The 57,176-nt window shown below is 70.0% G+C and carries 50 protein-coding genes, 1 pseudogene and 1 riboswitch (2 of these 52 cut by a window edge); of the genes and pseudogenes, 27 read left to right on the top strand and 24 right to left on the bottom strand.

The annotated features are described in order from the left end of the window. From OG194_RS03375 to OG194_RS03365, 3 genes are all read left to right on the top strand, one after another. On the top strand, positions 1-1,617 hold the 3' portion of the coding sequence (locus tag OG194_RS03375; protein ID WP_327399313.1) for a translation factor GTPase family protein. The gene continues 477 nt to the left of window position 1, outside the view; the window shows 1,617 of its 2,094 coding nt (coding positions 478-2,094); its start codon lies beyond the left edge, outside the window; it ends in the stop codon at positions 1,615-1,617. Positions 1,618-1,704: 87 nt separating this feature from the next. Beyond that, positions 1,705-3,561, top strand: a complete 1,857-nt coding sequence (locus tag OG194_RS03370) for a cellulase family glycosylhydrolase (RefSeq protein ID WP_327399312.1) — start codon at positions 1,705-1,707, stop codon at positions 3,559-3,561. A 175-nt stretch (positions 3,562-3,736) separates the two neighbouring features. After that, complete coding sequence (locus OG194_RS03365) at positions 3,737-4,390, top strand: TetR/AcrR family transcriptional regulator (RefSeq protein ID WP_327399311.1); 654 nt, start codon at positions 3,737-3,739, stop codon at positions 4,388-4,390. On the opposite strand, the gene OG194_RS03360 is transcribed toward OG194_RS03365, so the two are convergent. After that, the gene (locus tag OG194_RS03360) at positions 4,387-5,382 is read right to left on the bottom strand and encodes a helix-turn-helix transcriptional regulator (RefSeq protein ID WP_327399310.1); all 996 of its coding nucleotides are present in this window, start codon (positions 5,380-5,382) and stop codon (positions 4,387-4,389) included. The genes OG194_RS03365 and OG194_RS03360 overlap by 4 nt on opposite strands. A gap of 108 nt (positions 5,383-5,490) precedes the next feature. Here OG194_RS03360 and OG194_RS03355 point away from each other — a divergent pair, with 108 nt between their 5' ends. Further along, the gene (locus tag OG194_RS03355) at positions 5,491-5,889 is read left to right on the top strand and encodes a VOC family protein (protein ID WP_327399309.1); all 399 of its coding nucleotides are present in this window, start codon (positions 5,491-5,493) and stop codon (positions 5,887-5,889) included. Here OG194_RS03355 and OG194_RS03350 read toward each other — a convergent pair. Beyond that, positions 5,886-7,112, bottom strand: a complete 1,227-nt coding sequence (locus OG194_RS03350; RefSeq protein WP_327399308.1) for a glycosyltransferase — start codon at positions 7,110-7,112, stop codon at positions 5,886-5,888. The genes OG194_RS03355 and OG194_RS03350 overlap by 4 nt on opposite strands. Positions 7,113-7,295: 183 nt before the next feature. Between OG194_RS03350 and OG194_RS03345 the strand changes: the two genes are divergently transcribed. Next, a complete protein-coding gene (locus tag OG194_RS03345) occupies positions 7,296-9,254 on the top strand; it encodes a ricin-type beta-trefoil lectin domain protein (RefSeq protein WP_327399307.1) in 1,959 nt (652 codons plus the stop codon). 63 nt (positions 9,255-9,317) lie between these two features. On the opposite strand, the gene OG194_RS03340 is transcribed toward OG194_RS03345, so the two are convergent. Next, on the bottom strand, positions 9,318-9,668 hold the full coding sequence (locus OG194_RS03340) for a hypothetical protein (protein WP_327399306.1): 351 nt from the start codon (positions 9,666-9,668) through the stop codon (positions 9,318-9,320). Continuing rightward, positions 9,665-11,281: an aa3-type cytochrome oxidase subunit I gene (gene ctaD, locus OG194_RS03335; RefSeq protein WP_327399305.1), complete on the bottom strand. Its 1,617-nt coding sequence runs from the start codon at positions 11,279-11,281 to the stop codon at positions 9,665-9,667. Before ctaD ends, OG194_RS03340 begins: the two co-directional genes overlap by 4 nt. A 105-nt stretch (positions 11,282-11,386) precedes the next feature. Here ctaD and OG194_RS03330 point away from each other — a divergent pair, with 105 nt between their 5' ends. After that, positions 11,387-11,908, top strand: a complete 522-nt coding sequence (locus OG194_RS03330) for an RNA polymerase sigma factor (protein ID WP_327399304.1) — start codon at positions 11,387-11,389, stop codon at positions 11,906-11,908. 114 nt (positions 11,909-12,022) lie between these two features. After that, positions 12,023-12,922 carry a CU044_5270 family protein gene (locus tag OG194_RS03325; protein ID WP_327399303.1) on the top strand — a complete coding sequence of 300 codons (900 nt, stop codon included), beginning with the start codon at positions 12,023-12,025 and terminating at the stop codon, positions 12,920-12,922. Here OG194_RS03325 and OG194_RS03320 read toward each other — a convergent pair whose 3' ends face one another. Both OG194_RS03320 and OG194_RS03315 read right to left on the bottom strand, forming a co-directional pair. After that, on the bottom strand, positions 12,923-13,771 hold the full coding sequence (locus OG194_RS03320; RefSeq protein ID WP_327399302.1) for a bifunctional 5,10-methylenetetrahydrofolate dehydrogenase/5,10-methenyltetrahydrofolate cyclohydrolase: 849 nt from the start codon (positions 13,769-13,771) through the stop codon (positions 12,923-12,925). It abuts the gene before it with no gap. A gap of 21 nt (positions 13,772-13,792) precedes the next feature. Next, a riboswitch (ZMP/ZTP riboswitch) is annotated at positions 13,793-13,877 on the bottom strand. 258 nt (positions 13,878-14,135) lie between these two features. Continuing rightward, positions 14,136-14,501 (bottom strand): nuclear transport factor 2 family protein, encoded by a 366-nt coding sequence (locus OG194_RS03315; protein WP_327399301.1) that lies wholly within the window; start codon positions 14,499-14,501, stop codon positions 14,136-14,138. A 171-nt stretch (positions 14,502-14,672) separates the two neighbouring features. Between OG194_RS03315 and OG194_RS03310 the strand changes: the two genes are divergently transcribed. Continuing rightward, complete coding sequence (locus tag OG194_RS03310) at positions 14,673-14,969, top strand: hypothetical protein (RefSeq protein WP_327399300.1); 297 nt, start codon at positions 14,673-14,675, stop codon at positions 14,967-14,969. Positions 14,970-15,048: 79 nt separating this feature from the next. Here OG194_RS03310 and OG194_RS03305 read toward each other — a convergent pair whose 3' ends face one another. Next, positions 15,049-16,803, bottom strand: a complete 1,755-nt coding sequence (locus OG194_RS03305) for an ABC transporter ATP-binding protein (protein WP_327399299.1) — start codon at positions 16,801-16,803, stop codon at positions 15,049-15,051. Between the two features lie 158 nt (positions 16,804-16,961). Between OG194_RS03305 and OG194_RS03300 the strand changes: the two genes are divergently transcribed. From OG194_RS03300 to OG194_RS03290, 3 genes are all read left to right on the top strand, one after another. Then, on the top strand, positions 16,962-18,050 hold the full coding sequence (locus tag OG194_RS03300; RefSeq protein WP_327399298.1) for an S-(hydroxymethyl)mycothiol dehydrogenase: 1,089 nt from the start codon (positions 16,962-16,964) through the stop codon (positions 18,048-18,050). Further along, complete coding sequence (locus tag OG194_RS03295; protein ID WP_327399297.1) at positions 18,050-18,679, top strand: MBL fold metallo-hydrolase; 630 nt, start codon at positions 18,050-18,052, stop codon at positions 18,677-18,679. The genes OG194_RS03300 and OG194_RS03295 overlap by 1 nt, the downstream gene beginning before the upstream one ends. An 89-nt stretch (positions 18,680-18,768) precedes the next feature. Further along, positions 18,769-19,683: an SDR family oxidoreductase gene (locus OG194_RS03290; protein ID WP_327399296.1), complete on the top strand. Its 915-nt coding sequence runs from the start codon at positions 18,769-18,771 to the stop codon at positions 19,681-19,683. 9 nt (positions 19,684-19,692) lie between these two features. Here OG194_RS03290 and OG194_RS03285 read toward each other — a convergent pair. Next, positions 19,693-20,223 (bottom strand): annotated as a pseudogene (locus OG194_RS03285) (hypothetical protein). A 50-nt stretch (positions 20,224-20,273) separates the two neighbouring features. Between OG194_RS03285 and OG194_RS03280 the strand changes: the two are divergent. After that, positions 20,274-21,077, top strand: coding sequence for an SDR family NAD(P)-dependent oxidoreductase (locus OG194_RS03280; RefSeq protein WP_327399295.1), 804 nt, complete (start codon positions 20,274-20,276; stop codon positions 21,075-21,077). Here the strand turns inward: OG194_RS03280 and OG194_RS03275 are convergent. Then, positions 21,051-22,451: a pyridoxal phosphate-dependent decarboxylase family protein gene (locus OG194_RS03275; protein ID WP_327399294.1), complete on the bottom strand. Its 1,401-nt coding sequence runs from the start codon at positions 22,449-22,451 to the stop codon at positions 21,051-21,053. The genes OG194_RS03280 and OG194_RS03275 overlap by 27 nt on opposite strands. Positions 22,452-22,536: 85 nt before the next feature. Continuing rightward, positions 22,537-24,021 carry a glycine betaine/L-proline transporter ProP gene (proP, locus tag OG194_RS03270; RefSeq protein ID WP_327406966.1) on the bottom strand — a complete coding sequence of 495 codons (1,485 nt, stop codon included), beginning with the start codon at positions 24,019-24,021 and terminating at the stop codon, positions 22,537-22,539. 335 nt (positions 24,022-24,356) lie between these two features. On the opposite strand from proP, the gene OG194_RS03265 reads away from it, so the two are divergent. Beyond that, on the top strand, positions 24,357-25,055 hold the full coding sequence (locus tag OG194_RS03265) for a L,D-transpeptidase family protein (RefSeq protein WP_327399293.1): 699 nt from the start codon (positions 24,357-24,359) through the stop codon (positions 25,053-25,055). 32 nt (positions 25,056-25,087) lie between these two features. On the opposite strand, the gene OG194_RS03260 is transcribed toward OG194_RS03265, so the two are convergent. From OG194_RS03260 to OG194_RS03245, 4 genes are all read right to left on the bottom strand, one after another. Next, on the bottom strand, positions 25,088-26,287 hold the full coding sequence (locus OG194_RS03260) for a Gfo/Idh/MocA family protein (RefSeq protein WP_327399292.1): 1,200 nt from the start codon (positions 26,285-26,287) through the stop codon (positions 25,088-25,090). A gap of 70 nt (positions 26,288-26,357) precedes the next feature. Further along, complete coding sequence (locus OG194_RS03255) at positions 26,358-27,701, bottom strand: ABC transporter substrate-binding protein (protein ID WP_327399291.1); 1,344 nt, start codon at positions 27,699-27,701, stop codon at positions 26,358-26,360. A 10-nt stretch (positions 27,702-27,711) separates the two neighbouring features. Next, positions 27,712-28,668, bottom strand: a complete 957-nt coding sequence (locus OG194_RS03250; RefSeq protein ID WP_327399290.1) for a carbohydrate ABC transporter permease — start codon at positions 28,666-28,668, stop codon at positions 27,712-27,714. A 15-nt stretch (positions 28,669-28,683) separates the two neighbouring features. Then, entirely contained in the window at positions 28,684-29,601 is a 918-nt protein-coding gene (locus OG194_RS03245; RefSeq protein WP_327399289.1) for a carbohydrate ABC transporter permease, read from the bottom strand. Between the two features lie 182 nt (positions 29,602-29,783). On the opposite strand from OG194_RS03245, the gene OG194_RS03240 reads away from it, so the two are divergent. Together OG194_RS03240 and OG194_RS03235 are read left to right on the top strand one after the other, a co-directional pair. Further along, positions 29,784-30,944 carry an ROK family transcriptional regulator gene (locus tag OG194_RS03240; RefSeq protein WP_327399288.1) on the top strand — a complete coding sequence of 387 codons (1,161 nt, stop codon included), beginning with the start codon at positions 29,784-29,786 and terminating at the stop codon, positions 30,942-30,944. A 99-nt stretch (positions 30,945-31,043) separates the two neighbouring features. Further along, complete coding sequence (locus tag OG194_RS03235) at positions 31,044-31,229, top strand: hypothetical protein (protein ID WP_327399287.1); 186 nt, start codon at positions 31,044-31,046, stop codon at positions 31,227-31,229. A 161-nt stretch (positions 31,230-31,390) separates the two neighbouring features. Here the strand turns inward: OG194_RS03235 and OG194_RS03230 are convergent, their stop codons facing one another. Both OG194_RS03230 and OG194_RS03225 read right to left on the bottom strand, forming a co-directional pair. After that, positions 31,391-32,761, bottom strand: coding sequence for a S1 family peptidase (locus tag OG194_RS03230; protein ID WP_327399286.1), 1,371 nt, complete (start codon positions 32,759-32,761; stop codon positions 31,391-31,393). Between the two features lie 141 nt (positions 32,762-32,902). Further along, positions 32,903-33,892, bottom strand: a complete 990-nt coding sequence (locus OG194_RS03225) for a hypothetical protein (RefSeq protein WP_327399285.1) — start codon at positions 33,890-33,892, stop codon at positions 32,903-32,905. 166 nt (positions 33,893-34,058) lie between these two features. On the opposite strand from OG194_RS03225, the gene OG194_RS03220 reads away from it, so the two are divergent. From OG194_RS03220 to OG194_RS03210, 3 genes are read left to right on the top strand one after another with little or no spacing between them, the layout of a single operon-like run. Continuing rightward, positions 34,059-34,817: a type 1 glutamine amidotransferase domain-containing protein gene (locus tag OG194_RS03220; RefSeq protein ID WP_327399284.1), complete on the top strand. Its 759-nt coding sequence runs from the start codon at positions 34,059-34,061 to the stop codon at positions 34,815-34,817. 10 nt (positions 34,818-34,827) lie between these two features. After that, entirely contained in the window at positions 34,828-35,214 is a 387-nt protein-coding gene (locus tag OG194_RS03215; protein ID WP_327399282.1) for a PPOX class F420-dependent oxidoreductase, read from the top strand. 37 nt (positions 35,215-35,251) lie between these two features. Next, the gene (locus OG194_RS03210; protein ID WP_327399281.1) at positions 35,252-35,722 is read left to right on the top strand and encodes a DUF1003 domain-containing protein; all 471 of its coding nucleotides are present in this window, start codon (positions 35,252-35,254) and stop codon (positions 35,720-35,722) included. A gap of 100 nt (positions 35,723-35,822) precedes the next feature. Here the strand turns inward: OG194_RS03210 and OG194_RS03205 are convergent, their stop codons facing one another. From OG194_RS03205 to OG194_RS03195, 3 genes are all read right to left on the bottom strand, one after another. Beyond that, positions 35,823-38,609, bottom strand: coding sequence for a hypothetical protein (locus OG194_RS03205; RefSeq protein WP_327399280.1), 2,787 nt, complete (start codon positions 38,607-38,609; stop codon positions 35,823-35,825). Between the two features lie 206 nt (positions 38,610-38,815). Then, on the bottom strand, positions 38,816-39,229 hold the full coding sequence (locus OG194_RS03200; protein ID WP_327399279.1) for a Zn-ribbon domain-containing OB-fold protein: 414 nt from the start codon (positions 39,227-39,229) through the stop codon (positions 38,816-38,818). 150 nt (positions 39,230-39,379) lie between these two features. Continuing rightward, positions 39,380-40,060, bottom strand: coding sequence for a TetR family transcriptional regulator (locus OG194_RS03195; RefSeq protein WP_327406965.1), 681 nt, complete (start codon positions 40,058-40,060; stop codon positions 39,380-39,382). A 177-nt stretch (positions 40,061-40,237) separates the two neighbouring features. On the opposite strand from OG194_RS03195, the gene OG194_RS03190 reads away from it, so the two are divergent. From OG194_RS03190 to OG194_RS03180, 3 genes are all read left to right on the top strand, one after another. Next, positions 40,238-41,362, top strand: a complete 1,125-nt coding sequence (locus tag OG194_RS03190; RefSeq protein WP_327399277.1) for a substrate-binding domain-containing protein — start codon at positions 40,238-40,240, stop codon at positions 41,360-41,362. 80 nt (positions 41,363-41,442) lie between these two features. Next, the gene (locus tag OG194_RS03185; RefSeq protein ID WP_327406964.1) at positions 41,443-42,276 is read left to right on the top strand and encodes a hypothetical protein; all 834 of its coding nucleotides are present in this window, start codon (positions 41,443-41,445) and stop codon (positions 42,274-42,276) included. Between the two features lie 81 nt (positions 42,277-42,357). Continuing rightward, entirely contained in the window at positions 42,358-43,011 is a 654-nt protein-coding gene (locus OG194_RS03180) for a peptidoglycan-binding domain-containing protein (protein ID WP_327399276.1), read from the top strand. A 267-nt stretch (positions 43,012-43,278) separates the two neighbouring features. Here the strand turns inward: OG194_RS03180 and OG194_RS03175 are convergent, their stop codons facing one another. The 5 genes from OG194_RS03175 to OG194_RS03155 all read right to left on the bottom strand — a co-directional run bounded on the left by OG194_RS03175 (position 43,279) and on the right by OG194_RS03155 (position 49,869). Continuing rightward, positions 43,279-43,653: a hypothetical protein gene (locus OG194_RS03175; RefSeq protein WP_327399275.1), complete on the bottom strand. Its 375-nt coding sequence runs from the start codon at positions 43,651-43,653 to the stop codon at positions 43,279-43,281. 362 nt (positions 43,654-44,015) lie between these two features. Beyond that, complete coding sequence (locus OG194_RS03170) at positions 44,016-44,936, bottom strand: MurR/RpiR family transcriptional regulator (protein ID WP_019064418.1); 921 nt, start codon at positions 44,934-44,936, stop codon at positions 44,016-44,018. Positions 44,937-45,003: 67 nt separating this feature from the next. After that, positions 45,004-46,728: an ArnT family glycosyltransferase gene (locus OG194_RS03165; RefSeq protein WP_327399274.1), complete on the bottom strand. Its 1,725-nt coding sequence runs from the start codon at positions 46,726-46,728 to the stop codon at positions 45,004-45,006. A 92-nt stretch (positions 46,729-46,820) separates the two neighbouring features. Next, complete coding sequence (locus tag OG194_RS03160) at positions 46,821-48,749, bottom strand: phosphatase PAP2 family protein (RefSeq protein ID WP_327399273.1); 1,929 nt, start codon at positions 48,747-48,749, stop codon at positions 46,821-46,823. 220 nt (positions 48,750-48,969) lie between these two features. Continuing rightward, positions 48,970-49,869, bottom strand: a complete 900-nt coding sequence (locus OG194_RS03155) for an N-acetylglucosamine kinase (protein WP_327399272.1) — start codon at positions 49,867-49,869, stop codon at positions 48,970-48,972. Positions 49,870-50,153: 284 nt separating this feature from the next. On the opposite strand from OG194_RS03155, the gene OG194_RS03150 reads away from it, so the two are divergent. From OG194_RS03150 to OG194_RS03125, 6 genes are all read left to right on the top strand, one after another. Beyond that, a complete protein-coding gene (locus OG194_RS03150; protein WP_327399271.1) occupies positions 50,154-51,299 on the top strand; it encodes an ROK family protein in 1,146 nt (381 codons plus the stop codon). 278 nt (positions 51,300-51,577) lie between these two features. Further along, entirely contained in the window at positions 51,578-52,900 is a 1,323-nt protein-coding gene (locus OG194_RS03145) for an extracellular solute-binding protein (protein ID WP_327399270.1), read from the top strand. A 119-nt stretch (positions 52,901-53,019) separates the two neighbouring features. Then, positions 53,020-53,934 (top strand): carbohydrate ABC transporter permease, encoded by a 915-nt coding sequence (locus OG194_RS03140; protein WP_327399269.1) that lies wholly within the window; start codon positions 53,020-53,022, stop codon positions 53,932-53,934. After that, a complete protein-coding gene (locus tag OG194_RS03135; RefSeq protein WP_327399268.1) occupies positions 53,931-54,833 on the top strand; it encodes a carbohydrate ABC transporter permease in 903 nt (300 codons plus the stop codon). Before OG194_RS03140 ends, OG194_RS03135 begins: the two co-directional genes overlap by 4 nt. A gap of 2 nt (positions 54,834-54,835) precedes the next feature. Then, positions 54,836-56,554: a hypothetical protein gene (locus OG194_RS03130; protein WP_327399267.1), complete on the top strand. Its 1,719-nt coding sequence runs from the start codon at positions 54,836-54,838 to the stop codon at positions 56,552-56,554. Between the two features lie 51 nt (positions 56,555-56,605). Next, a protein-coding gene (locus OG194_RS03125) for a hypothetical protein (RefSeq protein ID WP_327399266.1) crosses the window boundary here: on the top strand, positions 56,606-57,176 show its beginning. The gene runs 1,268 nt beyond the window's last position; 571 of the gene's 1,839 nt are visible here — the first part of the coding sequence; it begins with the start codon at positions 56,606-56,608; its stop codon lies off the right edge, out of view.

Genomic DNA, 57,176 nt, shown 5'->3' with positions numbered 1-57,176 from the left:
GGACTCGGGACCCGCGAGGCCGGTTTCCTGCCGGCGATCGGCCCGAGCGCCCCCGCCGTCCTCGCCGAGCACGACGACGAACTCCTCACCGCGTACGTCGAGAACACCGTGTCCTACCACCTCCTGCGCACCGCCCTGGCCACCCAGACCCGCCAAGTCCTCGTGCACCCCGTCTACTTCGGCTCCGCCATCACCGGCGCCGGCGTCGACGCGCTGATCACCGGTATCAAGGAACTCCTGCCCCCAGCCGAGGGCGATCCCCAAGGCCCGCTCTCCGCAACGGTGTTCAAGGTCGAGCGCGGCCCGGCGGGCGAGAAGGTCGCCTACGCGCGGATGTTCTCCGGCACCCTCCGCACCCGCGACCGGATCACCTTCGGCGGCACGAGCGGCACGAGCGGCACGAGCGGCACGAGCGGCACGAGCGGCACGAGCGGCACGAGCGGCACGAGCGGCACGGGCGGCATGAGCGGCACGAGCGCCGGCGGTGACAACGGCGAGACCCGCAAGACTCGCGACGAGGGCAAGGTCACCGCGATCAGCGTCTTCGACCACGGTACGGACATCGACTGCGACTCCGTCCAGGCGGGCCGGATCGGCACGCTGCGAGGTCTCGCCGAGATCAGGATCGGGGACTCGATCGGCGTGCCGAGGAAGGCGGTTGAGCACTTCTTCGCGCCGCCGACCCTCGAAACCGTCGTCGTCCCGGGCCCGGACGCCGACCGCCGCGCCCTGCACCTCGCACTCACCCAACTCGCCGAACAGGACCCGCTGATCGGCCTGCGCCACGACGAGGTGCGCCGGGAGACCGCCGTCTCCCTCTACGGCGAGGTCCAGAAGGAGGTCATCCAGGCCACGCTCGCCGACGAGTTCGGGGTGCACGTCACCTTTCGCGAGACAACCGCGCTCTGTATCGAGCGGCCGGTCGGCACGGGCGCGGCGGTCGAGTTCAACAAGAAGGACGCGAACCCCTTCCTCGCCACGGTCGGCCTGCGCGTCGAACCCGCCCCGGTCGGCTCCGGTGTGCGGTTCGGCCTGGAGGTCGAGCTGGGCGCGATGCCGTACGCCTTCTTCAAGGCCGTCGAGGACACGGCGCGCGAGACGCTCGGGCAGGGTCTGCACGGCTGGCGGGTCACCGACTGCGCGGTCACCATGACGCACTCCGGTTACTCGGCCCGGCAGAGCCACGCCCACCAGGGCTTCGACAAGAGCATGTCGAGCACCGGCGCCGACTTCCGCGGACTGACCCCGCTCGTCCTCGTCGAGGCGCTGCGGCGGGCGGGCAGCCAGGTGTACGAGCCGATGCACCGGTTCCGCGTCGAGGCCCCGGCCGACACCCTCGCCGCCCTGCTGCCGGTGCTGGCCGCGCTGCGCGCCGTACCGCAGACCACCGAGACGCGGGGGTCGCTCTGTGTGCTGGAGGGGGAGGTGCCGGCGGCTCAAGTGCACGGGCTGGAGCGGCAGTTGCCGGGGCTGACGCGCGGGGAGGGGGAGTGGGAGAGCGCCTTCGACCACTACGCGCCCGTCGCGCACGGGATCGTTCCGGAACGGGCACGCACCGACCACAACCCGCTGAACAGGAAGGAGTATCTGTTGAACGTGACACGTCGGGTGGCCTGAAATGTGTCAACAGGCCTTGTGGCGCGCAGACTTACTCGTGAGTCAGAAGTGTTGACAGTGTCCGGAAATCACCGGACTGTAGTGGACATGACGAATATCCGGGCGCGTTTGATCGTTGTCCTGGTTGTCCTCTGCGGATTCCTGTCGGTGCTGGGCGCTGGGCCAGCAACCGCCGCCACCCCAACCGACTCCCTCTGGTTCGACGGCTCGGCCCTGACCGTCCAGAACGGCAGCTTCGTGGACAGTTACGGCCGCCAGGTCGTGCTGCGCGGCTACAACGTCTCCGGTGAGACCAAACTGGCGGAGAACGACGGTCTCCCCTTCGCCTCGGTCGCCGACGCGAAGAAGTCCGCGACCGCGCTGCGCGCCCTCGGCGGCGGCAACTCGGTCCGCTTCCTGCTCTCCTGGGCCTACGCCGAACCCGTCCGGGGCCAGGTCGACACCACGTACCTGGCCGCCGCCACCGCGCAGATGCAGGCGTTCCTTGACGCCGGCATCCGCGTCTACCCCGACTTCCATCAGGACCTCTACTCCAAGTACCTGTTCAACAGCGGAAGTTGGTACACCGGCGACGGCGCCCCCAAGTGGGCCGTGGCGCTGGGGAGTTACCCGCAGGAGTCCTGCGGCATCTGCCTCTTCTGGGGTCAGAACATCACCCAGAACGCGGCCGTGACCGAGGCGCAGTACGACTTCTGGCACAACAACTACGGCCTCCAGGACTCCTTCCTCGCCACCGCCCAGTCGACCATGACGTACATCCAACAGCACCTCACCACCGAGGAGTTCGCGGGCGTCGTCGGCTTCGACCCCTACAACGAGCCCTTCGCCGGCACCTACGACTCCGGTCAGACCAGCCGCACGTGGGAACAGAACCTGCTCTGGCCGTTCTATGTGAAGTTCCGGGCCCGGATGGACGCGGCCGGCTGGACCGCCAAGCCCGCCCTCGTCGAGCCGAACCTCTTCTGGAACTCCAACATCTCCAGCCAGGTGCAGGTGGGCGGACTCCTCGACGCGGGCACCCTCGGGTCGCGGTACGTCTTCAACACCCACTTCTACGACCAGAAGGCGATCTCCGGCATCCTGATGTGGGGCAACGCGGCCGACGGCCAGTACTCGACCGACTTCGGCACGGTCCGTGACCGGGCCACCGCGGCCGGCACCGCGGCGATCGTCAGCGAGTTCGGGCATCCGCTGTCCGGGACGGTCTCCGGCAAGGCGCCGACCGTACTCAAGGCGATGTACCAGGCCCTCGACTCCCGTCTGCCCGGGGCCAGTTGGTGGTCCAACCCGGCGGGCTCCGGTCCCGTCCTGTCCGGCACGCAGTGGCAGTGGGACATCTACAACGGCCGCCACACCGAGTTGATGAACGACAACCCCGACAAGGTGCTCACCTCCGGCGACGCCTGGAACGACGAGGACCTCTCGGCCGTCAACATGACCGACTCCGGCACGGTGACACTCCGTCAGGACGCCCGTCTGCTCGACCGGATCTACCCGAGCGCGACCGCCGGCACCACGGTCGCCTTCACCTACGAGGACCGCTCCCGCGACGGCTCCACGACCCTGACCTGGAACCCGGTCCCCAGCACCCTCCCCAACGTGTCCTCGCTGGTCGGCTCCGGCCAGTACGGCCTGCTGATGTGGCGCTCCAACAGCTCCACCGCGCCGACCGAACTCCACCTCCCGGCGTCCTTCCCGGCCGCGTCCACCACCGTGGTCTCCGACCTGGGAGCGATCTCCGGCGTCCCGGCGTACACGTCGTCCACCCCGATCGGCTACGCCAACGAACCGGGCGGCACCGGCAGCCACCGCCTCCTGCTCTCGGCCACCGGCTCGGGAACCCTGCACTACGCCCTGATCACCAACGGCGCGTCGAGCCCCTCCTCGACGCTGCTGAGCGCGGCCAAGTCCGAACTGGCCACCTGGGCGGCAGCGCACAGCTGAGCACCACAGGGGCGCCGGTCTTCTGGAGACCGGCGCCCCTTCGTGTTTATGTGAAGACATCCGAACAAATGCAAATTCGGAGTGAACTTGATGAGAAGTGAGGAAGGAGTGCTCTTTTCCGCAAGACCACGGACACGACAAGATGGCCGGTGGTCAACGAGACAGGGGTGTGACAGTGACGGGCAGGCTCAAGGCGCCGACGGGTCGCTACGGAGGCAAGTCCGCCGAGCAGCGGCAGGCCGAGCGGCGCGGACGCTTCCTGGACGCCGCGCTCCAGCTGTTCGGCGACACCCCCGGCTACCGCGCCACGACCGTCGCCGCCCTCAGCGAGGCCGCGGGACTGTCCACCCGGCAGTTCTACGAGGAGTTCCGCAGCCTGGAGGACGTCCTGGCCGCCCTCCACCTCCAGGTCAACGACTGGGCCGAGGAAGCCGTCCTGATCGCGCTGAAATCCGCGGAGGGCCTGCCGCTCGCCGAGCGGTCCACCGCGATCTTCCATGCCTACGCCGCGAACGTCACCGTGGATCCGCGCCGTATCCGCATCACCTTCGTCGAGATCATCGGCGTCAGCGCCCGGCTGGAGGAACAGCGGCTGGCCCGCCGAGCCCGCTGGATCAACCTCATCTGCGCCGAGGCGCGGGCCGCCGCCCAGCGCGGGGAGGCGGCGCGGCGCGACTACCGGATCGCCGCCGCGGCCTTCATCGGCAGCGTCAACGGCCTGCTCCACGACTGGAGCGCGGGCTGGGTGGACGCCACGCTCGACGAGGTCGTCGAGGAACTGGTCCGACAGCTCCTCGGGATCATGCAGCCGCCCGGCTGGAAGCGCTAAGAAGAGTCGCCGGTGGCGTGCTCGTCCAGGCGGCGGGCGAGCGCGCGTACGAGATCGCGCAGGGCGGCGGGGCGTTCGATGACGAACGGGCAGTCGAGGGCGGCGAGGACGGGCGGGATCCACTCCAGCCGCTCGGCCCGGATCCGGACATGGACCCATGCGTCGCCGTCGCCGGCCTCTGAATCGTCGGTCGGGACCGTGGACAGAGTCGCGATCTCGGCCGGGAGCCGGGTGCGGATGTGCCGCACGCTGCCCCGGATCCGCAGCGACACATCGTGGGTCCACGGCGTGCGCGCGAGGCTGTCCAGCACCGTGGCCGCCGGGTCGAAGTCGTCCGGGACGGCGAACGAGCCGGGTCGCACGTTCATCGAGGTGATCCGGTCCAGGCGGAACGTGCGGACCTCGCCGTCGGCGGGGTCGGCGCCGGTCAGGTACCACCGTCCCGCGTGCGCCACGAGGCCGTAGGGCAGAACCGTACGGTCGCTGCCGCGGCCCTTGCGGTCGGTGTAGCCGATCGCCACCGGCCGCCGATGGAGCGCGGCCTCGGCGAGTTCGAGCAGCACCCCCGTCTCCGGGGCGGTGGCGGTGCGGGGTCGCGCGGTGAAGTCGGCCGTGTCCAGCAGGGCGTCGAGCCGTCGGCGCAGAGCGGCGGGCAGGACCCGCAGCAGTTTCGCCGTGGCACTCTCGCTCGCCGCCGCGGACGCGCTGACGAGCCCCGCCGCACGGCTGGCCAGCAGCCCGAGCACCACGGCCAGCGCCTCCTCGTCCGTGAGCATCAGCGGCGGCATCCGATAGCCGGGGGCGAGCCGGTAGCCGCCGTAGCGGCCGCGTACCGAGTCGACCGGCACGCCCAGTTCCAGCAGGTGGCCGACGTAGCGGCGGACCGTGCGCTCGTCGACGCCGAGGCGGGCGGCCAGGTCGGGGACGGTGCGGAGGCCGCCGCCCTGGAGGATCTCCAGCAGGGCGAGGACACGGGCGGTCGATGTGGTCACTCCGGAAGTCTGCCTCGAATACCGGGCGGAAGCTGTCCGGTATCGGCCCTAGCGTGAGGGACGCCGGTTCATCCGGAACCGCCTCCGACCTCCGTCAGGGAGACCCTCATGAACTTCGTCTCGATCCGTGTCATCACCGACGACGTCGCCCGTCTCGTCGGGTTCTACGAACAGGTCACCGGCGTCACGGCCACCTGGTCGACCCCCGACTTCGCCGAACTCGCCACGCCCGCCTGCACGTTGGCGATCGCGAGCACTCGTACGGTGGCCCTGTTCGGCACCGACTCCGCTCGCCCCGCCGCCAACCACTCGGTGATCACCGAGTTCCGCGTCGCCGATGTCGATGCCGAGTACGAGCGGCTGGCGCCCCTCGACTGCGAGATCGTCCAGAAGCCGACGACGATGCCCTGGGGCAACCGCTCCCTCCTCTTCCGGGACCCCGACGGCAACCTGATCAACTTCTTCACGCCGGTCACCCCCGAGGCCGTGGCGCGGCAGGAGCGCTAGGCCAGGGTGTCCAGAGCGGCCAGCACGGGTGCGAAGCCGTCCTCGGCGCGCACCCGGGTGCCGAGAGCTCGCGCGCGCTCGGCGTAGGCAGGTTCACCCGTGGCCCGGACGAGCGCGGCGGACAGGGAGTCGGCGGTCAGGCCGCGCAGCGGTACGGCAGCGGGAGCCACGCCCAGGGAGACCAGCCGTGCGGCCCAGAAGCCCTCGTCGAACTGGATCGGCACCGGTACGGCCGGCACCCCGGCGCGCAGCCCGGCCGCGGTCGTGCCCGCGCCGCAGTGATGGACCACGGCCGCCATCCGCGGGAACAGCGCCGAGTGCGGGACCTCGCCGACGGTCAGGACGTCGTCGCCGGCCGCTTCGAGGCCGCCCCAGCCGCGCTGGATCACCCCGCGCAACCCCGCCCGGCGCAGTGCGCGCACGATCTCGGCGCTCAGCCGCTCCGGATCGGGCACGGTGGCGCTGCCCAGTCCCACGAAGACCGGGGCCGGACCGGAGTCGAGGAAGTCCCGTAGTTCCGGCGGGAGTTGGGTGTCGGCGTCGTACGGCCACCAGTAGCCCGCGACCGTCAGTCCGGGGCGCCAGTCGGCCGGGCGGGGCACGATCAGGGGGCTGAAGCCGTGGTGGACGGGCCAGTTCCGGCGTTCCCGGGACCGGAGCGCGGCGCCGGGGCGGGTGCGGGGCAGGCCGAGCAGGGAGCGGACTTCCGGGACGGCGGTGGTGAAGACGTGCTCCACCGCCCGGCTCACCCCGCGTCCGGCGACCCGGTTGCCGACCGCGCCCCAGGAGCCGCCGCCGAGCACCGGCGGTGCGAACTCCCTTGTCGGCGCGAGGGGTTGGAGGTAAACGCCCATGCTCGGCAGCGACAGCCCCTCGGCGATCGCGTGCCCCAGTGGTCCCAAGGAGCTGGACAGCAACAGCACTTCACTCGTCCGGGCGGCCGTCAGCAGGTCGTCGGTCATCCGCCCGACCAGCGCCCGCGCCATCGTGACCACCCGCAGCAACTTGCCCCCGCCCGAGGCGCTGCGGTGCAGCCCGCGCCCCCGCGAGGACTCCAACTCGGCCCGGGGGTCCACCGGAAGAGGATGGAAGTCGACGCCCGAGCCCGCCACCAGGGGTGCGAAACCCGCGTGGGTGACGAGGGTGACCTCGTGGCCCGCGCGGGCCAGGGCATGCCCGAGGCCGGTGTAGGGGGCGACGTCGCCCCGGGATCCCGCTGTCATGATCGCTACGCGCACGCCGGCCAGTATCGCGTCCGGCGGCCGACGGGTGGGGGATTCCCGCCGGGAGATTCCAACTGCCCCTCGTGTCACAGCCGTTGACTTCGTCCCCGGGTGGCTCTACTTTCAGCGCGCCGCTTCGTTCGGCGACCCGATCCAGGTTCGAAATATCGGCAAAGGAGCCGCATGTTCCGCACCCCCATCCTGCGCGCCTTAGCGATGGCCGCAGCGGCAGTCACCCTGCTTCTCGTCACCGGGCCCGCCCCGGTGGACCCCCTCCGGACGGCCCCGGTCGCCTCGACGACCCGTCAGATGGCCGTGCCCACCGCCCCGATGGGCTGGGCCTCCTGGAACAGCTTCGCCGCGAAGATCGACTACAGCGTCATCAAGGCGCAGGTCGACGCGTTCGTCGCCGCGGGCCTCCCGGCGGCCGGCTACAAGTACATCAACATCGACGAGGGCTGGTGGCAGGGCACCCGCGACAGCGCGGGCAACATCACCGTCGACACCAGCGAGTGGCCCGGCGGGATGAGCGCCATCGCCGACTACATCCACAGCAAGGGCCTCAAGGCCGGCATCTACACCGACGCCGGCGCGAACGGCTGCGGCTACTACTACCCGACCGGCCGCCCCGCCGCCGCGAACACCGGCAGCGAGGGCCACTACGACCAGGACATGCTCCAATTCTCCCAGTGGGGCTTCGACTTCGTGAAGGTCGACTGGTGCGGCGGCGACGCCGAGGGCCTCGACGCCGCGACGGCGTACAAGGCGATCAGCGCCTCGGTCACCAAGGCCACGGCGAGCACGGGCCGCGCGCTGACCCTCTCGATCTGCAACTGGGGCTACCAGAACCCCTGGAACTGGGCCCCCGGCCTGGCCCCCATGTACCGGACGAGCACGGACATCATCTACTACGGCAACTCGCCGTCGACGACGAACATGCTCTCCAACTTCGACCAGGGCCTGCACCCGGCGGCCCAGCACACCGGCTACTACAACGACCCCGACATGCTGATGGTCGGCATGTCCGGCCTCACCGCCGCCCAGAACCGCACCCACATGGCACTCTGGGCGATCTCCGGCGCACCCCTCCTCGCCGGCAACGACCTGACGACCCTCACCACCGAGACCACCGGCATCCTCACCAACCCCGAGGTCGTCGCGGTCGACCAGGACGCGCGCGGCCTCCAGGGCGTCAAGGTCGCCGAGGACACCACAGGTCTCCAGGTCTACGGCAAGGTCCTCTCGGGCCTCGGCAACCGAGCGGTCACCCTCCTCAACCGCACCTCCGCCGCCCAGAACATCACCGTCCGCTGGTCGGACCTCGGCCTGACAACGGCGTCCGCGACCGTCCGTGACCTCTGGTCCCGCGCCAACATCGGTTCCTACGGCACGAGTTACACGGCCAGCGTTCCGGCCGGCGGCTCCGTGTTCCTGAAGATCAGCGGCGGCACCGAGGCGGCGAGCACCAACTACACCGCCACTTCCACCGGCAAGTACACCGGCGTCAGCGCGGCGAGCACCGGCCTGAACGTCGTCGACGTCACCTACACCAACACCGGCTCCACGGCCGTCACCGGCACCCTCTCGGTCAACGGCCAGACCGCGACGACGGTCTCCTTCCCGCCGACCGGCTCCAGCGCCGGCACGATCTCGGTGCAGGCCAACCTGTCCAAGGGATCGGCCAACTCCCTGACTCTGACGGGCAGTTCACTCCCGACCCTGGGCACGATCAACGTCCAGCCGATTCCGGGCACGAACGGCTCCCTGGTCGTCGGCACCGGGTCCGGCCGCTGCGCCGACGTCTACAACAACACCATCACCAACGGCACGCAGGCCGAGATCTGGGACTGCAACGGCGGCCAGAACCAGGCCTGGACGTACACCTCCCGCAAGGAACTCGTGGTGTACGGCAACAAGTGCCTGGACGCCTACAACAGCGGCACCACCAACGGTACGAAGGTCGTCATCTGGGACTGCAACGGCCAGAACAACCAGAAGTGGACCGCCAACTCCAACGGCACCCTGACCAACGTCAACGCGGGCCTGTGCCTGGACGCGTCCGGCGCCGCCACGGCCAACGGCACCCTGCTGATCCTGTACACCTGCGGCACGGCGACCAACCAGAAGTGGACGCTGACCTAGCCGTACCGGCCCCTGCGCGGCACATCGTCCCGCCGGTCGTCAGGACCGGCGGGACCCGCGTCCCTAGGCGAGCGTGACGGTGACCAGACCCGTCGCGGCGAGCAGGGCGCACGCCAACAGGCAGCAGGCGAGGGCGCGTTGGCGCAGTCGCCGGTACGTCTCCTCGTACTCGTCCCGCAGTTGACGGCCCCGCTCGGCCGTGCGCTGCCACGACAGCCGGGTGAGGGCGAGGTACTCCGCCTCGAACTGCCGCTCCACCTCGTTCCGTTGGCCGTCGGTGAGCCAGTCGAGCCGTGCCGTGAAACGGGCGGCGGCCGTACGGCCCTCCGCGCGGGCTGCGGCGATCAGCAGGTGGCCCTCGACGTCGTTGAGGAAGGCCCCGGTGTCGACGGGGTGTTCGTCCATGGCGGTCACCGGGCCGTCAACTCCCGTTCCAGGGCGGGGATGTCGGCGTGGTGGAGGTCGAAGGCCGGGGACTCACTGCGGATGCGGGGGAGCGAGACGAAGTTGTGCCGCGGCGGCGGGCAGGACGTCGCCCACTCCAGCGAACGGCCGTAGCCCCACGGGTCGTCGACCTCGACCTTCTTGCCGTACTTGGCCGTCTTCCACACGTTGTAGAAGAACGGCAGCAACGACAGGCCGAGCAGGAACGAGGAGATCGTCGACACCGTGTTGAGTGTCGTCAGGCCCTCCACCGCCAGGTAGTCGGGGATCCGGCGCTGCATCCCGTTCACGCCCAGCCAGTGCTGGACCAGGAACGTGCCGTGGAAGCCGATGAACAGCGTCCAGAAAGTCATCTTGCCGAGGCGCTCGTCGAGCATCTTGCCGGTCATCTTCGGCCACCAGAAGTGGAAGCCGGAGAACATCGCGAACACGACCGTGCCGAAGACCACGTAGTGGAAGTGGGCGACGACGAAGTACGAGTCCGAGGTCGAGAAGTCGATGGGCGGGGCGGCGAGCATGACGCCGGTCAGGCCGCCGAACACGAAGGTGATGAGGAAGCCGGTGGCCCAGAGCATGGGGGTCTCGAAACTCAGGGAGCCCTTCCACATCGTTCCGATCCAGTTGAAGAACTTCACGCCTGTTGGCACGGCGATGAGGAACGTCATGAAGGAGAAGAACGGCAGCAGGACTCCGCCGGTGACGTACATGTGGTGGGCCCACACGGTCACGGAGAGGCCGGCGATGGAGATCGTGGCCGCGACCAGTCCCATGTAGCCGAACATCGGCTTGCGGGAGAAGACCGGGATGACCTCGGAGATGATGCCGAAGAACGGCAGCGCGATGATGTACACCTCTGGATGGCCGAAGAACCAGAAGAGGTGCTGCCACAGCAACGCACCGCCGTTGGCGGCGTCGAAGACGTGTGCCCCGAATTTCCGATCCGCCTCCAGCGCGAAGAGCGCGGCGGCGAGGACCGGGAAGGCCAGCAGAACGAGTACGGCGGTGAGCAGCACGTTCCACACGAAGATCGGCATGCGGAACATCGTCATGCCCGGTGCGCGCATGCAGATGATCGTGGTGATGAAGTTGACCGCACCGAGGATCGTGCCGAAGCCGGAGAAGGCCAGACCCATGATCCACATGTCGGCGCCGACGCCGGGGGAGCGGACGGCGTCCGAGAGCGGGGAGTAGGCGAACCAGCCGAAGTCGGCCGCGCCCTGCGGGGTGAGGAAGCCGCCTACCGCGATCGTCGAGCCGAAGAGATACAGCCAGTAGGCGAACATGTTCAGGCGGGGGAAGGCGACGTCCGGGGCGCCGATCTGGAGCGGCATGATCCAGTTGGCGAAGCCTGCGAACAGGGGCGTCGCGAACATCAGCAGCATGATCGTGCCGTGCATCGTGAACGCCTGGTTGAACTGCTCGTTCGACATGATCTGCAGGCCGGGTCTGGCGAGTTCGGCGCGCATGAGGAGCGCCATCACGCCGCCGATGCAGAAGAACCCGAACGCCGTGACCAGATACAGCGTGCCGATCGTCTTGTGGTCCGTGGTCGTCAGCCACTTGATGCTCTTGAGGTCTCTCACGCCCCGCCTGTGTCCGCGCGCCGCCCGCACGTCACACTCGACGGACGCGAGGAGAATCACGAAATCGGGTGTGACGATCGCCCCGGTGCCGGACACGAACGGAACATGAGCAACGACGAGGACTTCGCCGCTGCCTATCGCGAGCACTACTGGGCGGTCAGCCGCTATGTTGCGCGGCGACTGGACGGGCGGAGCAGCGAGGTCGAGGAAGTGGTGGCGGAGGTCTTCACCGTCGCCTGGCGCCGCCGTGCGGATCTGCCGGCGGCCCCGTTGCCCTGGCTGTACGGCGTGGCCCGTAACTGCCTGGCCAATGCGGTGCGTGGGTACGGGCGGCGGCGTCGGCTTGTCGATCGGCTGGGCAACGACGATCGCGCGCACGGGCGGCAGGTTGTGGCCGGGCCCGATGCGGATGCCCCCGGCGGTTGGGTGCACGAGGCGTTGGCGCGGTTGTCGTCGGGCGACCAGGAGGTGTTGAGGCTTACGGCGTGGGAGGAACTGGGTGTGGAGGAGGTTGCCGTGGTTCTGGGGTGTGGGGTGCGGGCTGCGGCGATGCGGTTGCATCGGGCACGGCGGCGGTTGAGAGCGGAGATCGATCGGCTCGCGGTGCTTGGAGGGGCGGGGCGATGACCGTTGAGAGTGCCGCGATGTGTTGTTGGTTGGCTGCGGGTGCGTCGTGGCTGGTCGCGCAGTTCCCCGCGCCCCTTTGGGGTGCTGCAACTAGCCCGTTGAAGGATCAATGCCATGGGTGACGAACTCGAACTCCTGCGTAGCGCCAACCCGTTCACGAGCGATGGGCCCCTCTATGGCGACGGGCCGCTCGATCATCACGCGGAGCGCGGGCTCAACAGGCTGCTGTACGAACGGCGTTCACAGCGTCGGCGGCTGCTCTGGAGCCTTGCGGCCACCGCTGCCGTTGCCGCGACCGTACTCACCCTCGTGCTGGGTGGGCCGAGCAGTACCCCGGCGGTGGCTGCTCCCCGCGCCCTGGTCGTGCAGGCGCACTCCACGCCCGTATCGCTGAAGCAGCTCGCCGCCCTCGCCGTGGCGACCGCGGCCGACGGAACTCCCGTTCTGCGCAGGGGAACTCACGTGCAGTCGTGGAGTCTCGGCATGTCCGACGACAAGCCGCCGGTCACCATCCCCGAGGAACGCATCGTGCGCTGGAACGCGGACGCCAGTCACACGGAACGTGTCGTCGAGGACGGGCATGTCCTCAAGGAGACGACGTTTCCGCCGAGTTGGAGCGATGTCCCGCCCGATGCCCGGCCCCCGCACGACGTGGCCGGACTGCGGGCGTACCTCCGGGAGACGGCGTACAGCAAGGCGCCGTTGACCACCCCCGAACTCCTGTCGGCCGTGGGGGAGCTGCTTGACGAGTGGACGCTCGGGGCGCGTGAGTCTGCCGCGTTGGCGCGACTGCTCGCGGGGGCGGACGGGCTGCGGCCGGTGGGGGAGGTGACCGACCGGCTCGGGCGGCACGGGCAGGCGTACGTCTATCAGCAGCCCGCCACCCGCCTGATGCTGATCATGGACCCGGCCACCGGCGCCGTTCTCGGAATGGAGAGCACCTTCACGAAGGACCAGCCCGAGTACGGCGTCAAGGCCGGGGACGTCATGGACTACAGCGCGTGGACGCGCTGATCACACCCCGAGCTGCCGGGCCGCGGCGGTCACCGTCTGTTCCAGGAGCGTGGCGATCGTCATCGGGCCGACGCCGCCCGGCACCGGCGTGATCAACGAGGCGCGTTCGGCGGCGGATTCGAAGTCGACGTCACCGATGTTGCCCGCGTTGTAGCCGGCGTCGATGACGACCGCGCCGGGCTTGATGTCCTCGCCGCGGATCAGCCGGGGGCGGCCCACGGCGGCGACCACGATGTCCGCCTCGCGGACCACCGCCGACAGGTCCCGGGTGCGGGAGTGGCAGTAGGTGACGGTCGCGTCGCGGGCCAGGAGCAGCATCCCGGCCGGCTTGCCGAGGATCGCGCTGCGGCCGACGACGACGGCCCGCTTGCCGGACGGGTCGACGCCGTACTCGTCGAGCAGCCGCATGATGCCGCCGGGCGTGCAGGACACGAAGCCCGGCAGGCCGAAGCTCATCGACGCGAACGACGCGAAGGTGACGCCGTCCACGTCCTTCTCCGCCGCGATCGCCTCGAACGCGGCCCGCTCGTCGATGTGTTCACCCATCGGGTGCTGGAGCAGGATGCCGTGCACGGTGGGGTCGGCGGAGAGGGCGTCGAGGGTGCCGACCAGTTCGGCGGTGGTCGTGGTGGCTGGCAGTTCCACGTGCCGGGACTCGATACCGGCCTTGCGGCTGCGGTTCTGCTTCATCCGGACGTAGGTGACGGAGGCCGGGTCCGCGCCGACCAGAACCGTCGCCAGACAGGGCGCCGTACCGGTGCGCTCCGTGAGGTCGGCGGCCTTCTTCGCGGTGTCCTCGACGATGCGCCGGGCGAGCGCGGTGCCGTCCATGAGCCGTGCCTGAGACATGATCCACTCCTGAGCTGGTTGACCAATCGCCCAGGCGCACGGCATCGACTCCGCGTGGGCCGCTCCACGGTGGTGCTCCACCTCAGCGCCAGTCACGACCCACGAACAGCGTAACCGACGGGTCCACGGCCGTCAGGGCCCGCTCACCGACGCCGGACGTGCCGGGTCCGACCAGCCGGTGGTGTGGGGAGCGGGCGGGACCGTGCCGCTCGCAGCATCGACCCCAGCAGCGCGGCGGACGCCCGCAGGCCCGCTGCGGAAACCGGTGCTCGGCGTCGCGTCGCAGCGGACCGCGCGGGTGCTGTTGTCGCCGAGAAGGTCCAGGTCAGGCGGGTGTCGATGTGGACCTTCGGCACCAGCCGCGCTAGCCGTCCCATGCCTGGATCATGGTCTGCCGGGTGATCTTGCCGTCCTCCAGCAGGAGCATCGACTCGGCGAGGACCCGGGCCCCGTCCGGGTACTGACAGGACTCGCTGTAGGCGACCCGGTCCCCCTGTACGACGCACTCCTCCAGCTTGTGGGTCATGTCGCGGCTGTAGACGTCGGCGAGCATCGCGCCGATCTCGTCCCGGCCGTGCAGGACCTTGGGGTGGCTGGGCTGGGTCTGGTGGTCGACGACGTGGATCTCGGCGTCGTCCGCGTAGAGCGACAGCAGTGTCGCCGTCGTGTGGTCTTCGATGCCCCGGCGCAGCGCTTCGGTGTCGAAGCCGGGGCGTGCCGCGGTGCCCATGGTGACCTCCTCGGAGGGCCGCGGCCCGAACAGGAGCGAGCCGCGGCGGGCCTCTCCTACGAGAATCCTCCGTCGCGCCGGTGTCGGCAAACCGGGCGGCGCGCTCCGCCTGACGGGTGAGGGGTGCCCGGTGCCCGTGACCGCGCGGGGACCGGCCGCGTTGCTGAGGGCATGATCTCAACACGACGTATTGCCGCCGCCGTTGGTCTCGCCGTCGGGGTCACCGGCCTCGTCGCGCCGATGGCGAACGCCGCCGACGCGCCCGCCTTCAAGGACGGCAAGGTCAGCCCGGTCGCCCTGCTGGACTCGCTCGCGGTGAGTGAGATCCCCGCCGAGCACCAGGCGGAGATCCCGAAGGTCGCCAGTCAGCTTCAGGGCATGAACCACCTGAACGACCTCCAGCAGTTGCACCAGGTCACTGACATGACCGCGCCGGTCACGGGACTCCTCCCCAGCATCGAGCCGTGAGCCCGCGGTACTGATCCCGCGGAGCACGCAGGCCCTGAGGGCCGTCCGGAAGCGGGCGGCCCTCAGCCGTTTTGCGAAGTCAGCCCGCCGTCGCCAGGAACTGCGTCGCCGCCAGCTCCGCGTAGAGCGGGTCGGCGGTCACCAGTTCCCGGTGCGTGCCCACCGCGCGGACCCGGCCCGCGTCCATGACCACGATCCGGTCGGCCATCGTCACCGTGGACAGCCGGTGCGCCACGACCAGGACCGTCGTCGTACGGGCCACATCGGCGACGGTGTCGCGCAGGGCCGCCTCGTTCACCGCGTCGAGCTGCGAGGTCGCCTCGTCGAGGAGGAGCAGGCGGGGGTGGCGCAGCAGGGCGCGGGCGATGGCCACACGCTGGCGTTCGCCGCCCGAGAGGCGGGTGCCCCGGTGGCCGACCAGGGTGTCGATGCCCTTCGGGAGGCGGGCGATGAGGCCGTCGAGGCGGGTCGTCTTCAGGACGCGGGTGACGGCGTCGTCGTCCGCGTCCGGGTTGCCGAGCACCAGGTTGTCGCGCAGGGAACCCGACAGGACCGGGGCGTCCTGCTCCACATAGCCGATGGCGGACCGGAGTCGGGACAGTTCCCACCCGGCGAGGTCCCGGCCGTCGAGGGTGATCGCGCCGGACTCGGGGTCGTAGAAACGCTCGATGAGGGAGAACACCGTGGTCTTGCCCGCGCCGGACGGGCCGACGAACGCCGTCATGCCCTGGGCCGGTACCTCGAAGGTCACGCCGTGGTGGACGTAGGGGAGGTCGTCGGCGTAGCGGAAGCGGACGTCGTCGAAGGCGAGGGCCGCGGGTTCGGCGCCGGGGGAGGGCAACTGGGCGGGCGGGGACGGGGGTTCGGCGGGGAGGTGCAGCGCCTCCTGGATGCGGGAGAGGGCCGCGGTGCCCGTCTGGTACTGCGTGATCGCGCCGACGACCTGCTGGATCGGCTGCATGAGATAGAAGACGTAGAGGAGGAAGGCGACCAGCGTGCCGATGTCGATCGCACCCGTCGCCACGCGTGCTCCGCCCACCGCGAGGACGGTGATGAAGGCGACCTGCATCGACAGTGCTGCCGTATTGCCCGCGGCGGCGCTCCACTTGGCGGCCCGCACACTCTGCCGCCACGACTCCTCGGCCGCCGCGTGCAGGGTGCGTTCCTCGCGCTCCTCGGCGCCGGACGCCTTCACCGTGCGCAGCGCGCCCAGGATCCGCTCCAGCGAGGCGCCCATCACGCCGACCGCGTCCTGTGCCTGCCGGCTGGCCCGGTTGATGCGCGGCAGGATCAGGGTGAGCACGGTGCCCGCGCCCGCGATCACGGCGAGGGTGACGCCCAGCAGAACCGGGTCAACCAGGCCCATCATGACGACAGTTGCGACGAGCGTGAGCCCTCCGGTGCCGAGCCCGACGAGTGAGTCCGTGGTGACCTCGCGCAGCAGGGTCGTGTCCGAGGTGATGCGCGCCATCAGGTCGCCGGGCTCGCTGCGGTCCACGGCGGAGATCCGCAACCGCAGCAGATACGACGACAGGGTGCGCCGCGCACCGAGCACCACCGACTCCGCGGTACGCCGCAGAACGTATGAACCCAGCGCGCCCAGAGCCGCGTTGGCGACCACCAGCGCCGACATCGCGAGCAGCGCCCCGGTGATCGTCCGGTCGTGCGAGAGGTCGTCGATGAGCCCCCGCGCCACCAGCGGCAACAGCAACCCGGTGCCCCCGGTGACCAACGAGAGCAGCGCGCCCGCCAACAGGGCCCAGCGGTGCGGCCGTACGTAGTCGAGGAGCAACCGCCAGGCCGGCGGACCGCTCTGAGTCCCTGCGATGCTCACGGCGCTCCTCGGGAGTCGGTCGGAACATTCAGGCTACGTCGGCCGCCATTGATCCCGGTGAGGGGCAGGACGCATGGCCGGGACGTCAGCGTGCCCTTACCGATCAGTCACGCGTAGGGTCGGAGGCAGGGACAACGGCGACGAAAGGGTTCAGGACCATGGCGCAGGAAGTACGCGGCGTGATCGCACCGGGCAAGAACGAGCCGGTCCGGGTCGAGACGATCGTCGTACCCGACCCCGGACCCGGTGAGGCCGTGGTGAAGGTACAGGCCTGCGGGGTCTGTCACACCGACCTGCACTACAAACAGGGCGGCATCAGCGACGACTACCCCTTCCTGCTCGGCCACGAGGCCTCCGGCATCGTCGAGTCGGTCGGCGAGGGCGTCACCGATGTGGCCCCCGGCGACTTCGTGATCCTCAACTGGCGTGCCGTGTGCGGGAATTGCCGCGCCTGTCTGCGTGGCCGCCCCTGGTACTGCTTCAACACCCACAACGCCAAGCAGAAGATGACCCTCGCCTCGACCGGCCAGGAACTCTCTCCGGCCCTGGGCATCGGAGCCTTCGCCGACAAGACGCTGGTCGCCGCCGGACAGTGCACCAAGGTCGATCCGGCCGTCTCTCCCGCGGTCGCCGGGCTGTTGGGCTGTGGCGTGATGGCCGGCATCGGCGCGGCCATCAACACCGGCAACGTCGGGCGCGGTGACACGGTCGCGGTCATCGGTTGCGGTGGTGTCGGTGACGCGGCGATCGCCGGTTCCCGGCTCGCCGGCGCGGCGCGGATCATCGCCGTGGACATCGACGACCGGAAGCTGGAGAAGGCCCGCTCCATGGGGGCCACGCACACCGTCAACTCCAAGGCCAATGACCCTGTCGAGGCCATCCGCGAACTCACCGGTGGCTTCGGCGCCGACGTCGTCATCGAGGCGGTCGGCCGCCCGGAGACGTACAAACAGGCCTTCTACGCCCGCGACTTGGCGGGCACGGTCGTCCTCGTCGGTGTCCCGACCCCGGAGATGAAGCTCGAACTCCCGTTGCTGGACGTCTTCGGGCGTGGTGGTTCGCTCAAGTCGTCGTGGTACGGCGACTGTCTGCCCTCCCGGGACTTCCCGATGCTCATCGATCTGCATCAGCAAGGGCGCCTGGATCTGGCCGCGTTCGTCACGGAGACGATCCAGCTCGACGAGGTGGAGAAGGCGTTCGAGCGGATGCACGGCGGCGATGTGCTGCGTTCGGTGGTGGAGCTGTGATGGGCGCTCGCATCGAACACCTCGTCACCTCCGGGCAGTTCAGCCTCGACGGCGGTACCTGGGACGTCGACAACAACGTGTGGATCGTGGGCGACGACCACGAGGTCGTCGTCATCGACGCCGCCCATGACGCCGACGCCATCCTCGCCGCGATCGGCGACCGCAGGCTGACCGCCATCATCTGCACCCACGCCCACAACGACCACATCGACGCGGCGCCCGAACTCGCCGACCGCACCGGCGCCACGATCTGGCTGCACCCCGACGACCTGCCCCTGTGGAAGCAGACCCACCCCGACCGCGACCCCGACGCCCATCTCGCCGACGGCCAGGTGATCGAGGCCGCGGGCGCCGACCTGAAGGTGCTGCACACGCCGGGGCACGCGCCCGGCGCGGTGTGCCTGTACGACCCCGGGCTCGGCACGGTCTTCACCGGCGACACGCTCTTCCACGGCGGACCGGGCGCCACGGGACGGTCGTACTCCCACTTCCCGACGATCATCGACTCCATCCGCGACCGGCTGCTCACCCTCCCGGCCGAGACGAAGGTGCTCACCGGGCACGGCGACTCGACGACCGTTGGGGCGGAGTCCGCGCACCTGGAGGAGTGGATCGCGCGGGGGCACTGAGAGACACCCGCCAAATCCCGACAGAAGGTGTCCGGTTTCTCCTGCACGATCGACATGACAGCGAGTCGAACGAGCACGGGAGGCCGGACATGCCGGGTCCACTGGAAGGCAAGGTCGCGCTGGTCGCGGGAGCGACGCGCGGAGCGGGACGCGGGATCGCCGTGGAACTGGGCGCGGCCGGCGCCACGGTCTACGTGAGCGGTCGCAGCACCCGCGCGCAGCGCTCCGAGTACGACCGGCCCGAGACCGTCGAGGACACCGCCGACCTCGTCACCGCGGCCGGCGGCCAGGGCATCGCCGCACCCACCGACCACCTGGAGCCCTCGGCCGTACGGGCCCTCGTCGACCGCATCGACGACGAACAGGGCCGCCTCGACCTCCTCGTCAACGACATCTGGGGCGGCGAGCACCTCTTCGCCTGGGACACCCCCGTCTGGGAACACGACCTCGACAAGGGTCTACGACTCCTCCGGCTGGCGGTCGAGACGCACGCGATCACCAGCCACCACGCGCTGCCCCTGCTGCTGCGCCGACCCGGCGGCCTGGTCGTCGAGATGACCGACGGGACCGCCGAGTACAACCGCGACACCTACCGCGTCTCCTTCTTCTACGACCTCGCCAAGTCGTCCGTCCTGCGCATGGCCTTCGCCCTCGGTCACGAACTCGGTCGACGCGGCGCCACCGCCGTCGCGTTGACTCCGGGCTGGCTGCGCTCGGAGATCATGCTCGACCAGTTCGGCGTGCGCGAGGACAACTGGCGCGACGCCCTGGAACGCGTCCCCCACTTCGCCATCTCGGAGACCCCGCGCTACGTCGGCCGCGCCGTCGCCGCCCTCGCCGCCGACCCCGAAGTGGCCCGCTGGAACGGGCAGTCGCTGTCCAGCGGCGGACTCGCCCCCGTGTACGGCTTCACGGACCTCGACGGCAGCCGCCCCGACGCGTGGCGGTACCTGGTCGAGGTGCAGGACGTGGGGAAAGCGGCGGACGTGACCGGATACCGCTGACGTACGAGGTCACTCCTGGGTCGTCAGCCAGCGGCCCGAGTGGCCGGGCGGGAGCGCCAGGTCTTCGCGTACGGCCGCGTAGTAGCCCTCGCGGCCCGCTCACTGACGGTCCATCAACTCCCGCCACGCGTCCGGGGCGTGGGTCTCCGTGCGCATGAACCGCTCCATCTCCATCACCGCGCTGACCCACGTCCGGGCCTCCTCCTCCACCACCTCCGGACTTCCCAGCAGGATCAGCGCCTCACCGGAGGGATCGCGGCCCACGGTCGCCTCGGCCAGCAGCGGTTCCGCCTCCGTCAGGCTCAGCGGATGGGGGTGCGGGTCGTTGCCGAGATGGGACGCGACCCGGTAGGCCAGGGTCACGGACCTCTTCAGCGTCCGGGCGTACTCGGCGTACACCTCCAGCCGCCGCTCCTCCCAACGGGCCGCCCGCTCACGGCGGAACCTCGCCCGATCGCCCCGCACGATCGCCACATACGAGCCGAGGGCGCCGATCACGACGCCGATGAGCGCGGGCAGTTGCTGTAGGAACGCGTGCATGTCCGCACGCTATCTGCCGAGTTGATCGCTCCGGCAGTACGTTCGGGACCATGACCGACACAACGCGCTTCGAGGGGTACGGAGTTCTCGTCACCGGTGCGGCCCGCGGCATCGGCGCGGCCGTCTCCCGGCGGCTCGCTGAGGAGGGGGCGCGGGTTCTGGTGACCGATGTCGATCTGCCCGAGGCGGAGAGGACGGCGGCGGCGCTGCGTGAACTCGGCCTGGCGACCGAGGCGTTCGGCTGCGATGTGGGGGACCGGGAGGCGGTGGAGCGGGCCGTCGCCCGGGCCGTCGAGTCCTTCGGGGCGCTCGACGTCCTGGTCAACAGCGCCGCGCACTGCACGCCCGACCTCCCGCTCTTCGAGGACGAGCCCGACGACGAGTGGGCGAGCGACCTCGACATCACGCTGACGGGGACGTACCGCTGCTGCCGCGCCGCCCTCCCGTACCTGGTCGCCTCGGGGCGCGGGGCGATCGTCAACATCGGTTCCGTGAACGGCAGTCAGGACTTCGGCAACCACGCCTACAGCGCGGCCAAGGCCGGACTCACCTCGCTGACCCGCACCCTCGCCGGGCACGCCGGCCGGCGGGGCGTGCGGGTCAATCTGGTGATGCCTGGCACGGTACGGACCTCGGCGTGGGAGGGCCGGGACGCCGAACTGGACGCGGTGAGGGGCCTGTATCCGCTCGGCCGGGTCGGCGAGCCCGAGGACATCGCCGCGGCAGTCGCGTTCCTCGCCTCGCGGGACGCCTCCTGGATCACCGGCACCACCCTCGCGGTCGACGGAGGGCTCACCGCGGTCAACTCCGGTTTCCTACAGGCCCTTTCAGAGCGCGGGGCCAAGGGGGAGTGAGGCAAGCGCCGCCAGTACCCGGTCCGTATCGGCCTCGGACGTACGCCAGTTGCTGAACGCGGCACGCAGCGCGGGTGTCCCGTCGTAGACCGTCGGCGTCAGGAACGCCTCGCCGGTGGCGGCCACGGCTTCCGCGACGGCGGCCACCCGCTCCTGCGTGGGGTTCTCGGCCAGGGTGAAGCAGACGACGTTCAGCCGGACCGGCGCCGACAGTCGCAGGCCCGGGAGCGCGGCGATGCCCTCCCCGAGACGCTGGGCGAGGGCGACGTTGCGCTCGACGATCTCGCGGTGCCCGGCGCGGCCGTAGGCCATGAGGGAGAACCAGGCGGGGAGGGCGCGCAGCCGGCGGGAGTTCTCGGGGGTGAGGTGGAGGAAGTCGGGGTCGCCGGTCGGCGGGCCGAGGTACGGGGACGCGTTGTGGAAGACCCTGGTCTGGAGGTCGCGGCGGCGGGTGAACTGGACGGCCGCGTCGTAGGGCACGTTGAGCCACTTGTGGAGGTCGACGCAGACCGAGTCGGCCGCGTCGAGGCCGTCGACGAGGTGGGCGTACGCGGGGGAGAGAGCGGCGAAGCCGCCGAACGCGGCGTCCACGTGCAGCCAGAAGTCGTGTCGTTCCTTGAGGGCGGCGATCGCGCGCAGGTCGTCGAAGTCGACGGTGTTCACCGTGCCGGCGTTCGCGACGACGATCGCCGGGCGGCCCTTCAACTCGGCGAGAGCGTAGTCGAGTTGGGCCACGTCGACGGCTTCGCGGTTCCCGGCGAGCACGGGAACATACCGCATCCGGTCGCGGCCGATGCCCAGCACGGAGAGTGCCTTCGAGACGCTGGAGTGCGGGCTGCCGGAGAGGACGTCGACCGGGCCGAGCGCGGCGGTGCCGTCCTGGGACACGTCCACGCCCAGGCGTTCGCCGAGCCATTCGCGGGCGACGGCGAGACCCACCGTGTTGGACACGGTCGCGCCGGTGACGAAGGCGCCCGAGTGCGCCTCGCCGAGCCCGAACAGCTCGCGCAGCCAGCCGACCGTCTCCCGCTCAAGGGCTGCCGCCCAGGAACCGGCCGCGCCGGACACGTTCTGGTCGTACGCGCTGGTCAGCCAGTCCCCGGCGACCGACGCGGGTGTCGCACCACCGGTCACGAAGCCGAGGTAGCGCGGGCCCGCCGACCCCGAGAGCCCGGGCGCCCACCGCTCGGCGAAGCGGGCGAGAGCCGCCTCGCCACCCGCCCCCTCGATCGGCAGCGGCTCCCCGTCGGGCGCCTTGTCGAGCCGGACGACGGGCCGCTCGGCCATGCCGTCCAACTCACGGGCGGCGATGTCGCGGGCGGACTGGAGGAGGGCGGGGAGCCGGGAGAGGTCGTCGGCGAGAGTGGGGTGCATGGGCGGCAGCGTAGGCGGAGGTCACGCGTGGGGTATCGGGCCACTTCGACGGAACTGGACTGGATCACACCCGAGCGCGCCGGTGTCACTCGTCCCGGTGGGAGCGGCGCGGCAGGTGCCCCTGGCGCAGCCGCAGCCAGGTGTCGCGGGCCCGGCGGCCCGCACGGGTGCGGCTGTGCGCGACCATCTCGCGCGCCTCCTGCTCGGATGCCGCCATGGCCGATGACCCGCGCAGCGGCTTGCGTGCCGTCTCGCGCAGGAACAGGGCGGCGATCACCCCGATCGCGCCCGCGACCATGAGGTAGTAGGCGGGGACGAGTTCGTTGCCGGTCACGTCGACCAGTGCGGAGGCGATCAGCGGGGTCGTGCCGCCGAACAGGGAGACGGAGAAGTTGTACGCCAGGGACAGGCCGCCGTAGCGCAGATGGGTCGGGAAGAGCGCGGGGAGGGTCGCGGCGCTCGTGCCCGCGAAGCAGACCAGGAACAGGCCGAGGATCACGCAGCCGATGGCGGGGAACACGATGCCGCCCTGGCGGATGAGCTGGAAGACGGGGATCGAGAGGACGACCATGGCGCCGCCGCCCCAGAGGAACAGGGGACGCCTGCCGTACCGGTCCGAGGAGCGTCCGACGACGGTGATGGTGAGGGCGACGAGCACCATGGTGCCCAACACCAGGAGCTGGGCGGTGAGTTCGGACTCGCCGAGGGTGGAACTCATGTAGGTCGGCAGGTACGAGGTCACCATGTAGTTGGTGACGTTGTAGAGCAGGACGAGACCGACACAGACGAGCAGGGCCTGCCAGTGGTCGGTGAGCACTTCCTTGAGGCGGCCCTTCCCGGACATCCGGGCCTCCTCCCCGCGCTTCTCCTCGACCTCCTGGAACGCGGGCGTCTCCTCCAGCCTGAGCCGCATGTAGAGACCGATGATCCCGAGCGGACCCGCGACGTAGAAGGGGATCCGCCAGCCCCAGTCGACCATCTGGTCCTCGGACAGGGCGGCGGTGAGGACGGTGACCAGGCCGGAGCCGAGGGAGTAGCCGACGAACGTGCCGAAGTCGAGCCAGCTGCCGAGGAAGCCGCGCATCCGGTCGGGGGAGTACTCGGCGATGTAGGTGGTGGCCCCGGCGTACTCGCCGCCGGTCGAGAAGCCCTGCACCAGCCGGCAGAGCAGCAGCAGGACCGGCGCGGCCAGGCCGATCGTCTTGTAGCCCGGCAGGAATCCCACCGCGAACGTACTGATCGCCATCATGATCATGGTGACGGCGAGGACCTTCTGGCGGCCCACACGGTCACCGAGGGGCCCGAACACGAGCCCGCCGAGCGGCCGGACGAGGAAGGCCGCCGCGAAGGTCGCGAACGTCGAGATGACCTGGGCGCCCGGTGAGCTGCCCGGGAAGAAGACCTTGCCGAGGGTCGAGGCGACATAGGCGTAGACGCCGAAGTCGAACCACTCCATGGTGTTGCCCAGTGCCGCGGCCGACACGGCCCGTCGTACGGCCGGCCGGTCGGCCACCTTCACGTCGTCCGGGCTCAGGGTCTTCTTGCGCCGGCGCAGCAGCGTCCGCACCATGCGCTCGGTGCGCGCGTTTCCCGAGCCGAGCCCACGTCGCGGGTCGTTCGGGCCTGCGGGGTCCCGCTTGTCTGACCTCATGTGCACCTGTGCGTCGTCGTCGCTGGTTCCGCTTCGCGCGCCGCGCGGTGGGGAAACCCTGATTGAGCACAGGTAACCCGTGTGACTCACCCGGAAACCCGCCGTCCGCTTACGGATGCCGTCTTCCGCCGAGCCCGGTGGGCGACGGAGAATGTCACCGTTTCGTCGCGGTCCGGCCCGGGCCACAACCCTGTCGCCCGCGCACCGGTCTAGCTGGCAGAGATCGCAGTTCCGGCGAAGGGGGAGGTTCCGACATGGGGGACATACGCAGACGAGGTGCCATAGCGCTCGGTATCACCGGGCTGGTGGCACCGCTCACGCTCGTGCTGGGCGGCGCTCCGGCGCAGGCGGCGACGAGCTGTACGACGCAGAAGGGGCCGTACCAGAAGCAGGTCGAGAAGTTCCTCGGCCGGCCGGTCGACGGGAAGCAGTCCGCCGCCGACTGCAAGGCCATCAAGGCATTCCAGACCAAGCACGGCATCACGCCGAACATCGGCTACGCGGGATCCGTCACCTGGGGCGTGATGGACCTCATGAACAAGCAGAAGGCCGTGGGCACCAAGCCCAACGCGGCCGGCAAGTGCCCGACCAACAAGGGCCGCATCGCCTGCGTGAACCTCACGCTCCAGATCAGCTGGATCCAGGACGGCAGCCGGCTCGTCTACGGCCCCGTCCCGGTGCGCACCGGCCGCAACGGCTACGAGACCCGCACGGGTCTGAAGAAGATCTACTGGCGGGACATCGACCACGTCTCGAACATCTACAACGTGCCCATGCCCTACAGCCAGTTCTTCGACGGCGGCCAGGCCTTCCACTCGGTCAGCCTCAGCATGTGGAACCCGCCGGGCTCGCACGGCTGCGTCAACATGACCAAGACCACTGCCAAGAAGTACTGGTCGCTGCTGAAGAACGGCGACGACGTCTTCGTCTACGGCCGCAAGCCGGGGACCTGACAGACAGTCACCCGGCTTGCGTGCCGACCCAGTTACTCGGGCGCGTCCCCGAAGTCCGGGATCTCCAGCCGCGCCCCGCCCTGCCGTGCCGAGTCGTGCGCGATGATGCCCGGCAGGGTGTAGCGGGCCGCGACCCACGCGTTCACGCTGGGCAGGGTGCGGGAGTTGACCGCGGTCACGAAGTCGTCCGCCAGGAAGTGGTGGCTGCCCTCATGGCCGTTGTGCAGGTTGTCGAACTCCCGCGGCAGCCGCGACCGGTCGTGCACCGGCGCCGAACCCGAGGTGAAGGCGGCGCGGAGGTCCGGCGCGATGTGCTGAAGTGACGGGTCGTCAGGAGACATGGTGGGCTTGGGCTCCAACAGCTCGCTGATGTCCTGCACGCCCTTCTTGTCCTGCCAGAAGGCCACCGTCGCGAGCTGCTCCATGCTCGCGTCCGTCCCGAAGAACCGGAAACGCGACTCCCGGATCTGCGAGGGATAGCCCACCCGCCGGAACTCGTTCGTACGGAACGAGCCGCCGCCCGCGACCTCGAAGAGCGCGGTGGCGTTGGAGAAGTCGTTGCCGAACTGGCTGACCTCCTTGTCGAAGACCCCGTCCCCGCGCTCGTCCACGACCCCGATCGCCGAGACGCTCACCGCGTGCGTCTGCCACGCGCCGAGCACCCCGCCCACCGAGTGCGTCGGGTACAGCAGCGGCGGATAGCTGGCGGTGGCCTTCCAGTTGTCGCCGCCGCTGTACTGGTACGCCTCGTAGAACCCCAGATCCATGTCGTGGACGTAGTCGCCCTCGGCGTAGAAGATCCGCCCGAAGGCTCCCTCCGCGATCTGGTTGCGGGCGTGCACGGTCGCCGGGTTGTACTGGCTGGTCTCGCCCATCATGTACGTCAGTCCGGTCGCCCGGACCGCGTCGATGATCGCCGCGATCTCCTCCGTGCTGATCGCCATGGGGACCGCGGAGTACACGTGCTTGCCGGCGCCGAGCCCCTGGAGGACCAGGGGGCCGTGCGTCCAGCGCTGGGTGAAGATCGCGACGGCATCGACGGCCTTCGACTCCAGCATCGCTTCATAGGTGGGGAAAGTGCCCGCCAGCCCTTGTTCGGCGACCAGTTGCTCCGCCCGCTCGGGCAGGAGGTCGGTCACATAGACCTCGCTCACGCCGGGATGGGCCTGGAACAGTCGGGCGAACTGGCCGGAGAACTGGCCTGCTCCGACGATGCCGAGGGAGAACGTCATGGGTGCGTGTCCTTCTCTGACGGGGATTTCCCTGAGCGGAAATCACTGAACGAACATCACTGACCGAATATCACTGGCCGAGGATGAAGTTGATCTGTTTGTTGGTCTTGCTGAGGCCGCTCACCGGTGCGTCGTTGGCGTAGACGTCCTGCATGGCGGGGCGCATCAACGCGTACACGTCGGCCGAGTAGTTGGTGATCGGGAAGGAGAAGGTGGCGAAGTCCTTCTTGTCGGCGACCGGCCGGGTGAAGGCCGTGACGTCGATGCCCTTCTTCTTGTAGGCGGCGACGGCGGCCTTCGTGCCGTCCGGGGTCGCGGGGAAGACGATGCCGTAACTCCCCACCGTCTTCTGGCAGTTGTCCGATGACAGGTAGGTCACCCACTTCCGCGCGCCCGCCTTGTTGGGGGCGTTCTTGGTGATCGAGTCGGCCAGTCCGTTCATCATGGTCGCCCGTTTCCCGGTCGGACCGGTAGGGGTGTACGCGGTGCCGATCTTGATCCCCTTGGCCGCGGCGTACGTGGAGATCATCCAGGCGCCGTCGAAGGCGGTCGCCGCCTTGCCCCCGGCGATCTGCACGTTGGGCGGGTTCGCGCCGTCGCTGTAGTCCGTGAACGGTGCGAGATAGCCCTTCTTCGCCAGGCCGAAGTACCACTTGACCGTCGACTGGTAGGTCTTGCTGTCGTACTGGTACTTCGTGCCCCAGCGGGTCTTGTCCGTGTAGTTCCAGCCGGCCGAGGCGGTGAAGGGGCTCCACGTCGTCTGGCCGTCGGAGTCGCCGGCGCCCCCGGTGGCCATGCCGTACACCTTGACGTGGTGCTTGTCGAAGCCCGGTTCGTCGCCGCGCTTGCCGTTCCTGTCGATGGTCAGATGCGCGATGGCCTTCTCGAAGGTGCCGCCGTCCGTCGGGTTCCAGGACAGGCTGTCGAGCTGGTCGGCGCTCAGCCCCGCCGACTTGGCCATCTTCTGGTTGTAGAAGAGGGCGACCGTGTCCCAGTCCTTGGGCGCGCCGTACTGATGCCCGTCCTGGCCCTGCCAGTTGGCGGCGAGTCCGGGCTGATAGGCGGCCGGGTCGATGCCGAGGTCGTCCAGCGGCTGGAGCACCTTCAGATCGGCGAACTGGCCGAACTTCTGGATGTGGTCGGTGAACACGTCCGGCTGGGTGCCCGCGATGAAGCTCGCGGTGAGCTTGGTCCAGTAGTCGCCCCAGCCCAACTGGGTGATCTTCACCTTGAGTCCGGGGTTCTGCTCCTCGAAGCCCTTCGCGCAGGCCTGGTAGGCGGGGAGTTGGTTGGCGTCCCACAACCAGTACGTCACCGTGTCCGAGGCCGAGCCCACGGAGTCGCCCTTGGCGCAGCCCGCCGTCAGGGACAGCGCGAGCGCCCCGGTCAATGCCATGACCGTACGAAATCGCATGCCCTGCCCCTTACTTGATTCCGGTGAAGCTGATGGAACTCACGATGCGGCGCGCGAACACCCCGAAGAGAACGAGCATCGGGAGCGCGGCGATCAGGGTCGCCGCCATCAGGCCCGACCAGTCGTAGCCGCTCTGCGGGGTCTGCGAGCGGAAGATCGCCAGCGCTACCGACAGCACACGCGAACTGTCGCTGTACGACACCATCAGCGGCCAGAAGTAGTCGTTCCAGGACGTGATGTACGTCAGCACACCCAGCGTCAGGACCGGTGTGGCCGCCATCGGCAGCAGGACCCGGAAGAAGACGCGGACCTTGCCCGCGCCGTCGAGCAGGGCGGCCTCCTCGACCTCGCGCGGGATGTTCATGAAGAACTGCTTGAGGAAGAACACCGCGAACGGCGTCATGAACATCGTCGGCAGCGCGATCCCCAACAAGGTGTCCACGAGCCCGAGTTGCTTGATGAGGACGAAGTTCGGCAGCAGGGTGAAGATCGCCGGCACCATCAGCCCGGCCAGGAACAGACCGAACATGCGGTCCCGGCCGCGCCAGCGGAGCCGGGCGAAGGCGTAGGCGGCCATCGCGGAGAAGAACACCTGGCAGACGGTGACCAGGGTCGAGACGACCACCGAGTTGAGCAGATAGCGCCAGAACTTCAGTCCGCCGCCCGAACCGCCCTGGGCGATCGCCTCCTTGGTCGACTGGAGGCCGAGCGCCCGCTCGAAACCGCCGGTGGTGAAGTCGACCGGCAGCGGGTCCGAGGGATGGGCGGCGAGACCGGCGTTGGTGGAGAGCGCGGTGCGCAGGATCCAGTAGAAGGGCAGCAGGGTGATCAGCATGATCGCGGCCATCGCGACCCAGGCGGCGACCTTGCCGACGGAGGGCCGGGGCCTGGGCGGCCGTACGACCTCCTGCTTCGCCGTGGTCGTAGGGGTGTTGGGCACATTGGGTGTGGTGGTCAGGGTGGCCATGTCGACTCCTTCCGGTCAGCCGAGGTCGGTCTGGCCGGCGCGGGTGAGCCGGTACTGGAGGAACGTGATGGCGCTCAGCACGATCAGCAGGGCCACGGACATCGCGGACGCGTAGCCGAACTGGAAGCGCCCGAAGGCGGAGCCGTAGATGTAGTACTGGAGGACGTTCGTCGCGTTCGCCGGGCCGCCCGCGGTGGTCACCGCGACCGTGTCGAACACCTGGAAAGAACCGATCACCGTCATGATCAGCACGACCGCGAGGACCGGCCGCAGCAGCGGCATCGTGATCCGCCAGAACATGCGCCACTCGCTCGCGCCGTCCACCTTCGCGGCCTCGTACATGTCGCCCGGGATGGCCTGGAGTCCGGCGAACAGCAGCAGCGCGGTGTAGCCGACGTGCCGCCAGACGTTGATCAGGGCGATCGTCGGGATCGCCCAGGTCTTGTCGGCGAGGAAGGGGATGTGGTCGAAGCCGAGCCCGCCGATGATCTCGTTGCCGATGCCGAGCTGGGTGTCGAGGATCCACAGCCAGACGATGCCGGCGACGACGTTCGACATCAGGTACGGCGTCAGCACGATCCCGCGCAACAGGGCGGACTGGGTGAGCCGTTGGAGCAGAACGGCGACGGCGAGGGCCGTGACCGTCTGGATGCCGATGTTGATGAGCACGTACTCGACGGTGACCTTCAACGACGACCAGAAGATGGGGTCGTGGACCATCCGGTCGTAGTTGTCGAGGCCCACCCACTTCGCCGGGGTCAGCAGGTTGAAGCGGGTGAAGCTCAGATAGATGCCCCGCAGGGTCGGCCAGAGCAGGAAGACCAGGAAGCCCAGCAGGGCAGGGGCGATGAAGACCGCCGCCAGCCGACCGTCGCCGCTGTCTTCACGGGCCCGCGGCCTGCGGGTCGGGGGACTGCTTGAGGCGATGGTCATCTGGAGACTCCCTTGTCTACGACGGCTCGTCCTCGGGCCACTTACTTTCGTCACGAAAGAATCCAGGCGTCAATAGCTGTGCAGACATCTTTGCTGTGCGGGATTGTGGTCGTAGAGTGGCCCTGTTACTTCCAGAGGAAAAGAAACCTCGGGGAGGGAAACCTTGTGGGAGTGTGAGCCTCATGACCACACGTGCCGCCAGCTGGCAGCCGCTGAGCCCCGGTGAACGCTCCGTCGCGATCGAGGTGCTCGTGCACGGCCCGCTGTCGCGCACCGACCTCGCGCGCCGGCTCGACCTCTCGGCGGGCAGCCTCACCCGTCTCACCAAGCCGCTGACCGAGTCCGGCCTGCTGGTCGAGGTCCCCGACGGCGGCGGCCCGGCCGAGGTCCGCCAGGGCCGCCCCTCCCAACCCCTCGACGTGGTCGCGGAGTCCCGCACCTTCCTCGGCCTCAAGGTCACCGAGGACATGGTCTACGGCGTCGTCACCACCCTCCGCAGCGAGATCGTCGCCCGCCTCGACCGGCCGCTCACCACCCACGATCCCGCCCAAGTGGCCGATCTGCTGGGCGAGATGACCGGCGAACTCACCGCCCGGTTCCCCACGCTCACCGGCATCGGTATCGGCGTCGGCGGACTCGTCCAGGACCGTGCCGTGGTGGGGGAGTCGCCCTTCCTTCAGTGGAGCGACGTCCCGCTGGCCCAACTCGTCGAGGAACGCACCGGGTTGCCGGTCGTCGTCGAGAACGACGTGGCCGCCCTCGTCGAGGCCGAGACCTGGTTCGGCGCCGGGCGCGGCCTCGACCGCTTCGTCGTCCTCACCATCGGCGCGGGCATCGGCTACGGCCTCGTCCTCGGCGGCAAGCGCGTGCCGTACGCCGAGGAGGACCGCGGGTTCGGCCGCCACTGGATCCTGGACCCCAACGGCCCGATCACCCCCGCCGGTCAACGCGGCAGCGCCGTCTCGCTGTTGACCATCCCCAGCATCCGCTACCAGATCCGGGCCGCCACCGGACTCGACCTGAGCTACGAGGAGATCCTCGCCCGCGCCGCCGCCGGTGAGCCCATGGCCGCCCGTGTCATCGACGAAGCGGCCCGCGCGCTGGGCACGTTGGTCGCCCAGATCGCCAACTTCGTGCTGCCGCAGAAGATCCTGCTCGCCGGTGAGGGCGTCGGCCTGATCGACGTGGCGGGCAAGACGGTGGACGACACGCTCCGCGCCCACCGGCATCCGCTGGCCGCCCCGCTCGACGTGGAGACGAAGGTGTCCGACTTCCACGACTGGGCGCGTGGCGCAGCCGTGTTGGCAATCCAGGTGCTGGTGCTCGGTGTGGCCGAAGTGTGAATTGCGTTACGGGGCTTGACAGATGACGTGATCAGCAACACGGTCCGATATGTCCGGTTCACTCATGATTACTCACATCGCCTTCACCTTCGGCGACGTATGCTTCACACCATGTCCACCAGCGTTGAATCAGCCACCGAGCGATCGGCGGCCGAGGTCAACGAGGAGATCAGGGCCCTGTGGCACCGATCGGGCGGGACACTGAGCGTCGAACAGCGCGAGGAGTACCGACGGCTTGTGATGGAGTGGGCCGCCGCGGCTCCCCAGCCGGCCGAGGCGGCCTGAGCGCCGCCGCTGTCGACCGACGCAGGTGTCGTTGTCGTTGTCGGTAGCTCGCCGCCCGGCCCTCCTCGTGACCCCGGTCCAGCCGGTCGAGCCCCTGTAGACCCGACCGACCCGAGCCGATCACCCCGTCGAGTTCCCTTGAGTCGAACTCCCTTGAGTGATCAGCCCCACATCGCCGAGTAGTGCCGCTGGAAGGCCTTGCGGTCCTGCTCGGCGCGGATCCAGCGCGTCGCCACCAGCGCGATCAGACTTCCCGCGATGACCAGCAGACCGGGACCCACGTTCTTCGGGTCCGTGAGCCGGGCCGCCAGCGTCGTCGACTCACCCGCCGTGGTGTTCGTCGCCGGCGCGGAGGTCCCGGGCGTGACCGAGCCTGCGGCTGCGGCGCCGGCGGCGGCCGATGCGGACGGCGCGGGCGAGGCGGCCGTCTTCGGCGCCACCAGCAGCTTCACGTTCAGCGCGGCCAGCGCCTTGGTCAGCGGCTGGAAGAACGTCGTACCGCCCGCCGTGCAGTCACCGCTGCCGCCCGACGTCACGCCCAGCGCGATGCCGTTGGCGAACAACGGGCCGCCGCTGTCGCCCGGTTCGGCACACACCGTGGTCTGGATGAGACCGGTGACCGTGCCCTCCGGGTAGTTGACCGTCGCGTTGAGCGCGGTCACCTCACCGTCGTGCAACCCGCTGGTGCTGCCGCTGCGGAACACCTTCTCGCCCACGGCCGCGTCGGCCAGGCCCGTGATCGTCACCCCGCTGCCGTTGCCGATCGCGACGACGTCCGCGCCGTCGCCCGCCGAACCGCTCGCGTACTGCACCAGGGAGAAGTCACTGCCGGGGAAGTTGTCGGAGACCGTCTTGCCCAACTGCTGGTCGCCCTGGTTGTTGGCGAACCAGATCGACCCGACAGGGCCGCAGTGCCCGGCCGTGAGGATGAAGTCGTTCGTCCCGTCGGTCACGTTGAAGCCCGCAGAACAGCGTCCGCCGGTCGACAGGATCGGCTGCGCGCCGTTGATCCGGGTCGTGAACTTGCCCTGCGCGCGCTGCATCTGGACCGAGGCGCCGATGCCGGACGCGACCTTCGTCATCGCGTTCCAGTTGGCGGTGGAGACCGAGCTGTCGGCCTCCACCAGCACCCTGTTGTTGCGGTAGTCCATCGCCCACGCGGTGCCCGGCACCTTCGGCGCCGAACTCAGCGTGGTGGCGGCCGAGTTCAGCACGTTCATGTTGTACCGCACGACCTTCGCCTCGGCGCCCGCCTTCGTCACCTCGGCCGCCGTCTTCGCATCGGTCACCGCGACCACCGTACGGCCGCCCGAATCGACCCAACTGCCCGCCGTACGGGCCGAACCGAGCTTCGCCACCAGGGCGGAACCCTTGTCCGCAGGGGTCTGCGGCGCGCTGAGCGTGGCGGCGGACGTGCCGGAAGATTCACTGGCCATGGCCGCCTGGGTGACCATGGCACCTCCCAGCAGGAGTCCGCCGACGGACGCCAACCGTGTAACTCGCCGGATGACCCGTCGTCGTGCGTGCCTCATGCTTGGCTCCCGAACCCCGAACGTGCGGTGCGACACCGCGGGACTCTCCGGTCGTTGAGTGCCCTTCCTCCATACGTGGCCCAGCACTCCCGTGTTCACCGGACGGAGGATCGGCTTCAGCTCGCGCGACCAACGAGCGGTCTACACGGCCGAGTTGGCCTCGGCGGTGCCCAGCCGGAGCCCGCTGCCCGCGTCGCCCCAGACGGAATCCGTGCCGATGTACGGGCGCAGCAGCGCGGTGAGGGCCGGGTCGCCGCGGCCGTTCAGCTCGTCGGAGGCCAGCTTGCGGGCGATACCGGCGAGGAAGTCGGCCAACTGCACCCGGGCGTCGGACCGGGCGGCGACGAGCTGTACGTCGCTCAGCGGGGCCGACTCCATGATCCAGGCGATCCGTTCCGGGGTGAGCATGTTCTGCCGGTCGTGCACCAGGCGGACGGACCGGCCACCGGCGAGCCAGTACCGGGCGGTGCTGACGATCGCGGGGAGCAGCGGATTGAGGACGGGGAACAGCACCGGGGAGTCCCGCATCCGCTCCCGGTACGACTCCGCGCGCGACCGGGCCGCCGCGAGCCGGCCCACGATCACGCCCGCGGTCGTACCGGAGTACTCGTCGCGCAGGGTGTCGACCGTGCGGAAGAAGACGTCGGCGGGGACGGTCGCCGCGGCGTCGTTCCTGACCCGGAGGAGTTGGTTGGAGGCGGCGAGGAAGTCCCGCCAGCCGTGCTCGCCGAAGGTCAGCGGCCCCTCCCGGAAGAGGGTGACCGCCTCGTCGCCATCGCCGTCTCCGTCCTCGCCGAGCAGTAGGCCGACGGCGCGGTCCACGATGAAGAAGGTCTTCTCGATCAGGTGCACATGGGCGTTCCCGCCGCGCAACGGTCCGGCCGGGTCGAGGAACGACTCCAGCACCGCCCGGTGTTTGTCCCGCAGTAGATGGTTCGCCTTGTACTCCGTCGCCGGCGAGCGGATCCGGCGCCGTATCTCCTGCACATACTCCGCGGCCGTCTCCACGGGAAGCCGCACACTCGCATGGGCGAAGACGTCCGTGTTCCCGCCGGTGAGGTTCTCGCCGTCCGAGCCGGACTCGTCGCAGGCGATCTCCATCAGGGCGCCGTTCTCAGGATTCCCGGTCATCGCACATCCCCCTGTCTTGTGCCTCATGACCAGCATCCCGCAGGACACGTCCGGTGAACCGAATCCCCTGGCGGTGGATGCGTTGCGGTGAGCGGGGCGTCGGTGCCGAAACGAGCCGGGCCGCCGTGCTGTCATGGACACCCGCCCCGGCTGCCATGATGACTCCATGCGCGTGCTGATGCCGGTCCCCGACCGGGACTTCGATGTCACCGAGGTCGCCGTGCCGTGGCGGTTGCTCACCGATGCCGGGCATGAGGTCGTGTTCGCCACCGAGCGGGCCGGGACCTTGCCCGCCGCCGACCCTCGGTTGCTGACCGGCGTGCTCTTCGGACAGCTCGGTGCCGAGGACGAACCCAAGCGGTTCTACCAACAGCTCACCGCCGCGCCGGAGTTCAGTGCCACCGTCGCGTGGGCGGACCTGGACGTGACCCGCTTCGACGGACTGCTGCTGCCCGGTGGGCACGCGCCCGGTATGCGTCAGTACCTGGGATCCCCTGAACTGAGCGCCAGGGTAGGGGAGTTCTGGAAGCTCGGCCGTCCGGTCGGCGCGATCTGTCACGGGGTTCTCGTACTGGCCCGTACCCAGGACCCGGACACCGGTCGCAGTGTCATCGCCGGACGCCGTACGACCTGTCTGCCCAAGTACATGGAACGTACTGCCTACTTGACCACCGGCTGGCGGCTGGGTCGCTACTACCGGACCTACCCCGCCTATGTGGAGGACGAGGTGCGGGCCGCTCTCGACGAGCCGGGGACGCAGTTCGAGCGCGGGCCCACGGAGCTCACCCGGCGGGGTACGGCGAGTGACGACACGCATGCGTTCGCCGTGCGGGACGGCGCCTATCTGTCGGCTCGCTGGCCCGGCGACGCCTACCTTTTCGCTCGGCGGTATCTCGATCTCCTGCGGGCACCGGCGGGTGCTTAGACTGCCGACCATGGACGAGACCCCGCTGGACCGGCTCGGCGCAGGCCAGTACCTGCTGATCACCAGCTACCGCAAGAACGGCTCCCCGGTCGCCACCCCGGTGTGGGTGGTGCGCGACGGCGAGACCCTCGGCGTCTGGACGGTCGCCGACTCCTGGAAGGTCAAGCGCATCCGGGCCCGCGCCGACGTCCTCGTCGGCCCCTGTGACCTGCGCGGCAACCCGACAGGCAACCAGGTACCCGGCACCGCCGAGATCTGCGACGCCGAGACCACCGCCCGCTACCGCAAGCTCATCACCCGCAAGTACGGTCTCACCGGGCGCATCACGCTCCTCGGCAGCCGGCTGCGCCGCGGGCTCGACGGCACCATCGGAATCCGCGTGACGCTCGCACCCTGAGGACGATCCCCTTGCACACCGAACCCAGGGAGCGCCCGTGGACCCCGCGCTGAACCCGGCCGACCTGCCCCTGCGGCAGGAGCGCGTCGTCTTCGCCCGGATGCGCAGCACCCAGGACCGGGTCGCCGACGCGATCACCGCGTTCGCCGGCACCATGCTCTTCGTCTACATCCACGCGCTGTGGTTCGCCGTCTGGATCGCCCTCAACGAAGGGCTCCTCGGGCAGGCCGGGATATTCGACCCGTACCCGTACGGGCTGCTCACGATGATCGTCAGCCTGGAGGCCATCTTCCTGTCGACCTTCGTCATGGTGAGCCAGAACCGCCAGGCCACCCGCGAGAACGTCCGCGCCGACCTCGACTTCGAGACCAACCTCCGCTCCGAGGTCTGGTCCGCCCACATCGGCGCCGCCCTCGGCCTCGACCCCCGCGAGGTCGAACAACGCGTCCAGGAACTCCTCACCGAGAACCGCGCCAAGATGAACGGCGGCACACAGAAGCCGAGTTGAGCACCCGCACGATGAACACGATGAAGGGGCCGCAGCTTACGCGCTGCGGCCCCTTCACTTCTTACGGCGTTCTGCTACGACGGTCCGTTACGACTTTCCGCTACGACGCGTCGAGCACCGTGCCGGTCAGTTCCGGTCCGCCGCTCTGCGGGTCGCCGTTCTCGTCCACGCCCAGGAACCGTACGGACTCGGGCTGTTCGGTCACCCGGTCGGTGATCGTGGGGACGCTGATCTCCCCGCTGAGCTGCCCCGCCGGGACGGACGTCCAGAGGAACAGGCCCAGCACCTTGGACAGCGGGCGCTCCGGCGCGGCTTCCTCACCGGAGTTCTCGCTGAGCCACTGCGGGTCGACGTCCAGGGTGGACAACTCCGGGCCCGAGGCGATCGGTTGGACGAGGAACGCGGGGTTGAGTTCCACGTCGGCGGGCGCGGACAGCGTCACCTTCCACTTGAGGGGCTGCCCCTCGGTGACCCGGTCGGCGATCGGCGTGACGGTGAACGTGGGCATCGGGTCGTCGTTCTCGGTGGTCACCCCGCCACGGTGGGCGCCGACCACCGCGCCGTGCACCGCCTTCACGAAGATGTCGTGCTGGACGCCGTAGTCGAAGCGGGTGTTGCCCTCCACCTTCACCGGTACGTCGATGGCGTTGCCGCCGGGCCGTACCGTCACCAGCCGTGAAGTGTCCTGGCCGGTGGCCGGGTTGCTGACGTAGACCCGGACCTGGCCGCTGCCGTGGCCGGAGACCTGGACGGGCACGCGGTACGTCTTGACGCCCGAGTCCCCTTCCTTGACGGAGAGTCGGCCGATGTCGACGCGGGGGAGCGGCGCCGAGGTGACCGCCGGAGTGCCGGGGCGCCAGGCCCAGGCGTCCATCAGCCAGGCCTGGCCGGAGCGTGAACGCGGGGTCAGGTCAAGGGACTTGATGTGGCGCGGGTCGAGCCCGGCGTGCGAGGCGGCGGCCAGCGGTACGCGGACCTCGCGGGCCCAGTAGGAGGCGGTGCGCTGGGTGCCGGGCAGGCCGTCGACGCGGACCCGGCCGAGGGTCGCGCGGTGGCCGGAGGTGTCGGTCACGGACACGTCGAGCTGGGTGCCGGTGGTGTTGGGCGGCACGATCACGCGCAGGGCGAGGCCCTTGGCGCCGCCGAGGGAGACGGGCTTGTTCGGACGGACCGTCACCGGTGAACCGGCGGCGGACCAGCGCAGCGCGACGGCGCGGCGGCCGACCTCCTTCGTGGCCTCCCACTGCGCGAAGTGCGGCGAGCTGCCCTTGGAGTCGTCGCTCAGGCAGGCGACGGCCGGGTCGGGGTCCACCGCGGAGCACAACTTGCCGCCCGAGACGGTGACTTGACCGTCGGGCAGGAACCCGGCACCACGGTTCGCGCCCACCGCGTGGGTGAGGACCCGCGCGGGGTCGGCAGAGGGCGCCCGGCGGCCGGAGCCGTCGAGCAGCTGGCGCGCCCGGTCGTCGCCGCCGATGAACAGCCGTGCGGCCGTGGCGATGTAGGTGGAGCCGGCCTTGTGCTGCTGGTCGGCGGTCAGCCGGGTCGCGGCACCCGGTGAGCACACCGCGTCCCGCTGGTCGGGGTCGTCGTAGAAGTCGTCCTCGGCGGGCGCCTGGGCCTGGCCCGGCGTCCACTCGGTGTTGAAGAAGTTGTGGTCGGCGCCCTCGACGTAGACCGCGCTGTGCAGGGCGGTACCCCGGCTGACCCCGCGGGTGCCGTCGACGTAGACCTCGCCCTGGAGGTCGGAGACGTCACCGTCGCAGCCGGGCAGGATCGTCACCGACGGGACGTCGGCCACCGGGTTCTGGCCGAAGATCGTCGGGCCGATGAGGACCGTGCCGCGGATCTTCCAGCGGACCGGGCCGTGATAGCCGTCCTGGGCGGCCGGCGGCGGGTAGAGGCTGTCCATCGCCGCGCGGTTGACGCCCTCGCCGCCGCGCGAGTGGCCGATCAGCAGGACGCGGGAGAGGTCGGCCCGGGGAGCGTTCCGTACGACCGCCGGGGCGGTCTCCGGGTGGGCGGACCAGTCGGCCCAGTGGGCCAGGTGCTGCCGGATCAGCGACGAACGGGCCTGCGCGCCGGCGTCCTCGGCATCGGCGTCCTGCGCGTTGATGCCGTTCGCGGAGATCGACACCGTGACATAGCCCTGGGAGGCGAGGAGTTGCTGGTCGCGCAGGTAACCCCGGTAGCTCGGGACCGACTTGAGGCCGGTGGGGCAGGGCCAGTCGCCGGTGATGTCCTCGGTGCCGGGCTTGTAGCAGGTGTAGTGCCGGCCGTGCAGGAAGAGCGCGAGCGGCCGCTTGCCGGTGGCGCCCTTCGGTGCGACCACGACCGCCCGCATCTCGATCGGCTGCGGATACCCGGGCAGCCGGACCGAGTCGAGCGTGTACTCGCCGGTCGTCGTACGGTACGTGCCCGGCTTGCCGGGATCGATCGGGCCGGCCGGGAGCGGGGCCGCGGGCTGCGCGGCGACCTCTGAACGTCCCTTGCCGGAGCTGCCGTTGTCACCGGCGGCGTCCAACCGTCTGCCCGCGGCAAGTACTTGAAGGTCCGTCAGCTGCTTGGGGGCGACGGCACCGAGGCCGAGCCGGAACGTCCGTCCGTCCTTCGCCGGACTAGGCACACCGAGGAGCCGGCCCCCGGCGTGGAACTCGACGCGCGCGTCCCCCATGGGCACCCGCGTACCCGAGCGCCAGACCAACTGCTGCGCGGAACCCTTCCCCGTGATCCGCCAACCCGGCGGAAGCTTGCCGTCGTTGGCCGCCGCCGTCGCCGTGAACGGTCCGACGTCCGACGGTGGCGCCGCCTGCGCCGACCCGGACACCCCTCCCGCCACCGCGAGCACCGCCGCGGCCGTGACCCATATTCGCCGGGCACGGAACAATGTGTTCTCCTCCTCGAACCCCAGGCTCAGGCGCCCCGTGTGTCACGGGAGCCTCTCGCGCCCCGGAGGACGGGAAGCAGGGCCTGTGGGTTGCCTGTGGAGGAGGATTCGGCCGATCTTCGTCGGCCGGGCCCGAACTCGGCTTCGCGCTACGGTCGTTCAGTCACCGCTCGTCGGTCGGAGCGCGCGAGGTCGGTGGTCCGGGGTCAGTGCCAGGCCCGGTAGGGCTCGTCGAGGAGTTGGAAGACCGGCTCGCCGCGCACCGGGTCCTTGGCCGTGGACAGCCGGACGCGGTCGCCGCTGTGGATGCCGATGGGCGGGCCTATGACCCGGCCGCGCACCACGAAGCCCTCGGCCATCTCGATCAGTGAAACGTTGCGGGCGGCGGGGGTGTTGCGGTGCACGACCGTGGAGTGGCGGACCGTACCGCTGCCCTCGCTGCGCTCCGTGCGCAGGTCGCCGCCCTGGCAGACCGGGCACAACAGGCGGTGGTACATGGCCGTACCGCACCAGGTGCAGCGCTGGAAGAGGATGGTGTCGCCGTCCGCGGTGGGCGGATCGAGGAGGCCCGCCGGGGAGCCGACTGCCGGACGGGTCGCGAATCCTGAGTGGTGGTACACGCTGTCAACTCCCTGCGCTCGGCCGGAATCCCGCGTGCCCGGCCAGGCCGTGCACGCATGTGCGCGGCTTGCCGTGCCACCGTGCACGACCACAGCGTATGGCACTCAGTGCCAAGCGTAAAGACACTGCGTACCCTTGGCTTTTCAGGTTCAGCCCCGACCGAACGCGGACTCTATCTCCTGGACGACGCGCCACATGGGGGCATCACGCCGGGAGACGACCACCACGACGTCCTCGGGGCGCTGCTCCTGGTGTACGCCGACGGCCCGTACCGGAGGGTGTCCGAAGGCGGACTGCACATACCCCAGAGCGTGGTCCACCTCGGCACCCGCGTCGCGCTGCCCGTCCGAACGCAGCCAGGAACGAAGGGCGTTGTTGTGCGCCGCGACCACGGCGGCCGCGATCACGTCCGCCTGTAGGGTGCCGTCGCGCCGCCCGGCCAAGCGCCCGCGCAGATAGTCGGCGAGGGCACGTTCGTAGCGCCACACCACCGACAACTCGTACGCGCGCAGGCCCGGCACCTTTTTGGTGAGGCGGTAACGCTGCACGGAGAAGGTCGGGTTCTCGTTGTACATCCGCAGCACGAGCCGGGCCGCGTCGCAGACCCGTCGCACGGGTTCGTGCTCGTCGCCGCCGGAGGAGAGGAAGGCCGTCATGTCGGCCAGGCAGCGCTCGTGGTCGGGGAAGACCACGTCCTCCTTGGACGGGAAGTAGCGGAAGAACGACCGCCGTCCGACCCCGGCCAGCGCCACGATGTCGTCGATGGTGGTCTGTTCGTAGCCCCGCTCCAGGAACAACTGGAAGGCGGCCGCCACCAGGGCGTCCCGCATGGGCGGCTTGGAGCTCATGGACGGGAACGTAGCACCAGGCCGACGCCGATGGCACTCAGTGCGCTCCAGATGGGGACTGAGTCCCCTCGGGGGTCGGGAGCGACCGGTTCGATCAAAACGATCGACACGATCCGCCGCATAGAGTGACCGCGACCAGTTTGACCTTCAGGGGGACCCATGCGACCGCACGTCGACCAGCGCCATGAGCGGGTGCTCGAACTCGTCCGTGAGCGCGGCAGTCTGCGGGTCGCCGAGCTCGCGGCCGAACTCGGCGTCTCCGCCGTCACCTTGAGGCGTGACGTGGAGGTGCTGGCCGGCCAGGGCCGGGTGCACCGGTTGCACGGCGCGGTGGTGTGGCCGGGCGGCGAGAGCAAGGTCAGGGTGCGGGCGGCGCGACAGGAGTCCGCCGAGGCCGCCCAGTCCACTGCCTCCGCCGAGGGCGTCGTGATCGGAATGATCGTGCCGACCACCGCCTCGATCTTCGCCGGCATAGTGCGCGGCGCCCGGGAGGCCGTGACAGCGCAGGGCGGCCGACTGGTGCTCGGAGTCTCCGGATACGTCGACACGGAGGACGCCGTCCAGGCCGGGCACCTCCTCGCGGGCGGCGCGCAAGGGCTGCTCGTCGCACCCAGTTGGCCGGGCGGTGTGCCCGTCGGCGGCCAGGAACAGTGGCTTCTCGACCGGGGAGTGCCCACCGTCCTGGTCGAACGCTCGGCCCCGCCCGGCAACCCCGCCGCCGCCCTCGACCGGATGCGCACCGACCGCGCCCACGGAGCCGCGGTCGCCGTCGGCCACTTCGCCGCCCTCGGCCATCACCGGATCACCGCGGTACTCCAGGACGGCCCGCACGCCGCGCAGATCAGCGCGGGCTACAGGTCGGCCGTACGCTCCCTCGGTCTCGACGACGCCCGGGGTGCCCCGTCCGTCCGCGAACACGGCGACTACGACTCCAGCGTGGACTACCTGGTCGACGCCGTCCGCGAGCGCGGAGTCACCGCCGCCCTCGTGCACAGCGACGAGGACGCGATCGTGCTCGTGCCCCGACTCCAGGCGCGCGGCATCCGCGTCCCGGACGACCTGGCGCTCATCGCCTACGACGACGAGGTGGCCCCGCTCGCCGACGTACCGCTCACCGCCGTCGCCCCGCCGAAGCGAGCGGTGGGGGAGTCGGCCGCGAAGCTTCTCCTGCAACGGCTCGCCGAGCGCGGGAGTGGACGCCGGCCGGCCCCGCGTCAACACGTCGAACTCCTCCCCGAGTTGAGGATCCGCTCGTCCTGCGGAGCCAAAACGCTCGCCCACTGATCACGGGCCGACCGTTTTGATCATTCCGCGCGAACGTTCTCGGTGAACGCTCTCGACCAAGGAGAACCGGCATGCCCTCCATACCTCCCGCCCGCCCCCGCATCCTGTACGTGACCGACCTGGCCTACCCAGCGCGCGGGCGCCGCTACTGCGACGAGGACATCGACCTGACCTCCCGGCTGCGCGAGGACTTCGACCTGGCGCTGTGTCATCCGCTGGACGCGGCCGCGCTGATGGACGGCTTCGACGCGGTCGTCGTCCGCAACAGCGGTCCCGTCCTCGGGTACCAGGCCGCGTACGACGCGTTCCGTGAGCGCGCGCTCCGCACCGGGGCCCGGGTCTACAACCAGCTGTCGGGCCGGGCGGACATGGCGGGCAAGCAGTACCTCCTCGACCTGAGCGCCGCCGGGTTCCCGGTCATCCCGACCGTCGACCGCGTGGAGGACCTGGACCTGCTGCCCCGCGCGGACCGCTATGTCGTCAAGCCCAAACTCGGCGCCGACTCCATAGGCCTGGAGATCGTCGAGGCCGACCGCCTGCCCGCCCTGGCCGACGGGAGCGTCCTCGTCCAGCCCTGCGTCGACTTCTCGTACGAGGTGTCCTTCTACTTCGTCGACCACGACTTCCAGTACGCCCTCTACGCTCCCGACACCGAGAAGCGCTGGCAGTTGGAACCCTACGAACCCGCCCCCGAGGACCTGGAGTTCGCGCAGCGGTTCATCGACTGGAACGGTGTCGACCACGGCATCCAGCGCGTCGACGCCTGCCGCGCCCCGGACGGCCGGCTGCTCCTGGTCGAGTTGGAGGACCTGAACCCGTATCTCTCCCTGGAGGCGCTCGACGACGCGCGGCGGGACGCCTTCGTCGCCGCGCTGAAAGCCTCCCTGCACCGGTTCGTGCGAGCGTGCGGTTGAGCTGAACTCCGGTGGCCGCGCGCGCGTATCTCTCCAGGGGGATGGCGGACATCCGTGCGCGCGGAACGGAAGGAGAGCAGTGTGTCTACACCGCCCGAACCGGGATCGTCGCCCGGCGGCCCGGTCCTGGAACCCGCCCGTGTCCTGCGCCGCCGCCGTTCGGACAATCTCGCGGCGCTGATGCGGGAGCCTCGCCGGGACTCCTCCGTCTTCGAGTCCGTGCCGGTGCCCAGGCCGATCTTCGGCTCCGAGGCCGAGACCCAGGAACTCCCGCCCGTACCAAGCGAGTTGCGCCCACTGCCGACCACCACCGGTCCCTTCGGGCCCGGTCTGCGCCGGGCCGCGATCGTGGTCGGCGTGAGCGCCGCCGCGCTGGTCGGCTTCGCCTGTGCCCTCCTGCTCCCCGGCAAGGGGGAGGCCAGCACGGCCCAGCCGGTCAGCACACCGACTCCGGTGGCGTCCGCCACCGTCAGCGCGACGGCCGACCCGGACGGCGCCGGCACCCTCCGCGAGGGCGACAGCGGTTCCGAGGTGAAGGAGCTGGAGCAGCGGCTCCTGCTCATCCCCAACGTCTACGAGAACGGCTCCACCAGCGGTCAGTACGACGCGACCCTCACGGCCGCGGTCGCCCGCTTCCAGGTCTGGTACGGCATCCGGGGCGACGAGAACGGCGTGTACGGCGACGACACCCGCAAGGACCTGGAGTCACGCACGACGCTCGACAACGGCCAGTAGGCGTACGGGATTCGAGCACCCGGGGTTTCGAACACGCGGCAAGGCCCGGGGAAAGTCGGTGGTGGTAGGGCTGTAGAGCCTCATCATGGACAGCGCGGCGTCGCAGGTCGGCGGTGTCGTGCCCGTTCCGAACCGAAGGCCACGCCGATGAGCGGCTCCCGCGTTCCTGGTCTGATCCTGCCCGGAGTCCTGCTGCTGGCCCTCGTCGTGGGCGTGTTCTGGTACTGGCGGCACCGCGACGAGGACTGACCCCGGCCGGCGCTGAGGTCAGCGTCCCGTGCTGTGCCCGACCAGCGCCTCGGTCACGGCACGGACGCTGCGCGCGATGTGCTGGAGCTGGAGGACCTCGGCGGCGTACAGCTTGATGGTGTGCTCGATGACCGACTCGGGCAGGCCGATGCCGGGCAGGTCGGACCGCGCGGTCTGTAGCGCGGTGCGGGCCACCCGGATCTCGTGCTGGACCTGGATCTGCGCGTGGCGGGCGAGCAGGACGGGGTGGCGGATGAACGCGGGGTAGCTGGCGTAGCGGGCCGGCACCAGCTCGCGCAGCCACTTGGCCGCCGAGCGCTCCCAGTCGTAGCTGCCGGGTGTCTTGACCTGACAGGGCCAGTCCTGGCTGATGCGCGTGGTGGTCAGTTGCATGTCATCGCTTCCCGGTGTGCGGCGTCGCGGGTGGGTCGACGGTGTGAGGCGGCCCCGGCCCAGGGGATGACCGAGGCCGCCTTGGGCGCTCGCGGAGGCGATGCCCTACCGAACACGTCCGGCGCCGACGCGGGTAGGAGACGGCGGCTGGGCGTGCTCGTGAGAGGGCCCCGGGAAGCGGGTGTCGCCGGCGCGGCGGGTCGAGCGGAGGTGCGCATGGGCGGACCGGGCTTTCTCGGGGCGGGTGCGATCCGTGAGCAGTATTTATATATGCCGTCCACTTTGCAAGGCGTATGAAAACATTCATGCGCGAAATGGGCGTAGTCATCCCGGTTCGAGTTCGTATGAGGGGGAGTGGCGGGTCAGTCCCGCATGAAGAACTGATGCTGCTCGGCGATCTGCTCGTAGTCCTCCAGGCGGGCCTGGGTCCGCTCCGGATCGGCGTCCGTCATGGCCTGGAGCAGGGCGGAGGCCATCACGCCGGGTGCCGCGTACGAGTCGAAGACCAGGCGGGAGCCGGTGCCGGTGGCGAAGGTGACGTCGGCCTCGTCGGCCAGCGCGCCGAGCGCCAGATCGGTCACCAGGGCCACCTTGAGTCCTGCGCTGCGCGCCACCCTGAGCGTGGTGAGCGTCTCGTGCGCGTGCCGGGGCATGTCGAACGCGAGCAGCCAGGTGCCGCCTGCCTCGCGGGACTGGAGGATCGCGTCGTAGGCGACGCTGCCGCCGCGGGTCACCAGCCGTACGTCGGGGTGGATACGGCGCGCCGCGTACGCGAAGTACTCGGCCAGCGACACGGAGATGCGCAGGCCGAGGACGGTGAGCGGGGTGGACGCCGAGAGTTCGCGGCCGACCTCGATCAGCCGGTCGGGGTCGGCGAAGTCCCGGCGCAGGTTCTCCAGGTTCGCGATCTCGGCGTCGACCGCGGCCTGTAGTTCGTTGCTCCGGTTCTCCTCGGCCGCCGGGCCGCCCGCGAGGGTGCGCAGGGCGATCGCCTGAAGCCGCTCCCGTAGCGCCGGGTAACCGCTGAAGCCGACCGCCGCGGCGAACCGGGTCACCGAGGGCTGGCTGACGCCGACGCGTTCCGCGAGATCGGTGATGGAGAGGAACGCCGCCTCGGTGATGTGCTCGATCAGATACTGGGCGATGCGCCGCTGGCCCGGTGACAGCCGTGGCCCGTCGAAGAGTTCCCTGAGTTGGGACGTCGGTGCCGCGCCGACTTCCGGGTCGGTTTTTCCCGAGGTGATCACGGATGCCTGGGCGCGTGCCTGCTGCGGCGATGGCACCGGTGCGCCTCCTTTGTCTCCCACAGCCACTCAACATAGCTCACAGAGCGTTGTGACCAGAGAGTGATCAGCGCCGGTAGATGGTGATCGAATGACCGACTCGATCGATCGGACGACTGCTGTCGATCAACTCGGCCAGTTTTCCCCGGGCTTTGTCGATCGCGGTGTCCGAGACGACCAACAGCCCGTGCACATCGCGCACCCCTACCTTGCGCGGATCGGCCGACTCGATGCCGTAGTACGACGGCACACCACTGCCCTTGTAGACGAGCCAGATCCGCTCGCCCGCGTACCTCTCGCGCAGCCGGTCGGCGAGGCGGCCGAGGTCCTGGCCCCAGTCCACGTTGGAGTCGTGCAGCCGCAGATAGGTCTTCGAGGGACCGCCGAACGCCTCGTTGGAGTACGGCAGATAGTAGGGAAACGTCCGCAGCGAACTGACCGCGACGAACGCCACCAGCACCCCCGTGGACAGCGCGGCCCACCGCCACCGCAGCGCCGGCACACAGGCCGCCGCGACCGCCAGGAACATCGGCACGAAGATCGCGTACCGGGTCCCGAAGTCACGCGAGCCGTCCATCGCCGTGGCCAGCAGCACGGCGGTCGGGACCAGCAGATACGGCGCCGCCGGCCGCAACCGCCGTACCGCCACGACCGCTACGGCACCCGCCGCCCACAACGCGATCATGCCGAGCGGGGTCTTCACCATCAGGGCCACCGGCAGGTAGTACCAGTGCGACCCGGTGTAGAGGTGCCCGAACAGGAAGCCCTGCCACGGGTAGTCCTCCATGCCGAACTGGATGAGCATCCCGTCCCGGAACGCGCGCGGGAACGGCAGCAGCGGGACCAACTGCCCGCGCAGCCCATGGATCACGGGCACCGGTTCCGTGGACGTGAACCGCAGCTGCGGATCGACGACGAGATACGACGCCCATACGACGGCGAGCGCCACCACCGCCACCACGGCCGCGCCCGCCGCCCCGAGGGCCAGCACCCGCAGCCGGGCGGCGCGTTCGACCGGGCGGCGGGCGGACCACACCGACGCGACGGCCAGGAGCATCAGCACCGGTACGGCGGGCAGGGCGCTCATCTTCGTCGCGACGGCGGCCCCGAGCGCCGCCCCCGCGAGCGGCAGGTACAGCCGCGGCCGTCGCCTGGCCCGCCACAGCAGCCACACCGCCGTCAGCAGAAAGCCGGCCTGCGGCACGTCCAGCGTGGCCAGCGAACCGTGCGCGATGACATCCGGCGAGAACGCGTAGAGCGCGAGGGCCACCAACCCCCGTGCCGGGCCCACGAGTTCACGGGCGAACGCGAACACGACCAGCCCGAACAGCAGGGTCAGCACGATCACCGGGAGTCGGGCCCAGAACATCAGCCGCCAGGGGTCGTTGCCCGACTCGTACAGCAGATGGCGGCCCAACTCGCCTTGGTCGCCCTTGTAGTCGGCGTCGAAGTGCGGGTCGGCGATCGCGACTCCGGCGGCGATCAGCAGCTTCCCGAGGGGCGGGTGCTCGGGGTTGTAGTCGAGGCTGTGCTCGCGCAGATAGACGGTGGCCGTGGCCACGTACACCGGCTCGTCGATGGTCGGTGTCTGCTGTACGGCGGTCGTGACCATCACGGCGGCCATCTGCGCGAGAAGGGCCACCACGAGAAGGGGCAACAGCCAGCGCTTACGGCGCCGCAGCCCGGCGTGGAGGCGTGCCGACCGCGAGCCGTCGGCGCGCGGCGGCGAGTCCCCGCCGCCGTCGTCGAGCGTGTCGGGGTCGAGGACCGAGTGCTGTTCGCGCGCCATCATCTTCCCTGCGGTGAGGCCGGCCCCGCGGTGGCGGGAGCGGGCGGGGGCCGGGTCATGGCCCTACTGTCGCATCGCTCCCGCCACCAGGGGCGTCACCGCTTCAGGAGTCGTACCGACAGACCTTCCGCCGTATACACGGGTACGGCCCGCAGCTTGTCCGAGTTCACCGTGATGCTGTCGAACTGGCCGCGCAGCGAGGAGGCGCTCAGGACCCGCACCGTGGAGCCCGCGAGCGGCGGGTGCTCGGCGTCGAACCGCAGGGTCAGCGTGCTGCCCCTGCCGAGCGTCGCGCGCCGGGTGACCTCGACGGCGGGCTGGTGACCCGAGCGGAGCGTGACCTCAAGGGTGGCGGACTGCTGGGTGTAGGCGTCGTGGATCTGCACGGACTCCGAGACCCGCAGCGCCCCGCCGAGCACACTCACGTCACCGTGCCCGAGCGCGTGCGCCGAACCGGCCACCAGCGCACCGGACTTGAGCACGGTTCCGCCGGTGTACGCGTTGTGCCCGGTCAGGGTGAGCGTGCCGGTGCCCTGCTTGGTCAGGCCGCCGCAGCCGTCGATGTCGTTGCGCCAGGCGTCGGTCGCGCCGAAGCCACCGGCCGCCGCGTCGAGGGCGACGACGACGTCGGACCCGAAGGAGCCGTAACCGTCCGCCGCCGCGAAGAGGTTGAGACGCCCCCACTGCTCGAAGCCGTCGAGCAGGACGTACCCGGACGGCAGCGCGGTGGTGCGCAGCACCTCGCGTCGCTGCGCCGCGTCGAGGTACGGCAGCCGGGTCTCCAGCAGCACCTCCGCGCCCTTGGGCACGGTCAGCGCTTTGTCGCGGCCGCTGCGGGTGAGCACATAGGTGAACTTGGGCTTCACCAGACGGGAGTTGGCGGTCCGGTCCGCGTACGGGTCGGTCGCGGTGGTCGCCGCGTGGGCGTAGGCGTACAGGGTGTCCGCCGTCGTGCCGGTCTTCGCCTCGAAGTAGGCGAGGGCCTGCGCGCGTGCCGCGGCCTTGAGCGTGGCGTTGGCCGGGTCGGCGAGCGTGGCGGCGGCCAGCGCGGTGGCCATGATGCGGCCGCCCATCACGTCGACCGTGGAGTGCATGCCGGCCATGATCCGGGTGTGGGCCAACTCGAAGGTGCGGGTGACCAGTTCCTGGAAACGCTCCGGTACGGCGTACGCGTAGGCGAGGCCCGCCAGGTGGAAGGCGTTGGTGTGACCGCTGGGGAAACCGCCGTCGTCCACCGGTGACGTGCTGCGCTGGCGCAGGAGTTGGGGCGCGACGACGACCTTCGAGTCGTAGACCGGGAAGCCGAGCGCGTCGACGGTGCCGGTGTCGACGACCTCGCTCTTCTCGTTCATGCGGTACGGACGCGGGTACTGGTAGGCGTACTTGCCCGGGTTGCCCGACGCGTAGTTGCCGCGCAGGGTGTCGACGAGTTCGGCCACCTTGCCGAGCGCGGAGTCGTGCGAGCCCGCGCCGAGCGCGGCACCGGCGGGCGCGCCGGCCGGGACGGCGTCGTCGATCTTGGTGGCGGGCGTGCCGTCCGGGGCGCTGGTGATCGAAGTGACCGCCAGGGCACCGGACTTGTACAGGTCGGCCAGCGGACCCAGGCCCGCGATCATCGCGTAGCTCTGGTGCTGGCGGTCGTAGAGGAACGCCTCCTTCGCCTGGGCCTCGGTGCGGTGCGTGGTGAGGTCGGCGCAGTACCGCATGTTGGCGCGCAGGATCTCGGGACGCAGCGGCGTGCCGGTGTTCCAGGCGGCGCCGGTCTTCCATATCTGCGCCATGCCGCCGAGGACCCGGACCACGGCGTTGGTCTCGGGCGTCAGGTTCGCGATGACGTTCGTCTTGTAGTCGTCCACGAACGCGAGCGGAGCCGTGGCGGCCTTGGCGTCCGCGGTGGCCAGCCAGCTGACCAGCGTGGGCGCGGCGACCACGGCGGCCGAGGCACCGAGCGAGGTCTTGAGGAAACCACGTCTGTTCACAGCGGGTCGAACGGCGTTCGTGCGCTGCCCGGCGGGTGACGGCATGGGTGTGCCTCTCTTGAGTTCTACGGCCGATGAGGCCGGCGAGGTCGTGCGACCAGGGAGGGGATCGTGCGATCGGCTGTGGTTCGGGGTGCACCGTACGACGGGGGAAAGCGCATACGTCAACTGGTGCGTACGTGCGAAGATTTACGGTGGACCGTGTCCCGTCGGAGGGGGTCCGGCGTCCACGGCGTGACCCCCGGGTGAACGGGGGCCGTGCGGTTCACAGGATCGATCGGGCCAACGCCACGGCGCCCTCGACGGGCGGCACCTGAATGGGCCACGGCCGCGCCCCCGGCACCCGCTCGGCGAGCGCGGCGGTGAGGGCGTCGTACAGGCGGGGCTGGGCGAGGACGGTGCCGCCCGAGACCACCACGTCGTCGACGGGGACGCCGCGTTCGGCGAGCCGTACGACGAGCGCGGCGAGGGACCGGCCGGCCTCGGCTATCACCTCACGGGCGAGGAGCGAGCCCGCGTCGGCCGCGGTGAAGACGACACGGGCGTGACGCCCCCAGTCGGCGGAGACGTCGGAAGCGCTTTCCAAAGCGGCCCCCAGAGCGGGCACTTCGTCCACCCCGAACGCCTCGACGAGTCCCAGGGCGAGTTCGTCCGGGGCCTCGCCGCGGTCGTGCGCGGCCCAGGCGGCGCGGGCCGCCTCGCGCACGAGTCCGGCGGCTCCGCCCTCGTCACCCAACACCGCGCCCCAGCCGCCCACTTGGAGCCGGCCGCCGTCGGCGAGCAGGCCCACCGCGACGGAACCGGTGCCGGCGACCAGGCCGACCCCCTTGTCCAACCCGGCGGCGGGGACGAGCAGTTCGGCGTCTCCCACCACCAGTACGGGCACCTTGAGACGTTCCTCCAGCGCGGCACGGATCCCGGCGCACTGGCGGGGTGTCTCACAGGCGTGCCCGCCCACGGCGACCGCGGACGGGCGCGTGCGGGCGGGCAGGGCGTCACGAACGAGTGCGGTCAGCCAGTCGGCGGCGGCCGCGGGCTCGTGCGGCCGCCAGCCGCTGCTCGCACGGATGTGGTCGGCGACGACATCCGCGTCCGCGCACGCGCGCAGATGTGTCTTGGTGCCACCCACGTCGATGCCGACCACGAGGGGCGTGAAGTCCTGCACGGAACCTCTTTCGTCGTTGCGCAGTGCTGCGACGGTTGGGCGAACCGTGTCCGGGGGAACGGCAGTTCAAGCACTAGGGAAGCCCCGGGACGGGCTTCTGACGGACCACGGCAGGCGAGTACCGTGACGTTCGTTAGGAAGTTAACTAACGAAGTACAGTGCGTCAAGAGTCATCGCGAACTCGGTCACAGGGACCGTTGTCCGGGCCCGCGTGACGTCAGGACATCCCATCGCCGCATCCCCCGGACACCCACCGGGAAAACGGCCTGTGAACTGGGGGAAGTGTGGAACACGTCGTGGCGCGGGCGGCCCGGCTGACCGAGAGCGCGAGCGCGGTGTTCGAGGTGCTGGCGAGAGCCGGCAGCGCGACCCGGCCGCAGCTCGCCGGCCTGGCCCGCCTGTCCAAGCCGACGGTGTCCTCCGCCGTCGTGGAGCTGGAGAACGTCGGGCTCGCCGCCCACTCCGGCACCGCCTCCGGCGGCACGGGACGCAACGCCGCCGTCTACCGCCTCGGCCCGGCCGCCGGCGCCGTACTCGCCGTCGACCTCGGCCCCGCCCTCACCCGGGTGCGCGGCTGCGCCCTCGACGGGACCCTGCTGGCCGAGGCCACCGGCTCCCGGGAGGACGCCGCCGCCGCCGTGCGCGAGGCCCTCGACGCGCTGCCCGCCGACACCCCGCTGCGCACCGTCGTCGTCGCCGTCGGTGACGTCGCCGCACGAGACCGCGCGGGCGCGGGGATGCGCCCCGCGACCGCCAAGGCGGGCCCGGTGTTCGACGCCATGACGGTCGCCCTGCCGCCGGGTGTGCCGGTCCACCTGGAGAACAACGTCAACTGCGCCGCCCTGGCCGAACTGCACGAGGGCGCCGCCCGGGGCCGCCTCTCCTTCGGCTATCTGCGGATCGGCGTCGGTATCGGCCTCGGCATCGTCGTCGGCGGCCAGGTGCTGCGCGGCGCGAACGGCGCGGCCGGTGAGCTCGCCCGGCTGCCCTACCCCTGGGACGACGCCGTGGAACCGCGCCGTGAGGCCCTGGAGGAGTACGTCGGCGCCCGCTCGCTGCTGCGCCGGGCGGCGGCCGCCTGGCCGGACACCGGCGAGCCGTGCCCCGGCAGTGCGGACCGGCTCTTCGCCCTCGCCCGGCAGGGACACGACACAGCGAGCGCACTGGTCGGCCGGCACGCCGCCGACGTGGGCCGACTGGCCGCCGCCGTGGCCGCCGTACTGGACCCGGGACTGATCGTCCTCGGGGGCAGCACGGGCACGGACCCGCAGCTCCTGCCCGGTGTACGGACCGAGCTGGGGCGGCTGAGCTGGCCCACCGAGGTGGTCAGCAGCACGGTCGGTGATCTCGGCACCGTGGTGGGCGCGGCCCGGCTCGCGGTCGCCAGAGGAGTCCAAACCGTGACCGATGGTGCGGGGGCGAAGGATTGACGGCCTCCGACTTGGTCTGCCAATGTCCGGACAAGCGCTTTCTAAGTCGGCCGGGACGCCGACTTGGGGTGAGCCTTCTCAGCCCGTACGTGACGTACGGCAACCGCACGAGGGTGTGCTTGTGCGGTGACGGCCAGGACGGCCGGGGAGCTCGCCCCGCGTGGACGACGCGGCCGGGCGAGGCCGTGCCCCCGGAAAGCGACCTTTCCTGCAAAATGCACCCGTGCCGCATCGGTCGGCGCCGTGCTCCGTCTCCTACGACGAAAAAGGGATCGAAGATGACCACTGTGGGTGTGCGGCGCTCCAGCCGACTCGGCCGCGGCGGCATGCGCCGCCTGGTTCCCCTCGCTGCCGCGACCGCGGCAGGAGCCCTGTTGCTCTCCGCCTGTGGGTCGGGCTCCGGCTCCGGCGGCAACGCCAAGTCGCTGACGTTCTGGATCTCCACGGTTCCGGGACAGGACGCGGGCTGGAAGAAGCTGGTCGCGCAGTACAAGAAGGAAACCGGCGTCAAGGTCAAGCTCGTCAACATCCCCTACGACGGGTACGCGACGAAGCTGCACAACGCCGCGCAGGCGAACTCCCTGCCCGACGTCGCGGACGTGCCCTCGCTGGACCCGATCTGGTCGAGCAAGCTGATCGACCTCAAGTCCATCGCGAACAACAAGAGCTACAACATCAACTCGAACTTCCTCGCGAAGGACTCGTCCGGGAAGGTGCTGGCCATCCCCTCGGACGTCACCGCGTCCGGCCTGTTCATCAACGAGTCGCTGTTCAAGAAGGCCGGCGTCGCCGTCCCGGCCTCGCCGTCGAAGACCTGGACCTGGGACGAGTTCATCGCGGCGGCCAACAAGGTCCGCGCGAAGACCGGCGCCAAGTACTCCCTGACGTTCGACCAGTCGCCGTCCCGGCTGCGCGCCATGGTGTACGAGATGGGCGGGAAGTACGTCCACGCGGACTCCTCCGGCAAGTTCTCGGCGGACGCCGCGACCAAGAAGGCCGTGGAGTACTTCGTCGGACTGAACGACGACAAGGTCATGCCGAAGTCGGTGTGGACCAGCGGCGCCGACCCGTCCGCCATGTTCCAGAGCGGTGACGTGGTCGCCTACTGGTCCGGCGTCTGGCAGGTTCCCGCCTTCGCGACGAGCATCAAGAAGTTCGACTGGGCGAGCGTCCCGACCCCCGCGCAGCCGGTGCAGGCCAGTGACGTCAACAGCGGCGGCATGATGGTCGGCTTCAACAACAACGGCGCCGCGGCCACCGCAGCGCAGAAGTTCATGTCCTGGGTGTACGAGCCGAAGAACTACACCGAGCTGGTCGAGACCTCCGGGTTCCTCCCGGTCGAGAGCGGTCTGACCCCGAAGTACCCCTTCAAGTCCGCGGCGGCGCAGGCGGCGTTCAAGCTCTACAACCAGGAGATCCCGCTCTACGCCCCGATCTCGGGCTACTTCAACAACGCGCAGACGAACTGGGTGCTGAAGGGCAAGAGCCTCACCGAGGACCCGACCAAGACGGAACTCGGCAAGGCGATCAACGGCCAGCAGTCGGCCGACAAGGCCCTGCAGAACATCGTGGACGGCTACAACACGGCGGTCGGCGGCTGATCGTGGGCCCGGGGGCCGGGCGGCGGGGTCACCGCCGCCCCGCCCCGGTCGCCCACGTGATGCCGGGCTCATGACGTGAGCCCACAGCGATCCATTCCACCAGCACGGAAGTCAGGAAGATGACAAATAGCGCCGCGGACGTGTCCGTGAGGCCGCCCAGGAAACGACGTAGCACCTACACACTCGCGCCGCTCGTCCTCATCGCGGCCAATGTCGTGCTCTTCGCGCTGTTCTTCGTGTGGCCGGCGGTGATCGGGCTCGTCTACTCGTTCACGAACTACACCGGTGTGGGGGCGTTCCAGTTCATCGGGCTGGACAACTACCAGAACCTGTTCGGGGACTCCACCTTCTATGACGCGCTGACCCGGACGCTGCTGTACACCGTGCTCGTCGTCCCGCTGAACTTCGTGCTCTCGCTGTTCATCGCCAACCTCGTGGTGAGCAAGCAGGCCAAGGGTGCGTCGGTCGCCCGTGTCGTCTTCTTCATCCCGTGGCTCATCTCGCCCATCGTCGTGGGTGTCCTGTGGCGGTGGCTGTTCGGTGAGAACTTCGGACTGATCAACTACGTCATCGAGAAGCTCGGCGGAAGTGCCGTCCCGTGGCAGTCGAACGCCGACCTGTCGCTGGGCGTCGTGGTGATGGCGGGCGCCTGGTGGGGAACGGCCTTCTCGATGCTGCTGTTCATCGCGGCGATCAAGAACGTGCCGGTGTCCTACTACGAGGCGGCCTCGCTCGACGGCGCGGGACCCTGGCGCCAGTTCATCAGCATCACCCTGCCGAGCATCGCGCCCACCTCCTTCATCGTCATCCTGCTCAACACGATCAACGCGATGAAGGAATACCCGCTCTTCGTCTCCCTCAACAACGGCGGACCGGGCACCTCGAACAACCTGCTTGTCCAGTACATCTATCAGACCGGCTTCAACCGGGGCCAGATCGGCTACGCGAGCGCCGCGTCGTTCGTGCTGATGCTCATCCTGATGGCCGTCGCGATCATCCAGCTGATCGTCAACCGACGGGTGGAGAACCGATGACAACCACAGACACGCCGCGTCCGGCCGAGGGCGATTCCGTCCGGACCCGTTCCAAGAGGCAGCGACGCAACGAGCGCGACGGTGGGCTTCGGCGCGCGGTACCCGCGACGACACTGCTGTGGATCCTGGCGGCCCTCTACGGACTGCCGGTCGCGTGGTTCGTCCTCAGCTCCTTCAAGCCGGCGGGGGACCTGTTCTCCCTTCCGCTGACGGTGCTTCCGCACAACCCCACCGTGTCGGGCTACAAGGCGGCGTGGGAGAGCGCCAACTTCTCCCAGTACTTCATCAACACGGCCCTCGTGTGCGTGATCACGACGATCCTCACGGTGGGTGTCAGCTGTTGCACCGGGTACGCGCTGGCGAAGTACAACAACAGGTGGCTGAAGTTCTTCTTCCTCTGCATCCTGGCCACCACGATGCTGCCGTCCGAGGTCATGCTCGCCCCCGAGTTCCTGGTGGTCCGCAACCTCGGCCTCTACAACTCCTTCGCCGGCATCATCCTCCCGGCCGTGCTCACCGCGACCGGCTGCTTCATGTTCCGCCAGTTCTTCCTGACGGTCCCCGACGAACTCGTCGAGGCCGCGCGCATCGACGGCGCCCGTGAGCTGTCGATCTTCCTGCGGATCATGGTGCCGATCTCCCGGCCCATCATGCTGACCCTCGCCATCCTGTCCTTCCAGTGGCGGTGGAACGACTACATCTGGCCGCTGCTGATGCTGAACGACCCCGACAAGTTCACCGTGCAGATCGGCATCCAGAGCCTCGTCGGCGCGCAGAACATCAACTGGTCGGTGCTGCTGGGCGGTTCGGTCATCTCCATGATCCCGCTGATCATCATCTTCCTGGTGTTCCAGCGCTACGTCATGAGCGCCGACATCAACGCCGGACTGAAGGACTGACCTTGGGCACCCCGCTCGACCACGAGTTCGTGCGCGCGGTGGCCCGCGCCGCCGACCGGTCGGCCGCCCCGCTGGCGGCAGGCCCCGACGAGGAACCCGCCGGTGTGCCGCACCGTGGTCTGGCGCGCCGGGTGAAGACCCTGATCGCGGCCTACCGTTCCCCGGACTCGGCACTGCACGGCAGCGGGCGCGCCGTCGCCGCCGCGACGACCCAGCTCCGCGCCCTGCGGGCCGTGCAGACGCCCTCCGGTCTCTTCGCGGGCGGAGACAACGTCCAGTCACCGCCCGACTCCGCGTTCACCGTCAACGACGTGTGCGACGCGTACGTCCTCTCCGCCGACGCGGGACCGGAACTGGGCGAGGTGACGGCCGTGCTCGCCGAGATCGTCGGCGCCGCCACCGCCAGTCTCCTGACCGGTGGCGTGCACACCCCGAACCACCGCTGGGAGCTGAGCGCGGCGCTCGCCCGTCTGCACCGGTCGTTCCCCGACGACCGGCTGCTCGACCGCGTCGAGGAGTGGCTCGCCGAGGGCGTCGACAGCGACACGGAGGGCCTGTACTCGGAACGCAGTGCCGTCTACGCGTCCATCGTGACCAACCCGTCGCTGCTGTTGCTGGCGGAGGTGCTCGGGCGTACCGACCTGCTGGACGCCGTCGAACGCAACCTCGCCGCGACCCTGGACCTGGTCAGACCGGACGGCACGGTGGAGACCGTCCACTCGCGCCGCCAGGACCAGAGGCTCTCGTTCGCGCTGTGGCCCTACCTGCCGCACTACCGGCTGTTCGCGATCCGCACCGGCCGGGGCGACTTCGCCCGCGTGGCCCGCCTGGCTGCCGCCGACGGCATCGACGACCCCGACCTGCTCGCCCAGACCCTCCTCACCCCGGATCTGTGCCGCGCCCTGCCGGCCCCGGACGCGGAGCAGCTCCCGCGCGACCGGTACCTCCCCACCGCACGCCTCGCCGCACACGTCTCGTCCACCACGCACACCGTGGTGTACGGCGGCTCCGACGTGCCCGAGCACCGGCGCATCCGCTCGGGCCTCGCCTGCAACCCCACCTTCCTGCGCCTGTTCGCCGGTGCCGCCGTCCTCGACGCGGTCCGCCTCTCGCGGGTGTTCTTCGACCTGGGCCCGTTCCGTGCCGCCGACATGGAACAGCTCGCCGACAACCGGTACCGGCTCACCCAAACCCTCACCACCGCCTACTACCAGCCGCTCCCGAAGGACCGGAGGCGCGACGACGGCGCCTACCGCCTGGTGGACGAGGGCCGCTTCTCCGCGGCGATGGCCTTCCCCGACCGCCCTCAGGACGAGGTCTCCCACACGACCCGGGTCGAGGTCGACCTGCGGGACGACGGCGCCGACCTGCGGATCGACATCAGCGGTCCATCGGTGCCCTGGGCCCTCGAACTGACCTTCCGGCCGGGGGGAGTTGCCGAGGGCGCGGTCCCGATCGGCGACGGCCGCTGGTGTCTGACGACCGGCCCGATGACCTACCGCGTCGGTGACGACGAGATCCGCGTCGACGTGGACGTCGAGGCAGGCGAACCCCTCGCCGGGCCCGACCGGAGCGACGTACTACGGTACGACCCGGGCCAGGACTACACCGTGGTCGGCGGCACCGACGCGACGACCGGGAACCGCGTCTACATCGGTGGAAGCGGCCCCCAGACACTGACCGTCGCACTCCGCGCCCGCCGCCCCGCACCCGTCTCCTGACCCCGACGACCCACGCCATGGCCACCTCAGGCATGAAGGGCTGATCCACCCGTGCACCTCCTCCACCAGCGCGGCCCGCTGCACGACCTCCCGGACACCCCGGAGGCCTACGACGCGGTCCTCGCCGACGTCGTCGAGCAGGCCCTGCGACGCGTCACGCCGGACGGCAACCTCGAACACCCCGACTGCTACGACGACATCGGGGACACCTCGCTCGGGATCACGTCCCTGCTGGCCTTCGCATGGCAGCGCGGCAAGGACCCCCGCCTGCCGGAGGCGGTACGGCGCAGCCTCGCCTTCCACCTCCGGGAGCGCGTCTACACGGAGGACAACCCCGGCTACCCGAACCTTCAGGTGCGCAACTCCGGCCTCCAGTACGCGCGTTACGTCCTGGAGGCGGGTGCCCACCCCATCGGCGACTGGCCGAGCACGGCATGGGCGCTGCTCCAGGCGGTCAACATCCTGGACGCGACGGACGGCCTCGTCGACGACGAACAGCGCACCGCGCTCGTCGAGTTGGCCCACGGCTACTGGCGCTGGCTCACCGAGACGACCTTCTTCAACCCGCAGGAGGCCGGCAACCAGGCCATCGGCTGCGTCGTCGGCGGACTGATGCTGGCCC

It is taken from the genome of Streptomyces sp. NBC_01288 (genome assembly GCF_035982055.1).
In the GTDB taxonomy this organism is placed as follows: Bacteria; Actinomycetota; Actinomycetes; order Streptomycetales; family Streptomycetaceae; genus Streptomyces.
The sequence above is the reverse complement of the archived record's forward strand: the minus strand, read 5'-3'. Positions and strand labels throughout refer to the sequence as shown.

Excerpts from the sequence above, each read along its gene's own strand:
- OG194_RS03370 (WP_327399312.1), top strand. The coding sequence starts at position 1,705 with ATGACGAATATCCGGGCGCGTTTGATCGTTGTCCTGGTTGTCCTCTGC.
- OG194_RS03355 (WP_327399309.1), top strand. The coding sequence starts at position 5,491 with ATGAACTTCGTCTCGATCCGTGTCATCACCGACGACGTCGCCCGTCTC.
- OG194_RS03350 (WP_327399308.1), bottom strand. The coding sequence starts at position 7,112 with ATGACAGCGGGATCCCGGGGCGACGTCGCCCCCTACACCGGCCTCGGG.
- OG194_RS03345 (WP_327399307.1), top strand. The coding sequence starts at position 7,296 with ATGTTCCGCACCCCCATCCTGCGCGCCTTAGCGATGGCCGCAGCGGCA.
- OG194_RS03330 (WP_327399304.1), top strand. The coding sequence starts at position 11,387 with ATGAGCAACGACGAGGACTTCGCCGCTGCCTATCGCGAGCACTACTGG.
- OG194_RS03325 (WP_327399303.1), top strand. The coding sequence starts at position 12,023 with ATGGGTGACGAACTCGAACTCCTGCGTAGCGCCAACCCGTTCACGAGC.
- OG194_RS03320 (WP_327399302.1), bottom strand. The coding sequence starts at position 13,771 with ATGTCTCAGGCACGGCTCATGGACGGCACCGCGCTCGCCCGGCGCATC.
- OG194_RS03315 (WP_327399301.1), bottom strand. The coding sequence starts at position 14,501 with ATGGGCACCGCGGCACGCCCCGGCTTCGACACCGAAGCGCTGCGCCGG.
- OG194_RS03310 (WP_327399300.1), top strand. The coding sequence starts at position 14,673 with ATGATCTCAACACGACGTATTGCCGCCGCCGTTGGTCTCGCCGTCGGG.
- OG194_RS03300 (WP_327399298.1), top strand. The coding sequence starts at position 16,962 with ATGGCGCAGGAAGTACGCGGCGTGATCGCACCGGGCAAGAACGAGCCG.
- OG194_RS03295 (WP_327399297.1), top strand. The coding sequence starts at position 18,050 with ATGGGCGCTCGCATCGAACACCTCGTCACCTCCGGGCAGTTCAGCCTC.
- OG194_RS03290 (WP_327399296.1), top strand. The coding sequence starts at position 18,769 with ATGCCGGGTCCACTGGAAGGCAAGGTCGCGCTGGTCGCGGGAGCGACG.
- OG194_RS03280 (WP_327399295.1), top strand. The coding sequence starts at position 20,274 with ATGACCGACACAACGCGCTTCGAGGGGTACGGAGTTCTCGTCACCGGT.
- OG194_RS03275 (WP_327399294.1), bottom strand. The coding sequence starts at position 22,451 with ATGCACCCCACTCTCGCCGACGACCTCTCCCGGCTCCCCGCCCTCCTC.
- proP (WP_327406966.1), bottom strand. The coding sequence starts at position 24,021 with ATGGTGCGGACGCTGCTGCGCCGGCGCAAGAAGACCCTGAGCCCGGAC.
- OG194_RS03265 (WP_327399293.1), top strand. The coding sequence starts at position 24,357 with ATGGGGGACATACGCAGACGAGGTGCCATAGCGCTCGGTATCACCGGG.
- OG194_RS03260 (WP_327399292.1), bottom strand. The coding sequence starts at position 26,287 with ATGACGTTCTCCCTCGGCATCGTCGGAGCAGGCCAGTTCTCCGGCCAG.
- OG194_RS03255 (WP_327399291.1), bottom strand. The coding sequence starts at position 27,701 with ATGCGATTTCGTACGGTCATGGCATTGACCGGGGCGCTCGCGCTGTCC.
- OG194_RS03250 (WP_327399290.1), bottom strand. The coding sequence starts at position 28,668 with ATGGCCACCCTGACCACCACACCCAATGTGCCCAACACCCCTACGACC.
- OG194_RS03245 (WP_327399289.1), bottom strand. The coding sequence starts at position 29,601 with ATGACCATCGCCTCAAGCAGTCCCCCGACCCGCAGGCCGCGGGCCCGT.
- OG194_RS03240 (WP_327399288.1), top strand. The coding sequence starts at position 29,784 with ATGACCACACGTGCCGCCAGCTGGCAGCCGCTGAGCCCCGGTGAACGC.
- OG194_RS03235 (WP_327399287.1), top strand. The coding sequence starts at position 31,044 with ATGCTTCACACCATGTCCACCAGCGTTGAATCAGCCACCGAGCGATCG.
- OG194_RS03230 (WP_327399286.1), bottom strand. The coding sequence starts at position 32,761 with ATGAGGCACGCACGACGACGGGTCATCCGGCGAGTTACACGGTTGGCG.
- OG194_RS03225 (WP_327399285.1), bottom strand. The coding sequence starts at position 33,892 with ATGACCGGGAATCCTGAGAACGGCGCCCTGATGGAGATCGCCTGCGAC.
- OG194_RS03220 (WP_327399284.1), top strand. The coding sequence starts at position 34,059 with ATGCGCGTGCTGATGCCGGTCCCCGACCGGGACTTCGATGTCACCGAG.
- OG194_RS03215 (WP_327399282.1), top strand. The coding sequence starts at position 34,828 with ATGGACGAGACCCCGCTGGACCGGCTCGGCGCAGGCCAGTACCTGCTG.
- OG194_RS03195 (WP_327406965.1), bottom strand. The coding sequence starts at position 40,060 with ATGCGGGACGCCCTGGTGGCGGCCGCCTTCCAGTTGTTCCTGGAGCGG.
- OG194_RS03190 (WP_327399277.1), top strand. The coding sequence starts at position 40,238 with ATGCGACCGCACGTCGACCAGCGCCATGAGCGGGTGCTCGAACTCGTC.
- OG194_RS03175 (WP_327399275.1), bottom strand. The coding sequence starts at position 43,653 with ATGCAACTGACCACCACGCGCATCAGCCAGGACTGGCCCTGTCAGGTC.
- OG194_RS03165 (WP_327399274.1), bottom strand. The coding sequence starts at position 46,728 with ATGATGGCGCGCGAACAGCACTCGGTCCTCGACCCCGACACGCTCGAC.
- OG194_RS03160 (WP_327399273.1), bottom strand. The coding sequence starts at position 48,749 with ATGCCGTCACCCGCCGGGCAGCGCACGAACGCCGTTCGACCCGCTGTG.
- OG194_RS03145 (WP_327399270.1), top strand. The coding sequence starts at position 51,578 with ATGACCACTGTGGGTGTGCGGCGCTCCAGCCGACTCGGCCGCGGCGGC.
- OG194_RS03140 (WP_327399269.1), top strand. The coding sequence starts at position 53,020 with ATGACAAATAGCGCCGCGGACGTGTCCGTGAGGCCGCCCAGGAAACGA.
- OG194_RS03135 (WP_327399268.1), top strand. The coding sequence starts at position 53,931 with ATGACAACCACAGACACGCCGCGTCCGGCCGAGGGCGATTCCGTCCGG.